This is a genomic window from Galactobacter sp., from assembly GCF_022712295.1.
In the GTDB taxonomy this organism is placed as follows: Bacteria; Actinomycetota; Actinomycetes; order Actinomycetales; family Micrococcaceae; genus Galactobacter.
Genome location: NZ_JALAGT010000005.1, coordinates 1 through 53,618, shown reverse-complemented (window position 1 = coordinate 53,618; position 53,618 = coordinate 1). Strand labels below are relative to the sequence as shown.

Here is a 53,618-nt window from a genome sequence, read left to right as displayed (position 1 = left end):
CCAGGCACATCAGGTGCTTTCCGAACTGGGGGTGAGCACCCCGGAACTCGACACGTTGGCCGCCGCGGCGCTGGCCGCTGGAGCCGATGGGGCCAAGCTCACGGGCTCAGGACTCGGTGGCTGCGTGGTTGCGCTGGTATCTTCAAGCGAGTCCGCTACTGCGGTGAGCCATGCTCTCACCACGGCCGGTGCGGCACGGGTGTGGACCTCCACCCTCGAGTCCCCGGCTGATCAGGGCGGACTCCAGTCCGTTCGTCAGGAAGAGGCCCTGTGACAGCGATCGCTCGCGCTCACCCGAACATCGCGTTGGTGAAGTATTGGGGTAAGCGGGACGAGGAGCTGATCCTCCCCGAAACCGGCAGCCTGTCCATGACGTTGGATGCCTTCCCGACCACAACCTCGGTGACGCTGACTCCAGACGCCGACGAGGACGTTTTCCTGCTGGGCGGCGAAGCCGTTGCAGGCAAGCCGCTCGAGCGCGTGGTGGCCTTCTTGGACCACGTGCGTACCTTGGCCGGCTCCACGAGCAGGGCTCGTGTCGAGTCGAGCAACGAGGTGCCCACGGCTGCTGGTCTGGCGTCGTCCGCGGCCGGATTTGCCGCGTTGGCCGTGGCCGCCGCGGCGGAGTACGGATTGGCTCTCTCCGAACGCGATCTTTCCCGTCTGGCCCGCCGAGGCTCGGGTTCGGCCTGCCGCTCCATCCCGGACGGCACTGGCTTCGCCATCTGGCGAGCCGGGACGGATGACCAGTCCTCCTACGCGGAGGCCGTTCCCGCTCCGGACCTGCGCATGGTGGTGCTGACCCTGGACGCCGGATCAAAGTCCGTTTCCTCGCGTGAGGGCATGCGTCGAAGTGCCGCCACGAGCCCGTTCCACGATGCCTGGGTGTCCTCGACCACCCAGACGCTGGTGGAGGCAGAGGCCGCCGCCGCGGCCGGCGACTTCACGACGCTGGGGGAGCTGACCGAGTCCAACGCGCTGCGGATGCACGCACACATCAACGGGTCCGTTCCTCCCATCCGCTACCTGGCCCCCGCCTCCATCGCGGCGTTCGACGCCATCGAAAGCTTGCGCGCCTCCGGTGTGGAGGTTTACGGCACAGCGGACGCCGGGCCGAACGTGGTGGCCGTATGCCGTCCGGGCGACGCCGACGCCGTGGCCGACGCGCTAGGTGAGATCGGGCCGACCACGGTGGTGGCGCCCGGGCCAGGGGCCCGATTGGTCAGTGCTGCGGTGGAGTGCGCCGAATGAGCGGCGTCATCGACCGTGCGGCGTTCATCGAGACCAAGGCGCCCGGCAAGCTCTTCATCGTGGGCGAGTATGCCGTGGTGGAGCCCGGGGAACCTGCCGTCCTGGTGGCCGTGGATCGCTTCCTCACCGTTCGGCTGACCCGCAGCGAGGGGGCCGGCCGGGTCCACTCGCCGGAGTACGGGAACCTGCCTTTGGTGTGGCGGCGCGACGGTACCCAGATCGTGGCGGATCACCACCCCTATGACTACGTGATGTCCGCGCTGTCCACAGTGGACCGGTTGCGCGCAGAGCGCGGCCTGGCGCCGGCGTACTTCGACCTGCACATCACCTCTGAACTCGACGACCCCTCAGGTCGTAAGTTCGGGCTCGGTTCCTCGGCCGCCGTGGTCGTGGCGACCATTCAGGCGCTGGATGCCTTCTATGGGCTCGGACTGAGCATCGAGGAGCGCTTCAAGCTCTCCCTGCTCACGGCCATTCAGGTGGCTCCCAAGTCCTCCGGCGGCGACATCGCGGCCTCCACCTACGGTGGCTGGATCCGCTACACGGCTCCCGACCGGTTCGCGTTGCGCGCCTATCTGAGTGAGCACTTGGTCTCCGAGACCCTGCAGGCGCCGGCCTGGGACGACTTCTCCGTGCGGGCGCTGCCCGCCCCCGCTGAGGCCGCGCTGTTGGTGGGCTGGACGGGTTCGCCTGCCTCCACCGAGGCGCTCGTGGACGGGATGACGCACCGGTCCCCGTCGTCTCACCCTGACTTCCAAGAATTCCTGGCCGCTTCCCGAGACAGCGTGGAGAGCTTCGCCAAGGCCCTGGAGACCGGGGACACCGAGACCCAGCTGCAGACGCTGCGTCGGGTGCGGCGGCTGCTGCAACGCCTGGGGAAGGCTTCGGGAACGCTGATCGAGACAGACACCTTGCGGCTGCTCTGCGAGTCCGCGGAGTCGGTCGGCGCCGCAGCCAAGCCCTCCGGCGCCGGCGGTGGTGACTGCGGCATCGTCTTGGTGCCCAACCATGTGGACGCTGCCACCATCACCGACGTGTGGACCCGTAACGAGATCCGCCCCTTGGACCTGCATGTCCATGGCGCCCGCCCGGGCGTGGATTCGGGGGTGAACCAGTGAGCAGCGAGCACCCCGGGCTTTCCGCGGCCGCCCCCCGCAAGGAGGACCATATCCGCCTTGCCGCCGAGCAGCAGGCCGCCGGTCCCCACCGGAACGACTTCGACGACCTCGAGTTCCTGCACCACGCGTTGGCCGGCATCGACGCCGACCGGGTGGATCTGACCGCCTCGGTCGGCCCGTTCACGTGGCCCGTTCCGGTGTACGTCAACGGGATGACCGGTGGAACCGACCATGCGCGCGAGATCAACCGCGCCCTGGCCGTGGCCGCACGCGAGACCGGCGCACCCATCGCTTCCGGCTCCCTCGGCATCGCCGTTGATGCCCCCGAGACGGCTTCCACCTTCACGGTGCTGCGCGAGGAGAACCCCGACGGTTTCGTCATGGCGAACCTCGGCGCGGGGCGCCCGGCGGAACACGCCAAGATCGCGGTGGACCTGCTCGCTGCGGATGCGCTGCAACTGCACCTCAACGCCGTGCAGGAGACCGTCATGCCGGAGGGTTCACGCGAGTTCTCCTCTTGGCTGACTGGCGTGGAGGCCACCGTGGCCGCCAGCCCGGTCCCCGTGATCGTGAAGGAGGTGGGGTTCGGGCTCTCCCGCTCCACCCTCATCACGCTGCGCGATCTCGGCGTTCAGGTGGCGGACGTCGCCGGAGTCGGCGGCACGGACTTCGCCAAGATCGAGGCCGGTCGTCGCCAGGACCCCTACGCGCACCTGATCGGCTTCGGACAGTCAGCAGCGTCCTGCCTGCTTGACGCACCCGAAGGCATCACGGTGCTCTCCTCCGGAGGCGTTCGCTCGCCCCTCGACGTGGCCAAGTCCCTGGCGCTCGGGGCCGCCGCTGCGGGGGCCGCAGGCCCCATGCTCGCCGCGGCCATGGAGGGCGAGGAAGCCGCCGTCGGGCATATGAGAACGTGGATCTCCAGGGTGAAGGACCTGTTGGCGTTACTCGGGGCATCCACCCCGCAGGCATTGACTTCCACGGATGTGCTGATCCGCGGGAACTTGAGAGAATTTGCGCAGCTGCGAGGAATCGACCCCCGCACCTACGCCCGCAGAAGCGAAGCGGGTCAGAGAACAGGAGAGACGCAGTGAGCGTTCACGATTCGGCGGTGACGCCGATTCCCACCAGCTGGGTGGGACCGATCCGCATCAGCGGCAACGCCGCGGAGGGCGAGGTCGAGGTGCCCCTGGCCACCTACGAATCCCCGCTGTGGCCGTCGGTGGGACGTGGCGCCAAGATCTCCCGCATGATCGAGGGCGGTATCCGCGTCACCCACCTTGACCAGCGCATGACGCGCTCTGTGCTCTTCGTGGCACCCACCGCGGCCGACGCGGCGGCCGCCACGGCCGTCATCGAGTCGCGCTACGACGAACTCGTCTCCGTCGTGACCGGACAATCTCGGTTCGCCAAGCTGATCGAGCTGCATCCGGAACAGGTCGGGAACCTGCTCTTCGTTCGCTTCGCGCTGCGCACCGGTGACGCATCCGGGCACAACATGGTCACCGCCGCAGCGGATCGGCTGATGGAAGCCATCCTGTCCTGGGGGCTTGCCCTGGAGTACGGGTCGGTGTCCGGGAACTTCTGCTCGGACAAGAAGGCCACCGGCGTCAACGGTGTGCTCGGCCGCGGCCACAGCGTCATTGCGGAGATCCTGATTCCGCATTCGATCGTTCAGGAGCGGTTGCGCTCCACCGCCACCAAGATCACGGACCTCGTGGTGCGCAAGGACCTGGTTGGGTCCATCGCAGCGGGCGCACTGCGCAGCGCCAACGCCCACTTCGCCAATATGCTGCTCGGCATCTACCTGGCCACCGGCCAGGATGCCGCCAACATCGTCGAGGGCTCCCAGGGCACCACCTACGCGGAGGCCCGCGAGGACGGCCTGTACTTCTCCACCACCCTGCCCAACGTCATCGTGGGCACCGTGGGTAACGGCAAGGATCTGCCGCACGTCGAGGAAGCTCTGACACGGATCGGGTGCCGCGAGGACCGCGAACCCGGCGCCAACTCCGCCCGACTGGCCGCGCTGACGGCCGCCATCGTGCTGTGCGGGGAACTCTCCCTGCTCGCGGCACAAACCAATCCCGGGGAATTGATGAGCACCCACACGCTCATGGAACGGAAACGAGCATGACCACCAGCATCGGAATCCACGACATCGCCTTCGCCACCACGCACCACGTGCTGGCGCTGGACGACCTCGCCAACGCCACCGGGGTGGACCCCAACAAGTTCAAGTTCGGGCTCGGCCAGGAACACATGAGCATCCCGGCCCCGGACGAGGACGCCGTCACCCTGGGCGCCGCCGCAGCCAAGCAGGTGCTTGATCGCCACGGCTCCGAGGGCATTCGTACGGTCTTCTTCGCCACCGAGTCCGGCGTGGACCAGTCCAAATCCGCCGGCGTCTTTGCTCACGGTCTGCTGGGTCTGCCGCGTGGTGTGCGTGTGGTCGAGTTCAAGCAGGCTTGCTACTCCGGGACCGCTGCGCTGCAGGCGGCCGTGGGGTTGGTGGCCCGTAACCCGCAGGAACGTGTGCTGGTGATCGCCTCCGATGTGGCCCGCTATGCCATCGATACCCCGGCCGAACCCACGCAGGGCGCCGGGGCCGTCGCGATGCTGGTCACCGCCGACCCGGCCATCGCCGTCGTGGAACCGATCAATGGTGTGGCCACCATCGACGTCAACGACTTCTGGCGCCCCAACGACTCCTCCACGCCTCTGGTGGCCGGAGCGCTTTCAGTGTCCGCCTACCTGGACGCTTGTGTCGCGGCCTGGGACGATTACGCGGCCCAGGGCGGAGTCGGCGTTGCAGAAATCGACCGCTTCGTTCATCACCAGCCCTACACCAAGATGGCGCGCAAGGCCCACAAGGCGATCGCAGAACATCTGGGTGTGGACTTGGGTGAGGAACTCATCGAGGAGTCCTTCATCTACAACCGCCAGATCGGCAACACCTACACGGCCTCGGCTTGGATCGGGCTGATCTCCCTGCTGCACCACAACCGCGAGTTGGCCGGGAAGCGGATCGGCCTGTTCTCCTACGGCTCCGGTTCCGTGGGCGAGTTCCTGACGCTGGCCGTTCAGGACGATTACCGGGCCGCGCTCGACGTGAACGCTGCAGTGGTCGGTCTGGACTCGCGTGTGCAGTTGACCTTCTCGGAGTATCGGGACGTGTATGCCGGTAGCGTTCAGGGTTCCGCGGATACCGTGACGCCCGAGTCCGGGGCGGCGCCGTTCCGGCTGACCGGTGTGGTCGAAGGCGCACGGCAGTACGCGCGAGTCTGATCCCTCTCACCCCTTCAGATTTCCCCCTTCGACCCAACGCGCCACGCGGGTCCCGCGCAGCGTTTCGGGTAGGAGGGGGAAATCTGTGTCCCGAAGGTCTTATCGCTGGAGGTGACGGCGCAGGTAGCGGCCGGTGACGGAGGTCGGGTTCCCTGCCACCTTGTCCGGGGTCCCGGTCGCGACGATGCGACCCCCGTCCTCGCCGCCGCCGGGTCCCATGTCGATGATCCAGTCCGCGTTGGCGATCAGGTCCAGATCGTGTTCCACCACGATCACGGTTGCCCCTCGCTGCGTCAGCCGGTCCAGGACATGGACCAGGGTGCGGACGTCCAGGGGATGCAGCCCCACGCTGGGTTCGTCCAGGACGAAGACGGCGTTGTGCTGATCGCGGTGAAGCTGATTGACCAGTTTCAGGCGCTGGGCCTCGCCTCCCGAGAGTTCCGGAGTGGCCTCGCCGAGGGTCAGGTAGCCAAGACCGAGTTCGGTGAAGGCCTGCAGCCGCTTGGAGACCTTGGGAAGGCCTCTGACGGCCTCCAGGGCTTCAGCGATGGTCATCTCCAGCACATCGGGGAGAGAGATCCCGTCGCGGCGGTGTTCCCTGGCGCTGTCCGCGAAGCGGCTGCCTCCGCACTCGACACAGGCGATGTCGATGTCGGGGAGGAATTGCACGTCCAAACTGATCCGTCCTGTCCCTTCGCAGCGCGGGCAGGCCAGGGAACCCGTGTTGTAGGAGAAGTCCGATGCCGTCAGGCCGGCCGCCTTGGCCGACTCTGTGTCCGCCCAGGCCTTGCGGAGTTCGTCCATGACCTTGGAGTACGTCGCCACGGTGGAGCGGACGTTGATGCCGATCGGCGTCGCGTCCACGACGTGGACGCGGGTTGCCTCGGGTGCGTCCAGCTCAACGACGTGTCCCGGCATCATGCCCGACGTAGTGTGCCCGCCCCCCGCCGCATGCGCTGCGATGGCCGGTACCAGGGAATCCAGCAGCAGCGTGGTCTTGCCCGATCCCGAGACTCCGGTGACAGCGGTGAGCCGGCCTACCGGGAAGGCGGCATCCAACTCGTGCACGGTGTGCACCGGTTCGGTCGCGATGCTGATGGTGCCGTGCTGGAACGGTTCGGGGGCCTGCTTCCTGACCACGATGTTCTCGGAACCGGTCAGGAAACCGGAGAGCCTGGAGCCGGGGGCGTTGCCGATGTCTGCGGGAGTTCCCTGAGCCACCACCGTCCCGCCGTCGCGCCCGGATTCAGGTCCGATCTCGATGAGATGGTCGGCCGCCTCGAGGACCTGGACGTCGTGATCCACGAAGACCACGGAGTTTCCGTCTTCCAACAGATCCTCCATGACCCCGAGAAGACCGTCCACGTTGGCAGGGTGCAGGCCGATGGAGGGCTCATCGAGGACGTAGAGCACGCCGGTGGTGGCATTGCGAACGGCCCGTGCGAGCTGGGTGCGTTGGCGTTCCCCTGTGGAGAGGGTGGAACCCGCGCGGTCCAGGGTCAGGTAGCCGAGTCCCAGCTGGACAAGGCGTTGGCCCATCTGGGTGAGGGTGCCAACAAGGCCGAGGGCCAGGGCCCGCATGCGCTGATCGAGTCCATCCGGAACCTGCTCCGCCCATGACAGGACGCTGTCGAGACTCAGCGCGGTGACCTCTGCGAGGTTCATGCCGCCTGTGGCTGTGCCGTCCGGGGTCACGTCAGCACCGATGAGCGGAGTGCGTGCCGTGTCGGAGAGCCGGCTGCCGTGGCAGTCCGGACAGGTTCCTGTGGTGAGGAAACGGTCCACACGCTTCAGGCGCTTTTCGTCCGTTGCCCTCTTCAACTCTTCCAAGACCGTGAGCCGGGCATTGCGGAACGTGAAGTCCAGATCATGCACGCCCTTCTTGGACGTGACGAAGATGTGCTTCTTCTCCTCAGGACCGTTGAGCACGATCTCGCGTTCCCAGTCCTCGAGGTCGGAGTAGGGGACGTCAGTTCTGACACCGAATTCGCGGGCGATGTCCGGCTGGACGTTGAAGCCGAACATGTTCCACGGGACCACGGCACCCTGGTCCAAGGTCTTGGACGGATCCGGCACCAAGGAGTCGTCGTCCACAGTGCGGGTCACGCCGGTGCCTTGGCAGGTGGGACAAGCACCCTCGGCGTTGAAGGCCAGTGCCTCGGCGCCGGGCGCATCGATCTGTTCCCCGCACACCGGACAGGGGAAGGCCGTCTCGGCGGCGACCGCCAGCGACGGCGGTGCACGGTGACCGTTGGGGCACACATGGGATCCCAACCGCGAGAACATCAGCCGAAGCACATTGAGGAGTTCGGTTGAGGTGCCGAACGTCGAGCGGACACCGGGGACCCCCGGCCGCTGTCGCAGCGCGAGGGCGGCCGGGACGTGCTCCACGGAGTCCACGGCGGCGCGTGGAGCCTGGGCCATGCGACGCCGCGTGTAGGTGGAGAGCGCCTCGATGTAGCGGCGTGAACCCTCCGCGTACAGCACGCCCAAGGCGAGCGAGGACTTCCCTGAGCCCGATACCCCCGCTATGCCCACCAGCTGTTGCAGCGGGACGTCCACGTCGAGATTCCTCAGGTTGTTGACCCGGGCACCGCGAACTCTGATCTCGGTGGGCACGGTGCGAGCCTTCAGAGGTTTCCGGTTCCGATGATTCCGTGGCGATCCCATGCCGCCATGCTACGTATATCTCCCGATCGCTGAGTTCCTAGCTACCGCATAACCGGCCGAGCGCAGTGAATCCGCGTGTCCCAACACCGGTCACGGCAGCGTGGGCCCCATGACGGAGCCGTCCTCGCGCTTGAGTCGGGTCATGTGGGAGAAGGATGGGCGGCCCGGCAGCACCGGACCCTGATCGGCCAAGGCGACGGTGACGGGGCCGCCGTCCAGCACCACCTCATAGGCCTGCGAACCGACGAAGAACGTCACCGGGCGTGACCCCAGCTCCACTTCCGCCTCCAACGCGGAGGAGGTCAATCGGAACCGCACCCTGGTCCCTGCCCGGGCCAGCCGGAACGTGAGCCCCTCCCAGGATGCAGGAAGCCGTGGGGAGAAGCGCCATGAACCGTCGTCGTCGCGAAGCCCGGCAAAGCCGTTCACCAAGGCAGCCCACACCCCGCCGGTGGAGGCCACATGCACGCCGTCGGACGTATTGCGGTGCAGGTTGTCCAGGTCCACACGCAGTGCGTGCTCGAAGTACTCCAGCGCGAGATCCGCGTATCCGACTTCGGCCGCGATGATGGACTGGACCGCTGCAGACAACGTGGAGTCTCCGGTGGTCAGCGGGTCGTAATAGTCGAAGTCGGCCTTCTTCTGCTCCAGGGTGAAGCGTGAGGAGCGCAGCAGCAAGGCGAGGACCGTGTCCGCCTGCTTGAGCACCTGGTACCTGTAGAGCACCAACGGATGGTAGTGCAACAGCAGCGGCCTACGGCGCTGGGGTGTCCCTGGAACGTCCCAGACCTCCTTGTCGAGGAAGGACTCGTCCTGCGGGTGGATGCCGAGGTTCTCGTCGTAGCCCACGTACATCCCCTCGGCCGCGGCGGCCCAGGCGTCGGGCTCGGCCGAATCCAGTTGCACGGCCTCGGCCAACTCGGTGTAGCGTGCGGGACTGCGCTTCTGCATGCTCCGCACCACGTAGGCAGCGACCTGCAGATTGAACGCAGCCATGACGTTGGTGTACGTGTTGTCGTTGACCAGCGCCGTGTATTCGTCGGGTCCGGTGACGCCGTGGATGTGGAAGTGCCGTCCGTCGGAGGAGGTCCTCCAGAATCCGAGTGAGGTCCACAATCGGGCCGTCTCCACCAGGACCTGCGCCCCGCCGTGGGACAGGAATTCGGGGTCGTCGGCCACCCGGATGTACTGGGCCATGGCCGCCGCGATGTCCGCGTTGATATGGTACTGGGCGGTTCCGGCGGGGAAGTATGCGCCTGCCTCGTCGCCGTTGATGGTTCGCCACGGGAACAACGCGCCGTGTTCGGCCAACTGTCGGGCTCTCATGCGGGCCTTGGGCAGCATGTTGACGCGCGCCCGCAGGGCATTGCGTGCCCACTGCGGGTTCGTGTACGTCAGGAACGGGACCACGAAGATCTCCGTGTCCCAGAAATAGTGGCCGGAGTAGCCGTTGCCGCTGACCCCCTTGGCGGAGATCCCCAGCCCGTCCGCGCGGGCCGAGGCCTGGGCCAACTGCCACAAGTTCCAACGCACGGAACGCTGCTGCTTGGCGTCAACACCGTGGATCTCGACGTCCGAGCGCTCCCAGAAGCCCTGCGCCCAGCGGCGCTGCTGTCGATAGAGATCGGACACGCCGATTCGTTGTGCGCCCTTGACGGAGCGCAGCGCACGCTCGCGCATCTCCAGGGCGGATTGACGCCGGGAGGAGTGATAGGTGACGTACTTGACCAGCCGGATGCTCTGCCCCGGCTCCAGATCGATGTCCGCCCAGGTATCCACCCGATCCTCGGCCCTGCGGGTACCGGTGCGGGGATGATGATGATCGCCGGACGGGTAGCGGAAGTCGTGAGCTGCTGCCGCGGCCACGGTCATGCCGGAGTTGCGGACGCGGAAGGAGAGCACATCGGTGTCCTCCTCATGATTCGCCCCTGACGGGACCAGCGGGTGCTCCGCCGTGCGTTCGGACTTGCGGGGATCGGCGATAGTGGCCGACGCGTCGTCGGACTGCGCGGGGGACGGCACCGCATCCGCGGCGCCGGGATCCACCAAGGTGGATCGCAAATGGATGTGGGCGGCGCGATCGAGCGGGCGGACCGTGTATTCGTACATGGCCAGGTGACGTTGCTCGAAGGAGACCAATTGCCGGACCTTCACGTTGACGCGGTCACCGCGGGCGGTGCGCCACTGCGTCGTACTGGTCAAGGTGCCGTCGCCGAAGTCGATCCGCGTGTCGGTGAAGTCGACCTCGGTGCGGCCCAGTTCCAGGGCCTCGTCGTCCACGTAGATGAGGAAACCGGCCGCGTCAGGGGCGGCGATCATGGTCTGCCCGGACTCGGCCTGACCGTAGGAGTTCTCTGGGTAGGTGATCTTCCATGCCTCGTAGAGTCCGTTGATGAAGGTGCCCTCGCGCTGACGTCCGCCGTCAGCTCCCTGCCACTTCACGCCGAGGTAGCCGTTACCGGTCGCGAAGACGGTCTCGTCCTCCGGGGAGGGGGAGCGCTCGGCGCGCGCGGTGGACAGGGACCAGGGGTCGGCGTCGGCATTCTGGTTGTCCATCACGAGTTCGCCGAGGTCGTTCACCACGACGTCGGCTCCTGCCGCCTCGAGGATGGCAGGTGAGGCCTCCCGGGCCACACCCACCACGAGTCCGAAGCCGCCTGCCGCGCCGGACCGAACGCCGGAGACGGCATCCTCCACCACGATGCATTCCTCGGGAAGCCAGCCGAGTTCTTCAGCCCCGGCCAGGTAGGTGTCAGGTGCCGGTTTGCCTGGCAGTCCCTGCTCTGCGGCGACGATCCCATCGACGATCACGCTGAAACGGTGGTCGATCTCGGCCGCGGCCAACACGGAGCGGGCGTTGCGGGACGAGGAGACCACAGCCACCTCGAGGCCGCACTCCACCACATGATCCAGGAAGGCCAAGGAACCCTCGTACGGGGCCACTCCCTCTGTATCGAGGATGTGACGGAAGGCCGTGTTCTTCTGGTTTCCCACCGCACAGACGGTTCCGAAGCCGGGAGTGTCCTCAGGGGTCCCCTCCGGCAGATCGATACCGCGGTCCAGCAGCACGGAGCGGACACCGTCGTAGCGCGGTTTGCCGTCCACCAGATGCAGGTAGTCGTCGTCGGTGAAGACGGAATCCAACCCCACATGGGCGAAGAGGTCGGTGAAAGTGGCCTTCCATGCAGCTGTGTGCACGTCTGCCGTGGGGGTGAGTACGCCGTCGAGGTCGAACAGCACCGCACGGAGATCACGCAGCCGGAGGGGGAAATTGCTGGTCACGGTGTCCTTCCCACGAATGGGGTCACAAAAGTCAGTGAGACGGCACGGGGACGCTCGCGCACCGTATTCGGCAAGACCAAACCTAGGAAAGGGAGTCCTGCCGGTCAAGCATCCGCCTGCCCGTAGACTGGGGGCATGTTGGATTGGGAGACGGCCTCCACCGCGACGAAGGTGACCTTGCTCGGGGCGTTGTCCCTGATGGGACTGGGGATCGTCGTCGCGATGATCGGCGTCGCAACGGACGCCAAGTTCGTGATCTTCACCGGTGTCGGGATGATGGCTCTGGGCATCGTGACCCACCTGGTGGGTTACGTTGTACGCTTCTCCGCCGCGCGTCAGACGCTGCGTTCCCGGACCCCACAGAAATCAGACACCCGGAAGGGGAGCAAGCGTTGAGCATCAACACGGAATTGCAGGGCAGTGCCTATCCGCCCGCTGCGCCTTATCAAGTGGGACGGGAGAAGCTTCGGGAGTTCGCGCTCGCCGTGGGTGCAACCCACCCCGTGCACACCGACATCGACGCCGCCCATGCGGCCGGGCACGCGGATCTCGTCGCGGCTCCGACCTTCGCCGTGATCATCGCCCAACAGGCGGAGGCCGCCTACATCACCGATCCGGCCTCCGGGATCGACTTCTCACGCGTTGTGCACGCCGAGGAACGTTTCACGCACCACCGACCCATCGTGGCTGGCGACGAGATCACCGCGACCGTACACGTGGACCGCGCCCGTGCCGTCGGCACCGGTGGCATGGTCACCACTCGCACGGAGCTCGTGGATGCCGCGGGCGAGCCGGTCTCCACCGTGCTCTCCACCCTGATGGTCCGAGGAGAGGACTGATATGACCACGCTCAGCATCGCGACCTTGGAGAAGGGCCAGCAGCTCTTCTCCACCACGTACTCCTTCAACCGCGGGGACCTGGTCCGTTACGCGGGTGCCTCGGGGGACCTGAACCCCATCCACTGGAACGACCGCTTCGCCACGGAGGTTGGACTGCCCGGCGTCATCGCCCACGGCATGCTGACCATGGGCACCGTGGTCCAAGCTGTGACCGATTGGGCGGGGGACCCCACCGCCATCGTGGACTATCAGACGCGTTTCGCGGCCATGATCCCCGTCGCGGACCCGGAGGGTTCCAACCCCTCTGACGCCGAGGGCACAGAGATCGCCGTGGTCGGCACGGTGGGGAAGGTGGACCCGGAGGCCGGTACCGTCCGGGTGGACCTGACCGTCACCCTCGGCGACGAGAAGGTGCTCACCAAGGCGCAGGCCCTCGTGGCGCTGGGGACCGCAGGGGCCGCCGCGTGACGGAAACCCGCCTGAGTTCCCTGACCACCATGGGCGTCGGAGGCCCCGCAACCACACTTCTGGAGGCCGAAGACCGCGAGGCCGTCGTGGACGCCATCCGTGCCGCGGACGCGGAACACACCCCGCTGCTGATCGTCGGCGGCGGCTCCAATCTCGTGGTGGACGATGCTGGGTTCCACGGCACCGTGGTCCGCATCGCGACCAGGGGAGTGGACTTCGGGGAGGTCGATCCCACGTCCGGGTCCAGCCTGGTCACGGTGGAGGCAGGCCACCCTTGGGACGAGTTCGTGGAGCAGAGCGTCATGGAGGGCTTCTCCGGCCTCGAGGCGCTCTCCGGGATCCCGGGTTCGTCCGGCGCGACTCCGGTCCAGAATGTCGGAGCGTACGGCGCGGATGTGTCGCAGCGCCTGGTCCGCGTCACCGTGTACGACCGCGGTACGGACCAGGTCAAGGAACTCGGAGTGGGCGATCTTCGCCTGGAGTACCGCGACTCCATGATCAAGCGCAGCATCGACCATGGCGCCCCGCGCTATGTGGTGCTGGCGGTGACCTTCCAGCTCTTCGCCACGGAGGAGGGCCGCCCCGTGGCCTACCAACAGCTGGCCGACGCACTCGGTGTGGAACTGGGCGATCGCGTCCCGGCCGCACTGGTGCGCCAGACAGTGCTGCGCCTGCGCGGTTCCAAGGGGATGGTGCTTGACCCGGAAGACGCGGACACTCGATCCTGCGGTTCCTTCTTCACGAACCCCATCGTGACCAAGGACAGCGCGGCGTCCCTCCCGGAGGACGCACCACGGTTCCCGGTCCCCGAGTCCTCCGACCGGGTCAAGCTCTCCGCAGCGTGGTTGATCGACCACGCTGGCTTCCACAAGGGCTTCGGTCTGGAAGGCACTCCTGGCCAGGCCATCGCCGGAGGCCGGGCATCACTGTCCACCAAGCACGCGCTTGCCGTCACCAACCGCGGTGAGGCCTCCAGCGAGGACATCCTCGCCATCGCGCGTGCCGTGCGTGACGGGGTGGAGCAGGCCTGGGGGATCAGGCTGGAGCACGAGCCGCAGCTGGTGGGCTGCACGCTCTGACATTCCTGGCCGGTGATACGCCGGGAAAAGCCAAGGCGGTGAGGGAGAACCCTCACCGCCTTGGCTTTCGTCGTTCACTGGGTACTACAGCCGACCCTGAGCGATGGCCAGCATGCGGCGCAGCGGCTCGGCCGCGCCCCAGAGCAGCTGATCACCCACGGTGAAGGCAGAGATGTACTGGGAGCCCATCTCGAGCTGCCGCAGGCGACCGACCGGCACCGTGAGCGTGCCCGAGGAGGCCACCGGGGTCAGATCCTCCATGGAGGCCTCACGCGTGTTGGGAACCACCTTGGACCACTCGTTGTCCTCATCCAGCAGGCGGGACACCTCGTCGAGGGAGACGTCCTCACGCAGTTTGATGGTCAGCGCCTGAGAGTGGGAGCGCATGGCGCCGATGCGGACGCAGAGGCCGTCCACGATGACCTTGTCCGCCTCGGAGCGACCCAGGATCTTGTTGGTCTCGACTCCGGCCTTCCACTCCTCCTTGGACTGACCGTTGCCCAGATCCTTGTCGATCCACGGGATCAGGTTGCCTGCCAGCGGCACGCCGAACTGCGTGGCATCGAGCTCACCTGAGCGCTGCTTGGCCAGCACCTTGCGGTCGATGTCCAGGATGGCCGACGCCGGGTCGGCCAGTTCAGCGCTGACGGACGCGTTGATCTCGCCGAACTGGGTGAGCAGTTCCCGCATGTGGCGGGCGCCGCCGCCCGAAGCAGCCTGGTAGGTCATGGAGGTGGCCCACTCGACGAGGCCGTTGCGGAAGAGCCCGCCGAGGCCCATGAGCATGCAGGATACGGTGCAGTTGCCGCCCACATAGTCCTTGGTTCCGCGGTCCAGGCCTGCATCGATCACGTCACGATTGACGGGATCGAGCACGATGATGGAATCCTCGGCCGTGCGCAGCGTGGAGGCCGCGTCGATCCAGATCCCGTCCCAGCCCGAGGCCCGCAGGCGCGAATGCACCGCAGTGGTGTAGTCGCCGCCCTGGGTCGTGACGATGATGGGCAGCTTCGCCAACTCGTCGAGGTCATGGGCGTCCTTCAGCGCGGGCGCGGCGGAGGCGAAGGCCGGGGCGGGCGCTCCGGCCTGGGAAGTGGAGAAGAAGACGGGATCGATGGAGGAGAAGTCGCCCTCCTCCTGCAGGCGCTGCATGAGCACGGAGCCCACCATGCCGCGATAACCGACGAATCCTACTGCCTGTGAAGTCATGCCTCCATGCTACGGATTCCACGAGCATTGGCCCGAACGTGTGACGGGACCAACGCACTGTGACGGCCCTTCCCTCCACCCACCGTGCACGGCATACTTGCAGGCGTCCGAAGCCGTCCCCGAACGCCTCAGCGAACCGACCTGATGAGGACACGATCATCATGACCAAGAATCTGGCAACCTACATCGCACTCCCCGGCAACGCAGCAGAGGCCATGAAACACTGGCAGGAGGTCTTCGGCGGTGAACTCGAGTTGATCACGTATGGTGACAATCCGATGCCGGGCCTGCCCTTCGAGCCGGATCCCAACTGGGTTGCGCACGCGACCCTGACCCTGCCCGGCGGCACCATCTCCGGGGCGGATGCCATGCCGGACGAGCGCGACAACCCCATCAGGGACACCGTGTACTCGCTGCTCTACACCACGGACACCCCAGACGAGGCGCGGGAGCTGATCGCCGGGCTCCAGGGCGGTGGCGGGAGCATCAACCTGCCCTTCGAGCAGGCACCGTGGGGGGACTGGTACGGCCAGGTCTTCGATCGTTTCGGCGTGATGTGGTCCTTCAACTGCCCTGCATGAAATGGACGGGCCCGGTCACACCGTCGTGATCAGGCCTCGTCCTTTCCCTCCGTACGCTTGCGTTCGGCGTCTGCTTGCTCGCGCGCCTCGATCTCGAGTGCCTCACGTGCGTTGAAGGCGTCGATGGCCTCTTCGTCGCTCATCTGTTCGTCGATCGCGGCGAGATCTTGGTCAAGGAGCTTCTTGCGCTTGCCGATCGCGTAGACGGCACCCCACACGAAGACCTGGGTCACCACCACGATGAGGATGACCCCCAGGATCTTGCGGTCGATGATGATGGACCAGATCCCCATCGCCACCGACACGAGGCCCAGGATGGGCAGCAGCATGTACCCCAGGAGGAACCAGGTCTCCTGACGCTGGGCCAATGGGGTTGGTTCGGTAGGGACAGCCATGAGGGTCAGTTGGCCTTTCGGTGCAGTTCGAAGCGGTAGCCGGGGCCTTTGTCTCCCCGTTGGAATCCCCTGGCGGGCCAGGCCGCCGCGAGTGTGAAGTCGGGCCCGAGTGCGGGTGCCCGGGTGTCGCCGTCGGGCACGTCGAGGTCCAGGACTGTGACCACGGCGGCGTCCAAGTCACCGGCGGCCAGAGCGTCGGCGTAGACCCGCCCGCCGCCTGCCACCCACACCATGCCCGACGTGCTGAGCTCGGCTCCGCGCCGCAAGGCGGCCTCCAGCGTGCTCGCCGGCTCCGCCGGCGCGTCCGGTCGGGAGGCGGCGGACACGTCGTCGGCCATGGTCTGCCGCGAGGTGATGACCAGTGAAGTGCGCCCGGCGAACGGGCGGAAACGGGCCGGGATCGACTCCCACGTGCGCCGGCCCATGACCAGCGGAGAACCCCACGTGAGTGCGGCGAAGTTCTTCATGTCTTCCGGGGCGTGCCAGGGCATGGTGCCGCCGCGGCCGATGAAACCGTCGCGGCTCTGCGCCCAGATGGCGCCCACCGTGGCGGCGGGTAGGGACCGGACCGCGCGGACGAAGGGGTGGTCCTCGCCCAGGGGATGAGCGGGTGCAGCAGGTACGTCCATCAGACGGCGACCGGGGCCTTGATGGTGGGGTGGTGGAGGTAGTCGTGGACCTCGAAGTCCTCGAACGTGTAGTCGAGGATGGACTCCGGTGTGCGAGCGAACGTCAGTGTGGGGGAGGGGTACGGGTCGCGCGAGAGCTGTTCGCGGACCTGGTCAACGTGGTTGTCGTAGATGTGGCAGTCCCCTCCCGTCCAGATGAATTCGGCAGGCTCCAGGCCGGTTTGGTCCGCGATCATGCGTGTGAGCAGCGCATACTCTGCGATGTTGAACGGGACGCCGAGGAAGAGGTCGGCACTGCGCTGGTAGAGCTGGCAGGAGAGTTTGCCGTCCGCCACGTAGAACTGGAAGAACGCGTGGCATGGGGGCAGGGCCATGTTCTCGATCTCGGCGACGTTCCACGCAGAGACGATGTGACGTCGCGAATCCGGGTTGGTGCGGATCTGCTCCACCACGTTCGTGATCTGGTCAATGTGCTCACCGCTGGGTGTGGGCCAAGAGCGCCACTGGACCCCGTACACCGGGCCCAACTCGCCCTGCGCATCCGCCCATTCGTCCCAGATCCTCACGCCCTGCTCCTTCAGCCAGGCGGTATTGGACTCACCGCGCAGGAACCAGAGCATCTCCAACGCCAGGGACTTGAAATGCACCCGCTTGGTGGTCACCAGGGGGAAGCGGTTCCCGGAGAGGTCGAAGCGCAACTGGCGGCCGAACACCGAGGTGGTGCCTGTCCCGGTTCGGTCGGACTTGTGCGTGCCGTTGTCCAGGACGTCTGCGAGCAGGTCCTCATAGGTGGAAGGGTTCGCGCTCATGGTCCTCCAGTCTAATGGTCGCCGGACGGCCCGGGTCCGTCCGGCGCGCGCCGTCACGGCTGGTGCAGGAGCACCTTGTACTGCGGGAAGCGCTCCAGGTACTGCGCAACGTAGGAGCACGTGGGAATGATCTTCTCCTCGCGCGCCCAGATGCGCTCCAACACGATGGTCACCAGGGCGCGGGCATAGCCACGGCGGGAGAACTCCTCCTTGATGATGGTGTGCTGCAGGTCAACGATCCCGTACTCGGCGGAATACCCCACGAAACCGATGAATTCCTCGCCGTCGAAGAGATCGTAGCGTTCGTGGGCCAGGTCCTGGATCACGTGCACGGAATCGAACGGGATCAGTGCTGTGGAGCGGGGCATGACTACTCCTTCGGCGTTCATGGTGGTGCGTGCGGGTGGGTGACTTCGATCCTAGTCCGGAGCGGGGACTTAGTCGTCGAAGGGCTCGTGGACCTCGACGGAGACGATGCGTGTGAGGTCGTCGACGGGACGGTGCACCACGATCACCGCTCCTGGACGCAGGTAGGGGTCCTTGGCCGGCAGCGTCCTGTCGCAACCCTGGACGCCATGGGAGGCCAGAACGGGAAGCAACGTGGGCAGAACAGGACGGTGCGTGCACACCAGCTGGCAGTGCGACTTGGTGAGCAGCTTCTCCAGGGCCTTCACCGCCTTGGCCGGGTGCTTGGTCGCGGAGTGCTCGGTCAGCGCGGGAACGGTGCGAACTTGGATCCCCTGGGCGGCGGCATACGGTGCAACGGTCTGCATGCAACGCCGCCACGGGCTGGAACGCACCCTGGAGGGCCTCCACGCGGTGAGCAGTGCTGCCAGGGACTCCGCCTGCCTCACGCCGGAGGTCGCCAGCGGGCGCTCACCCTCGGCTCGCGTCCACCCTGAGCGCGGCTTAGCCTTGGCGTGGCGCGCGAGGATCAGGGCTGAGGTGTCCAAGGCATGGGCGTCGTGGGCCGCCGCCAGGGCCTGCAACGGCAGCCGATCGGCCTCGTTGCTCAGCCGCTCCAACGCGTCCCCGACATCGAGCCAGGCGCATCCGTCCACCTCGCGACCGTCCCCTCGAGGCGTTCCGGTGGCGTGGGCTGCCCAGTAGTAGACCGCCTTGGAGCCCTTGGACATGTCATAGCTGATGGCGGTCAGGGGGATGCCGAGAGTGATCTTGAGCCCCCCCTCCTCCTTGACCTCCCTGACCGCGCACTGGGCCAGTGTCTCGCCCTTCTCCAGCTTGCCCTTCGGGAAGGACCAGTCGTCGTACTTGGGTCGGTGGATCACCAGGACTTGGAGGCGGCCCTGATGCCGTCGCCACGGGAGGGCGCCGGCTGCCAGAACCTTGAACGACTTCTCGGTGAAGTCTTGGGGATCACACGAACGCAGCGGCCTTTGCACCGACGAACTCATGAGCGCCTGGCCGCGGAACGTTCGCGGGAGCGCAGCAGGTACTCCTGGATGTCCATGAGCGCGGATCCGCTCTGGTCCAAGTGGTGACGTGTCCAGGTGCCGTCCGCGTCGAGGTGCCACGAGGCCGTTCCGGCGTCCAAGTACTTGTCGAGCAGGGCGAGCAGTTCGGCCTTGTCCTCCGCATTGGAGAGGGCAACCAGCGCCTCCACCCGGCGATCCAGGTTTCGGTGCATCATGTCCGCGCTGCCGATGTAGACGATGGGTTCGCCCTCGTTGGAGAAGGCGAACACTCTGGAGTGCTCCAGGAACCGTCCGAGCACGGAACGCACCCGGATGTTGTCGGAGAGTCCGGCGACGCCCGGACGGAGCGAGCAGATGCCACGCACGATCACGTCGACCTTCACCCCGGCCTGGGAGGCACGGTAGAGGGCGTCGATGATGGCCTCGTCCACCATGGAATTGACCTTGATGACAACGCGGGCATCGAGCCCCTTGTGGCGGGCCGCGATCTCCCGCTCGATCAGGTCGATCAGGCCGGAGCGTAGCGAGCGCGGCGCCACGAGCAGACGTTTGAACGTGGTCTTGGGCGCATACCCGGAGAGCTGGTTGAAGAGCTTGGAGACGTCCTCACCCACCTGCTCGTCGCAGGTGAGCAGCCCCAGGTCCTCGTAGTAGCGGGCGGTGCGTGGGTGGTAGTTGCCCGTTCCGATATGTACGTAGCGGCGCATGATTCCCTTCTCGCGGCGGACCACGAGGGAGAGCTTCGAGTGGGTCTTCAGGCCGACGATGCCGTAGACCACGTGCACCCCGGCCTGTTCGAGTTTCCTGGCCCAGGAGATGTTCGCCTGCTCATCGAAGCGGGCCTTGATCTCCACGAGCGCCAACACCTGTTTACCGGCCTCGGCAGCATCGATCAGGGCGTCCACGATGGGGGAGTCACCCGAAGTCCGGTACAGGGTCTGCTTGATCGCCACGACCTTGGGGTCAGCGGCCGCCTGCTCCAAGAAGGCCTGCACCGAGGTGGAGAAGGAATCGTAGGGGTGGTGCAGCAGGATGTCCCTGCGGCGCACGGCAGCGAAGACGTCTGCGGCCTTGGACGTTTCCGATTCGTTGAGGAAGCGGGACGTGCGGGCCAGATGCTTCGGGTAGTGCAGGTCCCGTCGGTCGATCCCCGCGATGTCCCCGAGGCCGCGCAGGTCCAGGGGAGAGGGTAGGGAGAAGACCTCGTCCTGGGACACACCGAGTTCCCTGACCAACAGGTCACGCACCGAATCGGAGATGTCATCGGCGATCTCGAGGCGTACGGGCGGACCGAAGCGGCGCCGCAACAATTCCTTCTCCAGCGCCTGGAGCAGGTTCTCCGCGTCGTCTTCCTCGACCTCCAGGTCCTCGTTACGCGTCACCCGGAAGGTATGGAACTCCACGACCTCCATGCCCGGGAACAGGGCCTCGAGGTGGACGCCGATGACCTTCTCCAACGGGATGAAGCGGGCCGGGGAGTTCTTGGAGTGGCCGGCACGCGGCCCGTCCACAGATACCAGCCTGGGCAACGCGTCCGGGACCTTGAGACGAGCGAAGAGTTGCTTGTTGGTCAGCGGGTTACGCACCAAGACGGCCAGGTTGAGGCTCAGCCCCGAGATGTACGGGAACGGGTGAGCGGGGTCCACTGCCAAGGGGGTCAGCACCGGGAAGACCTGTTCCTTGAACCACGTACCGAGCCGGTCCTGCTCGGGCTGGGCCAGTTCATCCCAGCGCACCAGGTGGATGTTCTCGTCGGCCAGAGCCGGGACCACCGACTCGGCGAAGGCCCGTGCATGGCGCACCTGCAGCTCATGGGCTCGGCCGAGGAGGGCCTCGAGCTGGTCAACCGGATTCACGCCTGCAGCGGTAGGGACGGCGATGTCGGCGGCGATGCGGCGTTTCAGGCCCGCCACCCGGACCATGAAGAACTCGTCAAGGTTGGAGGCGAAGATGGAGAGGAAATTGACCCGCTCGAGCAGGAACAGGTCGGGGTCCTCTGCCAGTTCCAACACCCTGGCGTTGAAGTCCAGCCAACTCATCTCCCGGTCGAGGAAGCGGTCGAGTGAGAAGCCGCCCTCGGGCTCCGCGGCAGGGGCGAACTCGGGCAGTTCGATGCGGTCCACAGTTGCCTTGGACGGGGTCGTATCGCGATCGGGCAGGGCGCTGTTCTCGGAGTCGTTGTCCACGGTCACGAGTTTAGTCGCCTTCGGGTTGCATCACAGTGAACTTCGGACGGACTAGGAACGCGAATAGAGCACGTCGGAGTCGGCCAAGGTGAAGCCCAAGGACGTGTAGAGGCCGACGGCGGGTTCGTTGTCCGCCTCGACGTAGAGCAGGATCTTGGGGGCTCCCGAGTCCGCGAGGTGATGTAGACCGGCCACCGTGAGCGCACGGCCGAGCCCCGACCCCTGCGCTTCGGGTGCGATGCCCACCGCATAGACCTCGCCCTCGGCCACCGAGCCGTCTGCTGCCTTGGTGACCTTGGTCCAATGGAAGCCCAACAGCTTGTCTTCGGCGGAACGAGCCAGGAAGAAACCTTCAGGGTCGAACCAGTCCTCCGCCTCTCTGGCCTGAAGGTCACCCAGCGTCATACGGCCCTGCTCAGGGTGGAAATCGAAGGCTGCGGCGTTCACCGCCAACCAATCTGCTTCGTCCTTGCCGACCTGGAAGGTGTCCAAGGTGACCGAATCAGGGAAGGAGGCCGCCGGCAGGGACGTCACCTTCTCCGGCGAGACCGCCATGACCCACAGCTCACGGGTAGGACGCAATCCGAGCTGCTGCGCCAAGTGTGCGGCGGCGGGGTGACCGCCGTGTGACCACGCCTGCAACGGCGCCTCGGGGGAGAGGCCTTCCACCGCCCAGGTTGCCAGAGCGGCGCCCAGGCCGCGGCCGCGGGCCACCGGATGAACCACCAACTCGACGAGTGCGCCGGTGCCGACCGAGCCGTTCGGCCCTGGCTCCTCCAGATCGGTGATGACGGCGGCGGCCGCGAAGGCATCGCCGGAGGGGATGAACGCGCCACGTACCCCGTGGTCGCCGGCGCGCAGGGCCGCCCAGGTCTGGTCGTTGAACGGTGGATGTCCGTCCACAGCATTACCGGCCGAGGCCAGTACGCGCAGGGACTCCAGCTGGGAGGCGTCCGGGGAACCGGTGAACGGCGTCAGGGGGAAATCCATGGTGCCCACGCTACCGGGGCCCTGGGACCGGGATCACTCCGCCTCGTTCTCCTCCGGGGTGGAGGCGGCGAAGCGGTAGCCCACGTTCCGGACCGTCCCGATGAGCTGATCGTGGTCGGAACCCAGCTTCGCGCGCAGGCGACGCACGTGAACATCCACCGTGCGGGTTCCTCCGAAGTAGTCGTAGCCCCAGACCTCTTGCAGAAGGGCCTCACGCGTGAAGACCCGACCGGGATGACCGGCAAGGTACTTCAGCAACTCGAATTCCTTGAAGGTCAGGTTCAACGCCCTGCCCGCGACCTTGGCCGTGTAGGAGTCCTCATCGATCACCACGCCGGAGACCCTGATCTTCATGGGTCCGGGTTCGGGATCGGCATGGTGGCGGCTTGCAAGCCGTAGCCGGGCCTCGACCTCGGCGGGACCGGACCCCGCCAACATCACGTCATCCGCACCCCACTGCGGACCCACGGCAGCCATGCCACCCTCGGTCAGGACGAGAAGAACGGGAACGTCCAGGCGCACCGTGGAGGCGGACTGACACAATGCGCGGGAACCTGCCAGGTCGGTGGTGGCGTCCACGAGAACCAGATCGTAACCGGTGGCCTTGACCAGGGAGGCCGTCTCCGGGGCGCCGAGCTCCACCTCGTGGCCAAGGAGATCCAAGGAGGGCAGGACGGCACCCACCGCCGGTGCGGTAGTGAGCAACAGGACGTGTGCCACGGCCTCAACCTTTCGTGAGAATTCGCCTTCTTCAACGGCGACCCTTGAGGGCCCCCTCCGACGTGTCTCTCGCTTCCATGCGGGAACCGGATGAGTCCCAGGTCACCGATGAGAGTCTATAAGCCCTCGTGTTCCGGGCATGTTTCCGGCAGATTCCGTGTGTCACCGGAAGATCACGAGGGTGCTGCCGAAAGCCGCCCACGTCGTCACCGAGACATGACGCAGGCCTCGCGATGGGTGAACACCTCCGGTTCAGGACGCGGGGCTCGACCCCGTGGAAAGCGGCACCGCGTGGAAAGATGAACCCCGTGAGGATTTTGGCTGCACTGATTTCATTCCTCGTCGCCGCTGCCGCGACGCTGCTTCCGCTCTCCCTGCCCACGGATGCCTGGGGCACCGCGCCGGAACTGGTGGTTGTGGCCGTGCTGTGTGCGGTGATGGTGGCGCTGCTTCCACGAGTGGCCGTGGACGCGACCCCGTTGCTCTCCACCGTGATCGGGGCACTGAGCGCCGGTGCCGCGTTGGCCGTAGTGGCAACGGCGTCCGAATCGAGGCCGTTCCAGCACTGGATCCTGGTCCCCGCCGTCGCCACGCTCGTCGCCTTCCTCGCTCAATTGCTCCGCGGTACGGGCGCAAGCGCTCGCACCGACTCACTCTCCACATCGCTGGCCACCGCCCTGCTCGGCGCATCCGGCTCCGGGTGGTTCGTGGCCTGGCAGGCTGACGCCGGCGCAATGGGTCTCATCGTCGCCGTGGTCGGAGTCCTCATCGGTACGGCCGCCTCGTTGGCGCTCGCCGCGCGGGGAATGCGGACCCAGGACGCGCAGATGCCCGACGCTGCGGTGCCCGCCTCGCGTGGCGCCCTCACCGCCCGCTGGATCCTGGGTGGGGGCGCCGGGATCGTCGCCGCCGGTGCGCCTGTGGCGATGGTCATCACCGTGCTGCAGGATCGGCTTTCCTGACCACCGCCCCGAGCGGATAGGATGTCCCCATGCATGGTGAATACATCGGTCTCGAAATCTTCTTCTACTGCCTGCTCGGCGTCGCCGGCGTCTCCATGGCCGCCTTTGCCGGCCTGGTGGTGTCCAAGCTCTTCAAGGGTCAGAAGTAAGTAGATCCCCCACGATGGTGATCGAACTTCCGGTCGACCTCACGCCTGAACTGGTCCCGCTCTCCTGGTTGCTCGGCAGCTGGGAGGGCTACGGCATGCTCGGCGAGGGCGAGGACGGCGACCAGCACATCTTCCAGCGAGCCACGTTCGTGGACAACGGCCTTCCCGTGGTGGAATACCGCGCGGAGACCTGGATCGCGGACCCGGACGGCACCGTGGTGCGCCCGCTGAGCGTCGAGAGCGGCTTCTGGCAGCTCGACCGCGAACTCGTGGACGCTGACGGGGGCCCGGGGCTCATTCCCGGCGACGTGGTTCCTGCCCTGCGCAACGCTGACGCCGTCGAGGAACTGCGCAACGAGGAGGGCGGATTCGACCTGCAGGTCAGCATCAACCATCCCCGCGGGGTCTCGGAGCAGTACTACGGCGTCATCAAGGGTCCTCAGGTCACCTTGGCCACCGACGGAGTCATGCGCGGGAAGAACTCCCGCGAGTACGTCTCGGCCACCCGCATCTTCGGGCTGGTGAACAACGATCTGTTGTGGCGCTGGGACGTCTCCACCGGCAACGACCTGAAGGCACACGCCTCCGCCGCTCTCAGGAAGGTGGAACCGCCCAAGGGTAAGCACCAGGGCGGGGACAACGCGCCAGTCGATGAACCAGGCGACGAGGAAGACCCCAACGCATGACGCACAACAATGACTCGACGGCCGCTTCCACTCAGGTGGGGGCGGCCTCGCCATATCGGTCGCCACTACTGGACCTCGACGGGGCGGTGGAAGCGGCAGGAGCCGGAGTGGCCGACCACTACGGCGCTCCACTGCGTGAGGGGCGGGCGCTGGCGGACGGCCGCGCCTTCGTGGACCTGTCCCACTTCGGTGTGGTGACGGTGACCGGCCCGGACCGTCTCTCCTGGCTCCACTCGCTGTCCTCACAGGCGCTCACGGGCTTGCCGGAGGGGACAAGCACCCGCACCCTTTTTCTAGACCTGCAGGGTCGGATCGAGTTCGACGCGCGGGTCGTGGATCAGGGCGGAACCGCCTACCTGATCCTGGAACCCGGCCTGGCTGCGGGACTGGCGGCTTGGCTGGATTCCATGCGTTTCATGCTGCGCGTCGAGGTCGCGGACGTCTCGGAACGGTGGGCCGTACTCGCCACCGGCGGCGAGTGGCCTGCGGACGCCGCGGCAGCGGCGTCGTCGGGCATCGAATGGGTGGACCCCTGGCCGGACATCCCTGCAGGGGGGTACCCCTACGGGCCGGTGGAGGACCACCCGGGATTCGAGACCGAACGGCGGCTGGTCCTGGTGCCGCGGGAGTCACTGACCATCGTGGCACAGGCGTTGCAGGAGGCCGGTTGGCGGCCGGCGGGACTGGACGCCTATGAGCAGGTCCGTATCGCCGCATGGCAGCCATCCCAGGCCCACGAAATGGACAACAAGTCCATTCCGCACGAACTGGACCTGCTGCGCAGCGCCGTGCACCTGAACAAGGGTTGCTACAAGGGCCAGGAGACCGTTGCTCGAGTGCACAACCTGGGCCATCCGCCCAGGCGCCTGGTGTTCTTGGACCTGGACGGCATGGAACACACCGTGCCTGCAGCAGGTTCTGCCGTGATGGCAGACGGCCGCAAGGTCGGGACCGTGACCTCCTCCGTGCTTCATCACGACGCTGGTCCCATCGCCCTTGCCGTCATCCGGCGGGCGGTGGACCCCGGGCTCGAACTGAGCGTGGTGGACGGCGAGACCAGCTACACCGCAGCGCAGACCGTCATCGTGGCCCCTGAAGCGGGCTCCGTGGTGGGACGGCCGCAGGGAATCAAGCGCCTCTGAGGCCGCCGCTGGTACTGCCGTGCCGTTTCGCGGGGGCGGGCCGGATCAGCCGAAGAGGATGGCGGCCTCGTCGTACCGGGACTGCGGCACGGTCTTGAGGGACTCTAGTGCCTCGGACATGGGCACGCGCTCCAACTCGGTGCCACGAAGTGCAGGCATCTGATCCCAGGCCTTGGCCGCAACCAAGTCCGAAGCCGCCATACCCATGCGGGTGGCAAGGACGCGGTCGAAGGCGGTGGGGGTGCCGCCGCGCTGAATGTGGCCCAGCGTGGTGGCGCGGGTCTCCACGCCGGAGAGCTCCTCGAGGATCGGGGCGATCCGGTCGCCGATGCCGCCAAGCCGCATGCGGCCGTCGCGGGCCGCGCCCTGAGGCGTGTAGTCGCCCTCGTCGCCCAGGGGGCTGAAGCCCTCGGCCACGACGACCAGCGGGGCACGGCCGCGGTCGAAGGCCTCCTTGACCCACTCGGCCACCTGTTCCAGGGACACCGTCTGTTCGGGGATCAGGATGGCGTGTGCGCCGGCAGCCATGCCCGCGTGAAGCGCGATCCACCCGGCGTGACGGCCCATGACCTCGGCGACCATGCACCGGTGATGGGACTCACCGGTGGTACGCAGACGGTCCATGGCCTCCGTCCCGATCTGGACAGCGGTGTCGAACCCGAACGTGTAATCGGTGACACCGAGATCGTTGTCGATGGTCTTCGGGACACCGATGATGGGCAGGCCTGCCTCCGCCAGACGATGGGCGCCGGCCAGGGTTCCCTCACCACCGATCGCCACGAGGGCCTCGATGCCCTGACGCTCGAGCACCTGTGCGATGTGCTCCGGTCCGCCATTGGGGTGGTTGTACGGATGGGTGCGGCTGGTGCCCAGAATGGTGCCGCCCTGCTTGGAGATGCCACGGACCAGATGGCGTTCCAATTCGATGGCGTCCTCTTCGATGACGCCCCTCCACCCGTCCAGGAAACCGACGTACTCCTGGTCGTGAGTCTTGATGCCGTTGAGAACTGCCCCGCGGATGACCGCGTTCAGGCCGGGGCAGTCGCCGCCGCTGGTCATGATGCCGACACGCATGAGGTTCCTTCTGTAGTAAAGCGTGAGGCGCGTCGTTGGGCCCCGCGAAATGTTTCCAACAGGAGTCTAGTGCTTCAGATCACGTTGGCAGGACCCGCGAGACCGCACGTGTGTGCAGAGGCGGGCGTCTCAGTTGCGACGCCGTCCGCGCCCCGAGTCGATGAGCCGTTCGAGAACGATGGATTCGTCCCGCCAAGGGATCAGCAACCACGCCACGAGGTAGGTGAGCCACCCGATGAACGGCAGCAACATGGCCACCATCACGATCAAGCGCACCAGGCCCGGGTCACAGCCGAGGCTGCGGGAGATGCCGTGGCAGACCCCACCCAGGATGCGGCGTGGGCCACGACGCAGGGACTGCCTGCGCAACAGATTGAAGAAACCGTTCAGCATAGGTACCGGCCTCAGGAGAGCAGGTCGCGGATGCGGGTCACTCCCTGCACCAGGTCATCGTCACCCAGAGCGTAGGAGAGTCGCAGGAAACCGGACGGCCCGAAGGCCTCGCCGGGGACCACTGCCACCTCGGCTCGTTCCAGGATGAAATCGGCCAGTTCTGCCGAGGTGGTGGGGGTGACACCGTGGTAGGTCTTGCCGAGGGCGCCACGGACATCCGGGTAGGCGTAGAAGGCGCCCTTGGGTGTTGGGCACTCGAAACCCGGAACGGAGTTGAGGAGCTCGACCATCAGCTTCCGACGACGGTCGAAGGCCTCCTTCATCTGGTCCACGGCGGTCAAGGGCCCGGAAACGGCGGCGGCGGCAGCCATCTGGGAAACGTTTGAGACGTTTCCGGTGGAGTGCGACTGAAGGTTGGAGGCGGCCTTGATGACGTCCTTGGGACCAACCATCCATCCGACCCTCCAGCCCGTCATGGCGTAGGTCTTGGCGACACCATTGAGGATCACGACCTTCTCCTGGCCGGGGGCCTGCGCCCACAGCGCGGGCGTGGCGGCTGCAATTGACGTGAACACCGCTTCGTCATAGGTGAGGTGCTCATAGATCTCGTCGGTGACGACCCAGAGGTCGTGCTCCACGGCCCAGGCGCCGATCGCGGCGGTCTCCTCGGGTGTGTAGACGGCACCGGTGGGGTTGGAGGGAGACACGAAGAGCAAGACCTTGGTGCGCGGCGTGCGAGCCGCTTCCAATTGCTCCACCGTCACCTTGTAGCCCTGCTCGGGGCCGGCGAAGACGTCCACCGGGACGCCGCCGGTCAGCCGGATGGACTCCGGGTAAGTGGTCCAGAAGGGGGCTGGGACCAAGACCTCGTCCCCCGGATCCAACAGTGTCTGGAACGTGTTGTAGACGGCCTGTTTACCACCGTTGGTGACCAGCACCTGGCCGTCGCCGACCTCGATGCCGGAATCCCGGCGGGTCTTCTCCTTGATGGCAGCGACAAGATCGGGTTGCCCCGTGGTGGGGGAGTACCGGTGGAATTTCGGGGTCCGCGCGGCCTCGACTGCCGCCTCCACGATGTAATCGGGAGTGGAGAAATCGGGTTCACCCGCTCCGAAGCCGATCACAGGACGGCCTGCGGCCTTGAGGGCCTTGGCCTTCGAGTCCACGGCCAGGGTCGCGGAAGGGGAAATGGAGCCGATGCGTGCGGAGATCCGTGCCATGCATCCGATCCTAGTCAGTGAAGCGGCGGCACGCCCAAGGCGGCCATCGTCACATTCCTACGGTTCGACGTCGGGGCCGATCGCATGTAGACTTTTACCTCGGTGTGGAGCGCGCGAGTGTTCCGAACCGTTGTAGGGCAGTGGCGCAATTGGTAGCGCAGCGGTCTCCAAAACCGCAGGTTGCAGGTTCGAGTCCTGTCTGCCCTGCTCATCCCGGGACGTCCGGGCACATGCGGCGTGGATCGCCTGATCTTCTCGACATAGAGGAGGCAGGGGGCCACGCCGCAGCGACATGAGGCACATGGAGGCAGAAGGTGACCGACACCGCAGTGAAGGGGTCCGGATCGGGCCGCCAGAAGAAGCGTGGCTTCTTCGGCGCCATCGGTTTGTTCTTCGCACAGGTCATCCAGGAACTGAAGAAGGTCGTCTCACCGACCCGCAAGGAGCTCGTCAACTACTGGTTGGTGGTTCTTGCCTTCGTGGTCCTCGTGATGATCATCGTCGGTCTACTGGACCTGCTCTTCGGGCAGCTCTCCACGTGGAGCTTCATCGCTCCATCGGACAGTTAGTAGTTCGCAGTTTCAGGGCCTTTTGGCCTCAGTCGCACAATCGTCAAGCAAGAAAGCAGGAAGTTCGCGTGTCCGAGCAGGATCTCGAAGCCCAGACAGACGCTGGTACGGAGCCTACCCAGGACGTGCCTGCTGACGAGGTGGTCGTGGACGCCGCCGCAGAGCAGTCCGCAGACGAGGTCGTCGCCGATTCGTCGGAGGACCAGGCCGATTCCGAGCAGGAGCAGGTCGAGTCCCCCGAGGAAGAGGTTCAGCGCCTGCGCGACGAATTCCGTTCCAAGCTTCGTCGACTCCCCGGTGACTGGTACGTCATCCACACCTATGCCGGTTACGAGAACCGCGTGAAGCTGAACCTCGAGACGCGTATCCAGACGCTGTCCATGGAGGATTTCATCTACGAGATCCAGGTCCCCATGGAAGAGGTCGTGGAGATCAAGAACACCACGCGCAAGACGGTTCGCCGCGTGCGTATCCCCGGCTACGTGCTGGTGCGCATGGAGCTCACCGACGAGTCCTGGGGCGCCGTGCGGCACACCCCGGGTGTCACCGGCTTCGTCGGTAACGCCCACGACCCGGCACCGCTGAACCTGGACGAGGTCTACTCCATGCTGGAGCACACCATCGTTCCCACCGCAGTTGCGGAGCAGACCGGTAAGGCCGTCAAGGTCCCGGTCACCGACGTCAAGGTGGACTTCGAGGTCGGAGAGGCCGTCACCGTCAACGACGGACCGTTCGAGACCTACCCGGCCACGATCTCGGAGATCAAGCTGGAATCCCGCCAGCTCGTGGTGTTGGTGTCCATCTTCGAGCGCGAGACGCCTGTGACGCTCTCGTTCTCCCAGGTCACCAAGATCCAGTAACAAGCTTGGTCCGTAGGCCGACGGGTCACACCGACCAGGCGCCACGGACCGAAGAACCTGCTCACTCCCCGTCATGGAGCGAGCAGGACCATCTCGGAGGCACGCTCCTGTGTCCCGAGGACGCAAGGAAGAGAAGAAGGACGCTTTCAATGGCTCCCAAGAAGAAGGTCTCAGGCCTCATCAAGCTGCAGATCCAGGCCGGCGCTGCAAACCCGGCTCCGCCCATCGGCCCCGCACTGGGCCAGCACGGCGTGAACATCATGGAGTTCTGCAAGGCGTACAACGCCGCGACCGAGTCGCAGCGTGGCAACGTCGTCCCCGTGGAGATCACGGTCTACGAAGACCGCTCCTTCACGTTCATCACCAAGACCCCGCCGGCAGCTGAGCTGATCAAGAAGGCTGCAGGCGTCCCGAAGGGCTCCGGTGTCCCGCACACCCAGAAGGTCGGAAACCTGACCCAGGCCCAGGTCGAAGAGATCGCCAACACCAAGATGGAGGACCTCAACGCCAACGACCTGGCAGCAGCCTCCAAGATCATCGCAGGTACCGCCCGTTCCATGGGCATCACCGTCCAGGGCTGAGACCCTCATCCCGACGCGACCGTCTTATCTGACGGGACGGCGTCACCAGACAACAGGCGTCATTCTCACGGCTGGTGGGAATGACGGTGGAAGGGTCAGCGCGACCCGACATCACCACGACTGCATCAAGGAGCATCAAGCAGATGGCACAGCGCAGCAAGGCATACAAGGCAGCCGCCGCCAAGATCGAAGACGGCAAGCTGTACTCCCCGGCAGAGGCCCTGAACCTCGCCAAGGAAAACGGATCGGCCAAGACCGACTCCACGATCGAGGTCGTCTTCCGCCTCGGTGTGGATCCCCGCAAGGCCGATCAGATGGTGCGAGGCACCGTCAACCTCCCCAACGGCACCGGTAAGACCGCCCGCGTGGTCGTCTTCGCCAACGGTGACAAGGCTGAGGCCGCCCGTGAGGCCGGCGCAGACTTCGTCGGTTCCGACGACCTGATCGAGAAGGTTCAGGGTGGCTGGACGGACTTCGACGCCGCCGTGGCAACCCCGGACCTGATGGGCAAGGTCGGCCGCCTGGGTAAGGTGCTCGGCCCCCGTAACCTCATGCCGAACCCCAAGACCGGCACGGTCACCATGGACGTCGCCAAGGCTGTCAACGACATCAAGGGCGGCAAGATCGACTTCCGCGTCGACAAGCACTCCAACCTCCACTTCATCGTGGGCAAGGCCTCCTTCTCCGCAGAGGCCCTGAAGCAGAACTACGCTGCCGCGTTGGAAGAGGTGCTGCGCCTGAAGCCTTCCGCTTCCAAGGGTCGCTACATCTCCAAGGCCACCGTGGCCACGACCTTCGGCCCCGGCATCCCGGTGGACCCGAACGTCACCAAGGTCGTCACCGACTGATCAGGTCCCGGACCTGACGAGGCCGGCCCACCCCCATTGGGGGTGGGCCGGCCTTCTTGGTTCTCACGGGTGAGCAAGCTCACCCGTGATTCACTGCCCGACGGGGACTGTCCGGCTTGGCGCCTCCCCTGGCCTTTGCTAAGCTTGACGGGTACCGAAGACCGTTGGTCGCGTCCACATCTGGTGGACGCTGAAGGTTTCCTCGAAGTTCGATGGAACGGCCCACGCAGGTGACGAACTTGATTCTCCAGCACACTCCCTGAGTGTGTCGCGATCATCGAGCCCCGTGCCCTGCGCCGGGGCTCTTTCTTTTGAACTGCTGAAGTTGCCTGACCAGCCACACCCCGGAAGGAGGGTTATGGCAACGCCGCAGAAGGAAAGCTCCATTCAGGAGATCACCGCTGACTTCAAGGAGTCGGACGCAGCTGTCCTGACCGAATACCGTGGGCTTACCGTTGCACAGCTGAAGACCCTGCGTCGCGCTCTCGGATCCGAGACCAAGTACGCGGTCGTCAAGAACACCCTGACCGGCATCGCGGCAAAGGCCGCTGGCATCGATGCATTCGATGGCCAGCTCTCCGGCCCCACCGCCATTGCCTTCATCAAGGGTGATCCGGTGCAGGCCGCCAAGGGCCTCACCGACTTCGCTAAGGACAACGACAAGCTCATCATCAAGGCCGGCGTTTTCGAGGGGCAGTCCATGGACGCCTCCGAGATCGCAGCCCTGGCTGCACTCGAGTCCCGCGAGCACCAGCTGGCACGTGTTGCCGCAGTGCTCAAGGCTCCGATGTCCATGATGGCCCGCGCTGCTGCCGCTCTTCAGGAGAAGCAGGGCGAGTCCGCGGAAGCCCCGGCTGAAGCCTGATCAGGCTCCACCACCCAAACCAAAACTTTTACTGTGACCCGGTAGTGGCGCGCTTGCGCCAGGGACACGCTTTGAGAAAGGACGCCTGACATGGCGAAGCTCAGCAACGACGAGCTCCTTGAAGCCTTCAAGGAGATGACCATCATCGAGCTCTCCGAGTTCGTTAAGCAGTTCGAAGAGACCTTCGACGTGACCGCAGCCGCAGTGGCCGTGGCCGGCCCCGCCGGTGGCGCCGCTGAGGCAGCCGAGGAGAAGACCGAGTTCGACGTCATCCTCGAGGCCGCCGGCGACAAGAAGATCGGTGTCATCAAGGAGGTGCGGGCCCTGACCTCCCTCGGACTGAAGGAGGCCAAGGAGCTCGTCGACGGCGCCCCCAAGGCCGTCCTCGAAGGCGCCAACAAGGAAGCTGCCGACAAGGCCAAGGAGGCCCTCGAGGCCGCCGGCGCCACCGTCACCGTCAAGTGACTTCTTCCCGGCTCGCCGGGTAGTGGTTCTCGGCCCCGGCCGAGAGTCGACAAGATGAGGACCCCGACACCGTCACGGTGTCGGGGTCCTTTTCCTTTTCGGCGACCGAGCGGGTGTGAGTGCCCTTCGGGGTGTTTGCGGCCGGCCTTGCGCCGGAGCGCACGCGCAGTCGCGTCAGTGGGCAGGGACGTGTTGCGGGTTGGGGCAGGCGGCCCCGGCTCTCAAAGGGTGAGGACCAGGCATTCAGAGGGTGAGGATGAGTGCCTCGCCCTGCCCGCCGCCGCCACACAGTGCAACCGCAGCCGTTCCCGAGCCGCGTTCCTTCAGATGCAGGGCTGCCGTCAGTGCCAGCCGGGCACCGGAGGCACCGATGGGGTGGCCCAGCGCTATGGCGCCACCGTGGACGTTGGTCTTCTCCCATGGGTAGTCCAGATCGGCGAGCGACTGGACGGCGACGGCCGCGAAGGCCTCGTTGATCTCCACCAGATCGAGTTCCTGGACGGAGACGCCCTGCTTCGCGGCCGCGGCGGTGATGGCGTTGGACGGCTGGGAATGCAGCGAGGTGTCCGGCCCGGCGACCTGGCCGGCCGCTCCGATCGTGGCCCAGATGTCCAGACCATGGTCGACAGCATACTGTCGTGAGGTCACGATGACGGCGGCCGCACCGTCCGAAAGGGGAGAGGAGTTGCCTGCCGTGACCGTACCGTCGGCCGCGAAGGCCGGGCGCAGTCCGGCGAGTGACTCGATGGTCGACGACGCGCGGACGCCCTCGTCGGACTCCACCACGACGTCACCCTTGCGACCCTTGATGGTGGTCGGCACGATCTCCCTGCTCAAGCGCTCGGCGGACGCAGCTGCACGCAGATGCGAGTCCAACGCCACGGAGTCCTGCGCTGCGCGGGTCAGGCCGAGTTCGGTGTTGCGGCGTTCCGTGGACACACCCATGGCGATCCCCTCCGCCGCGTCGGTGAGGCCGTCCTTGGCCACGGAGTCCACTGCGGAGATATTGCCGTAGGTCCACCCTGTTCGCGATCCGGGCAGAAGGTGCGGGGCGTTGGTCATGGATTCCATGCCCCCCGCCACCACCACGTCGGCCTCCCCGAGCCTGACCAGGCGCGCCGCATGGATGACCGCCAGCAGCCCCGACAGGCAGACCTTGTTCAACGTCTCGGCCGGCACCGCGATGTCGATCCCGGCCCCAGCGGCAGCCTGTTTGGCAGGATTCTGCCCGCATCCGGCCTGAACCACCTGGCCCATGAGCACTTGGTCCACAGCGGAGGCAGCGACTCCGGACCGATCGAGCGCACCTGCGATGGCCCGTGCCCCGAGCTCCACCGCGTGCAGCTGCTTCTGGGCGCCCAGCAGCTTGGTGAAGGGAGTGCGGGCGCCGCCGACGATGACAGCGTCGGTGGGGGAAGGGGATGAGGTCATGGTGAGTCCCTGGTATGGAAACGGGTTACGGTCTCGGGCGCATGGCGTCCTGGTGACCGACATTACCCCGGAGTAGGTCCATTCCGATGGCCTGCGGCCCGCTTTCTGGTGATGCGGGTCATCACGAATTCTGTTCGACATTCAGGGGCGATCGTGGGTAAGATGGACCTTTGCGGCTTCCCTGTGCTCAAATTTGCGCTGACCTTCATATAGCGGTGGGTCAACACCATGAACATACCTCGTCCCCAACCGTGGGCGTGAACGGGAGACCGCATCCGGAAACCATCATGGTCTGTGGAAGGATCCCTCTTGGTCGCCTCGAGCACCTCTACGAACTCAACCGCTAGTTCGGCCCGTACCGCGGAAGCGGCCGGCCGTCTCTCCTTCGCCAAGATCCACGAACCCCTCGACGTCCCCGATCTGCTCGCGCTGCAGACCGAGTCCTTCGACTGGCTCGTCGGAAACGAACGCTGGCAGGAGCGCGTCGTCAAGGCCGACGCCGAAGGTGACAAGGGGGTGTCACGCACCCCCGGTCTCTCCGACATCTTCGAGGAGATCTCTCCCATCGAGGATTTCCAGGGCACCATGTCCTTGAGCTTCTCCGAGCCGGAGTTCGCCGACCCCAAGTACACCATCGCTGAATGCAAGGATCGCGACGCGACCTACTCGGCCCCGCTGTACGTCAAGGCCGAGTTCATGAACAACACCACCGGTGAGATCAAGCAGCAGACGGTCTTCATGGGTGACTTCCCCCTGATGACCGACAACGCGACGTTCATCATCAACGGCACCGAGCGCGTGGTCGTCTCCCAGCTGGTGCGTTCTCCCGGCGCGTACTTCGAGCGCACCCCGGACAAGACCTCTGACAAGGAGATCTTCTCCGCCAAGGTGATCCCGTCCCGCGGTGCCTGGTTCGAGCTGGAGATCGACAAGCGCGATCAGGTCGGCGTGCGCCTGGACCGCAAGCGCAAGCAGTCCGTGACCGTGCTGCTGAAGGCACTCGGCTGGACCGAGTCCCGCATTCTCGAGGAGTTCGGTGGCTACGAGGCCATCCGTGCCACCCTGGAGAAGGACACCGTCCTCACCGAGGACGAGGCTTTGCTTGACATCTACCGCAAGCTGCGCCCGGGGGAGCCGCCAACGGTCGAGGCCGGACGTTCCCTGCTGGAGAACCTCTACTTCAACCCGAAGCGCTACGACCTGGCCAAGGTGGGCCGTTACAAGCTCAACCGCAAGCTGGGTGTCGAGGTCGAACTCGACGATCCGAACGCGTCGGTCCTGTCGGAGAACGACATCACCGCGATGATCCACTACCTGTGCGCACTGCACGCAGGTGAGAAGACCGTCAAGGGCCACCGCAATGGCGAAGAGGTCGACCTCAACGCCCAGGTGGACGACATCGACCACTTCGGCAACCGCCGCATCCGCGCCGTCGGCGAGCTCATCGAGAATCAGGTCCGTACGGGCCTGTCCCGCATGGAGCGCGTGGTTCGCGAGCGCATGACGACTCAGGACGTCGAGGCCATCACGCCTCAGACCCTGATCAACATCCGCCCTGTCGTGGCCGCGATCAAGGAGTTCTTCGGAACGTCCCAGCTCTCGCAGTTCATGGACCAGAACAACCCGTTGGCCGGTGTGACGCACAAGCGTCGTCTGTCCGCGCTGGGCCCGGGCGGCCTGTCCCGCGACCGCGCCAACATGGAAGTCCGAGACGTCCACCCGTCGCACTACGGCCGCATGTGCCCCATCGAGACCCCTGAAGGCCCCAACATCGGTCTGATCGGTTCGCTGGCCACCTACGGACGCATCAACCCGTTCGGTTTCATCGAGACCCCGTACCGCAAGGTCGTCGACGGCCTGGTCTCGGAGCAGGTGGACTACCTGACCGCAGACGAGGAACTCGATTTCCAGATCGCTCAGGCCAATGCCCCTCTGACCGAGGACCAGCACTTCGAAGAGGACCTGGTCCTCTGCCGTGAGCGTGGCGGCGGCGGCGAGCCCGTGCTCGTCACTCCGGAAGACATCGATTACATGGACGTCTCCCCGCGTCAGATGGTGTCCGCGGCTACCGCACTGATCCCGTTCCTGGAGCACGACGACGCCAACCGTGCACTCATGGGCGCCAACATGCAGCGTCAGGCCGTGCCGCTGTTGAAGACCGAGGCCCCCGTGGTCGGTACCGGCATGGAGAAGTTCCTCGCCGTGGACTCCGGCGACGCCGTCATGGCCAAGAAGGCCGGTGTCGTCACCGAGGTCTCCGCAGATCTGGTCACCGTCTTCAACGACGACGGAACCGAGACGCACTACCCCATCATGAAGTTCGCTCGCTCCAACCAGGGCAACGGCTACAACCAGCACGTCGTGGTCTCCGAGGGTGACCGCGTCGAGTACCAGTCGCTCATCGCTGACGGACCGTCAACCGACGGTGGCGAGCTCGCACTGGGTAAGAACCTGCTCGTGGCGTTCATGTCCTGGGAGGGCCTGAACTACGAGGATGCCATGATCCTCTCCGAGCGTATGGTCTCCGACGACGTCCTCACCTCGATCCACATCGAGGAGCACGAGGTCGACGCCCGTGACACCAAGCTCGGTGCGGAAGAGATCACTCGGGACATCCCGAATGTCTCCGAAGAGGTGCTGTCCCAGCTCGACGAGCGCGGCATCATCCACATCGGTGCCGAGGTGGACGCCGGCGACATCCTGGTCGGCCGTGTCACGCCCAAGGGCGAGACGGAGCTGACCCCGGAGGAGCGCCTGCTGCGCGCCATCTTCGGTGAGAAGTCCCGCGAGGTCCGCGACACGTCCCTGAAGGTGCCTCACGGCGAGTCCGGCACGGTCATCGGTGTTCGCATCTTCGACCGCGAGAACGACGACGAGTTGGCGCCGGGTGTCAATCAGCTGGTGCGCGTCTACGTTGCTCAGAAGCGCAAGATCACCGTGGGTGACAAGCTCTCCGGCCGTCACGGCAACAAGGGCGTCATCTCGAAGATCGTGCCGGTCGAGGACATGCCGTTCCTGGCGGACGGTACCCCCGTGGACATCATCCTGAACCCGTTGGGCGTCCCCGGTCGTATGAACGTGGGCCAGATCCTCGAGATCCACCTCGGCTGGGCTGCCAAGCAGGGCTGGCACATCGAGGGTGAGCCGGAGTGGATCAAGGATCTGCCGAACTTCCCGCGTGTCTCCGCGCCTGCAAAGGTCGCCACTCCGGTGTTCGACGGTGCCAGCGAGGACGAGATCCGCGGCTTGTTGGACCACACCAACGAGACGCGTGACGGTATGCGGTTGATCGGCAACTCCGGCAAGGCTCGTCTCTTCGACGGCCGCTCCGGCCAGCCGTTCCCGGATCCGGTGTCCGTTGGCTACATGTACATCTTGAAGCTGCACCACCTGGTGGACGACAAGATCCACGCCCGTTCCACCGGCCCGTACTCCATGATCACGCAGCAGCCGCTGGGCGGTAAGGCCCAGTTCGGTGGCCAGCGCTTCGGTGAGATGGAGGTGTGGGCACTGGAGGCTTACGGTGCCGCCTACACCCTGCGAGAGCTGCTGACGGTCAAGTCGGACGACATCGCCGGACGCGTGAAGGTCTACGAGGCCATCGTGAAGGGCGAGAACGTCCCGGCACCAGGCGTGCCCGAGTCGTTCAAGGTCCTGCTCAAGGAGATGCAGTCCCTGTGCCTGAACGTGGAGGTTCTCTCCACCGAGGGCGAGACCATCGACATGCGTGACTCGGATGACGACGTCTTCCACGCAGCCGATGAACTGGGGATCAACCTCTCCAACGTGGAGCCGAGCTCCGTCGACGAGGTCTGAGGGCAACGTCTGCGGGGCCTCCGCCCACGCAGACGCCGCCTCCGACTTCCTTCAAGACCTTCTTCCTGACACGAGAGAGACAAGGACCACATGTCCAACGATTCCTCATTCGGCCTCATGCGCATCGGCCTGGCGACCGCGGAACAGATCCGCGGTTGGAGCCATGGCGAGGTCAAGAAGCCCGAAACCATCAACTATCGCACCCTGAAGCCCGAGAAAGACGGCCTGTTCGGCGAACAGATCTTCGGCCCCACCCGGGACTGGGAGTGCGCGTGCGGCAAGTACAAGCGTGTCCGCTTCAAGGGCATCATCTGTGAGCGCTGCGGCGTCGAGGTGACCAAGGCCAAGGTGCGCCGTGAGCGCATGGGCCACATCGAACTCGCCGCCCCCGTGACCCACATCTGGTACTTCAAGGGTGTGCCTTCCCGTCTGGGTTACCTCCTGGACCTGGCACCGAAGGACCTCGAAAAGGTCATCTACTTCGCCGCCTACATGATCACCTCCGTGGACGAGGACCGTCGCCACGAGGAACTGCCCAACCTGCAGGCCGCTCACGACATCGAGATCAAGAAGATCTCCGATACCCGTGACGCAGACATCGCAGCAGTGGGTCAGGACCTCGAGCACGATCTCGCCCGCCTCGAGGAGGAGGGCGCCAAGGCCGCCGAGAAGAAGAAGACTCGGGATGCCTCGGACAAGGTCATGACCCAGATCCGCAAGCGTGCGGACCAGGAGATCGATCGCCTCGAACAGGTCTGGGACCGCTTCAAGAACATCAAGGTCGGCGACCTGGAAGGCGACGAGGGTCTCTTCCGCAAGATGCGCGAGAAGTACGGACTGTACTTCGAGGGCTGCATGGGCGCCGAGGCCATCCAGAAGCGCCTGCAGAGCTTCGACCTGGTCGCTGAGGCGGAGTCCCTGCGCGACACCATTGCCAACGGCAAGGGCCAGCGCAAGACCCGTGCACTGAAGCGCCTGAAGGTCGTCAACGCCTTCCTTGCAACCGAGAACTCGCCCGAGGGCATGGTGCTCGATGCCGTACCGGTGATCCCGCCGGAGCTGCGCCCCATGGTGCAGCTGGACGGTGGCCGCTTCGCGACCTCCGACCTGAACGACCTCTACCGTCGCGTGATCAATCGCAACAACCGCCTGCGTCGCCTGCTGGATCTCGGTGCCCCCGAGATCATCGTGAACAACGAGAAGCGCATGCTGCAGGAATCCGTTGACGGGCTGTTCGACAACGGCCGTCGTGGACGCCCGCAGACCGGCCCCGGTAACCGCCCGCTGAAGTCCCTCTCCGACATGCTCAAGGGCAAGCAGGGTCGCTTCCGTCAGAACCTGCTCGGTAAGCGCGTGGACTACTCCGGTCGTTCCGTGATCGTGGTGGGCCCGCAGCTGAAGCTGCACCAGTGTGGTCTGCCCAAGCAGATGGCTCTGGAGCTCTTCAAGCCCTTCGTCATGAAGCGCCTCGTGGATCTCTCCCATGCGCAGAACATCAAGTCCGCCAAGCGGATGGTGGAGCGTTCGCGTCCTCAGGTCTGGGACGTGCTCGAGGAGATCATCTCCGAGCACCCCGTGTTGCTGAACCGTGCACCTACCCTGCACCGCCTCGGCATCCAGGCGTTCGAGCCGCAGCTCATCGAGGGCAAGGCCTTGCAGCTGCACCCGCTTGTGTGTGCCGCGTTCAACGCCGACTTCGATGGTGACCAGATGGCAGTCCACCTGCCGCTGAGCCCCGAGGCCCAGGCCGAGGCGCGTGTGCTGATGCTGTCGTCCAACAACATCCTGAAGCCGTCCGACGGCCGCCCCGTGGCCCTGCCCGCACAGGATATGGTCATCGGTCTGCACCACCTCACCACCGAGCGCGAGGGCGCAGCGGGCGAGGGTCGTGCGTTCTCCAACCTGTCGGAGGCCCTGATGGCCTTCGACCGTGGAGAACTGCACTTGAACGCCGTCGTGAAGATGCGCGTTGACGGCTTCGTTCCTTCCGAGGGCAAGCCGGCCCCCGAGGGCTGGGAGCCCGGTACGCCCGCGCTGATCGAGACCACGCTCGGCCAGGTTCTCTTCAACGAGACCCTGCCCGATGACTACCCGTGGTTCTCGGGTCTGGCCACCAAGGGCGCCTTGGGTGACCTGGTCAACGACCTGGCCGAGCGTTACCCCAAGGTGGACACGGCAGCCACGCTGGACAACCTGAAGAACTACGGGTTCGCCTGGGCCTCCCGCTCCGGTGTCACCGTGGCCATCTCCGACGTGACCTCCAACATGGACAAGGCCGCGATCCTGGCTCCCTTCGAGGACCAGGCGCAGAAGGTGCAGGACCAGTACGAGACCGGTCTGATCGCCGATGACGAGCGCCGCTCCGAACTGATCGACATCTGGACCAAGGCCACCGATGAGGTTGCCGAGGCCATGAAGAACGGTATGGAGAAGCTCAACACCATCAACCGCATGGTGACCTCGGGTGCACGTGGTAACTGGCTGCAGTTGCGCCAGATCGCAGGTATCCGTGGCCTGGTGGCGAACCCGCAGGGTGAGATCATCCCGCGTCCCATCAAGTCCTCCTACCGTGAGGGTCTGTCGGTTCTCGAGTACTTCATCGCTACGCACGGTGCCCGTAAGGGCCTGGCAGACACGGCGCTGAAGACCGCGAACTCCGGTTACCTGACCCGTCGTCTGGTGGACGTCTCCCAGGACGTCATCGTGCGTGAGCACGATTGCGGTACCCGTCGCGGCCTGACCGTGCCGGTGGCCGGCTACGACGAGTCCGGCAACCGCAGCCTGCACGAGACCGTGGAGAACTCGGCCTACACCCGTACGCTCGCCGCGGACGTCGTGGACGCAAACGGTGAGATCCTGGCCTCCGCGGGCGAGGACGTCGGGGACGTGCTGATCGAGAAGCTCTACAGCGCCGGTATCGACGAGATCCGCGTGCGCTCCGTGCTGACGTGTGATTCCGCCGTGGGTACGTGTGCCCTCTGCTACGGTCGCTCGCTGGCCTCCGGCAAGTTGGTGGACATCGGTGAGGCCGTCGGCATCATCGCCGCACAGTCCATCGGTGAGCCCGGTACGCAGCTGACCATGCGTACGTTCCACTCCGGTGGTGTGGCCTCCACGGGTGATATCACCCAGGGTCTTCCCCGTATTCAGGAGCTCTTCGAGGCGCGTACCCCGAAGGGTCTGTCCCCGATCTCCGAGGTGGCCGGTCGGGTCACCATCGAGGACGGGGAGCGGACGCTGCGTGTGGTCGTCACCCCGGACGACGGTTCCGAGGAAGAGGCCTACCCTGTCCTGCGCCGTGCACGGCTGTTGGTCACCGAGGGTGAGCACATCGAGGTCGGCACGCAGCTTGCCTCCGGTGCCATCGACCCGAAGCAGGTACTGCGTGTGCTCGGCCCCCGTGAGGCCCAGCGCTTCCTGGTCCGCGAGGTCCAGAACGTGTACCAGTCCCAGGGCGTGGGCATCCACGACAAGCACGTCGAGGTCATCGTCCGCCAGATGCTGCGTCGCATCACCGTGATCGATCAGGGTGACACCGACCTGCTGCCCGGCGAGCTGACGGATCGTGCCCAGTTCACGGCCGCCAACCGCAAGGCGCTGACCGAGGGAGGCCGCCCGGCCTCCGGTCGCGACGAGCTGATGGGTATCACCAAGGCGTCGCTGGCCACGGATTCCTGGCTCTCGGCCGCGTCCTTCCAGGAGACCACGCGTGTCCTCACGCAGGCCGCCATGGAGGCCAAGTCGGATCCGCTGATGGGTCTGAAGGAGAACGTCATCATCGGCAAGCTGATCCCGGCCGGCACCGGCCTGGACCGCTACACGCAGGTGGACGTGGAGCCCACGGACGAGGCCAAGGCCAAGTTCTACTCCGGTCCGAGCGCCTTCAGTGGCTTCGACTACCCCGGCAACGAGGGAATCGGCGGAGAGTTCAGCGCCATGTCGATGGACGACTACGGCTACGGTCAGGACTTCCGCTGAGTCATTGCTGACAGCAGTCAGGTGCGGCGCGTAGCGCCGTGACCAAGGTCCGACGGGTGGTGACCGGCTTCGATGAGCCGGGCACCACCCGTCGGGCCTTTCCGCGTACGTGGGGAGGCTCACTTCCCCGTCAACTCGCGGATCATGGTAGTGTTGTCTACTGAGAGTTTTCGTGTGGCGAAGTGGACCCGGTCCGTGTTGCGCGCAGGTTGCGCAACGTACGCCACACTTTCGCACGCCTGGCCTCCCGCATTGTGCGGGGGATCGGTGTAGGGCGAGGAAACGACCGTACGGCCTTGCGTTTTCCGGGGACTAGGCCGTCAACTCGAAAACACCAACGTTAGGACTGAAGGCAGTGCCTACTATTCAGCAGCTGGTCCGCAAGGGCCGGACGCCGAAGGTCGTCAAGACCAAGGCTCCCGCCCTGAAGGGCAACCCGATGCGTCGTGGCGTGTGCACCCGCGTGTACACCACCACCCCCAAGAAGCCGAACTCCGCACTCCGTAAGGTCGCCCGTGTGCGTCTGGCCGGCGGCGTCGAGGTCACCGCATACATCCCCGGTGTGGGCCACAACCTCCAGGAGCACTCCATCGTGCTCGTTCGCGGTGGTCGTGTGAAGGACCTCCCCGGTGTGCGTTACAAGATCGTGCGTGGCGCCCTCGACACCCAGGGTGTCAAGGACCGTGGACAGGCTCGTTCCCGCTACGGTGCCAAGAAGGAGAAGAAGTAATGCCTCGCAAGGGACCCGCGCCGAAGCGCCCCATCGTCAATGACCCGGTCTACGGCTCCCAGCTGGTCACCCAGCTGATCAACAAGGTGCTGCAGGACGGCAAGAAGTCCACCGCAGAGCGGATCGTCTACGGAGCCCTCGAGGGCGCCCAGGCCAAGACCGGCTCCGATCCGGTGGCAACCCTCAAGAAGGCCATGGACAACATCCGTCCGGCCATCGAGGTCAAGTCCCGTCGCGTCGGCGGCGCCACCTACCAGGTGCCCGTCGAGGTCAAGCCCGGCCGCGCGACCGCCCTGGCCCTGCGCTGGCTGGTCGGCTTCTCCAAGGTTCGCCGCGAGAAGACCATGACCGACCGCCTGATGAACGAGATCCTCGATGCCTCCAACGGCCTCGGTGCCGCAGTGAAGCGCCGCGAGGACACCCACAAGATGGCCGAGTCCAACAAGGCCTTCGCTCACTACCGCTGGTAAGAGTTCGTCCTTATCCGTTGCCCTCCTCCCGTGACCAGGGAGGAGGGCAACGGGGGCGGTACGAAGAAGACACTCAAAGGGAGACATCGTGGCACAGGACGTGCTCACCGACCTCAAGAAGGTCCGCAACATCGGCATCATGGCGCACATCGATGCCGGCAAGACCACCACTACGGAGCGCATCCTGTACTACACGGGTGTGAACCACAAGCTGGGCGAGACGCACGACGGTGCCTCGACTACCGACTGGATGGAGCAGGAGAAGGAGCGAGGTATCACCATTACCTCCGCTGCCGTGACCTGCTTCTGGAACGGTAACCAGATCAACATCATCGACACCCCCGGCCACGTGGACTTCACGGTCGAGGTCGAGCGCGCACTGCGCGTGCTCGACGGCGCCGTTGCCGTCTTCGACGGCAAGGAGGGCGTTGAGCCCCAGTCCGAGACCGTCTGGCGTCAGGCCGACAAGTACGATGTCCCGCGCATCTGCTTCGTCAACAAGATGGACAAGATGGGTGCCGACTTCTACTTCACGGTGGACACCATCGTGTCCCGCCTCGGTGCCACGCCGCTGGTCATGCAGCTGCCCATCGGTTCCGAGTCCGACTTCGTCGGCGTCGTGGACCTGCTGTCCATGAAGGCCTTCGTGTGGGAGGGCGACGCCAAGGGTGACGTGACCCTGGGCGCCGAGTACGAGACCAAGGAGATCCCGGCTGACCTCCAGGAGCGTGCCGAGGAGTACCGCTCCAAGCTCGTGGAGCAGGTCGCCGAGTCCTCCGACGAACTCATGGAGAAGTACCTGGAGGGCGAAGAGCTCTCCATCGAGGAGCTCAAGGCCGGCATCCGCAAGATGACCGTGAACTCCGAGGCCTACCCCGTGTTCTGTGGCTCCGCCTTCAAGAACCGCGGTGTCCAGCCCATGCTGGACGCGGTCATCGACTTCCTCCCCGCACCCGTGGACGTGCCCCCGATGATCGGTCACGACCCCAAGGACGAAGAGGTCGAGCTGACGCGTAAGCCCTCCGACGAGGAGCCCTTCTCCGCTCTGGCGTTCAAGATCGCTGCTCACCCGTTCTTCGGCCAGCTGACCTTCGTGCGTGTCTACTCCGGACACCTCGCAGCCGGCGCCCAGGTGCTCAACACCACCAAGGGCAAGAAGGAGCGCATCGGCAAGCTGTTCCAGATGCACGCCAACAAGGAGGAGCCCGTCGACGAGCTCCACGCAGGCCACATCTACGCCGTCATCGGCCTGAAGGACACCACCACCGGTGACACCCTCTCGGCCCCCGACGCCCCGTGCGGGCTCGAGTCGATGCAGCTCCCCGAGCCCGTGATCTTCGTGGCCATCGAGCCCAAGACCAAGGGTGACCAGGAAAAGCTCTCCACCGCCATCCAGAAGCTGGCTGCGGAGGACCCGACCTTCACCGTGTCCCTCAACGAGGAGACCGGCCAGACCGAGATCGGCGGCATGGGCGAGCTCCACCTGGATATCCTGGTGGACCGCATGCGCCGCGAGTTCCGCGTCGAGGCCAACGTCGGTAAGCCGCAGGTCGCCTACCGCGAGACCATCAAGAAGAAGGTCGAGAAGGTCGACTTCACCCACAAGAAGCAGACCGGTGGATCCGGTCAGTTCGCAAAGGTGCAGGTCAGCTTCGAGCCCCTCGACACGGCGGAAGGCGAGCTCTACGAGTTCAAGAACGCCGTCACCGGTGGTCGCATCCCCCGCGAGTACATCCCTTCCGTGGACCAAGGCATCCAGGAGGCCATGCAGCTCGGCGTGCTGGCCGGCTACCCCATGGTGGGCGTCAAGGCCACGCTGCTCGACGGCGCCTACCACGACGTCGACTCCTCCGAAATGGCGTTCAAGATCGCCGGTTCGCAGGTGTTCAAGGAGGGCGCACGCCGTGCCAACCCGGTCATCCTCGAGCCGCTCATGAGCGTCGAGGTCCGTACTCCCGAGGAGTACATGGGCGATGTCATCGGCGACCTGAACTCCCGTCGTGGTTCCATCCAGTCCATGGAGGACGCTGCGGGCGTCAAGGTCGTCAAGGCCTTCGTCCCGCTCTCCGAGATGTTCGGTTACATCGGCGACCTGCGTTCCAAGACGCAGGGTCGCGCCGTGTACTCGATGGAGTTCAACTCCTACGCCGAGGTCCCCAAGGCCGTGGCCGACGAGATCATCCAGAAGTCCCGCGGCGAGTAATCGACGCGTCGACGGGTGGGGACCCGACCTCTTCCCGAGGTCAGGTCCCCGTCCCACCGGTCGGGGGCGTCACCGCCCCCGACCGGACGAAGCCGACGTCGTTCACGATGAACGTCGCCGGACCAATTTCAACAACACCCAAAGCCATCGGTAGACTGGTGACAAGCTGCCTGCACAGCAAGGTGCAGGTGGACCAGACTGCTGAAGACCAGTTCTAGGAGGAACAAGTGGCGAAGGCAAAGTTCGAGCGGACCAAGCCGCACGTCAACATCGGCACCATCGGCCACGTTGACCACGGCAAGACCACGCTGACCGCCGCCATTTCCAAGGTGCTTGCAGACAAGTACCCGGATCTCAACGAGCAGCGCGACTTCAACGCCATTGACTCGGCTCCCGAAGAGCGCCAGCGCGGCATCACCATCAACATCTCCCACATCGAGTACCAGACCGAGAAGCGTCACTACGCTCACGTCGATGCTCCGGGTCACGCCGACTACATCAAGAACATGATCACCGGTGCCGCTCAGATGGACGGTGCAATCCTCGTGGTTGCCGCCACCGACGGCCCCATGGCTCAGACCCGCGAGCACGTGCTGCTCGCCAAGCAGGTCGGCGTGCCGGCACTGCTGGTGGCTCTGAACAAGGCCGACATGGTCGACGACGAGGAGCTGCTTGACCTCGTCGAGATGGAGGTCCGCGAGCTCCTGGGTTCCCAGGACTTCGACGAGGACGCTCCGGTCGTGCGCGTCTCCGCTCTGAAGGCTCTCGAGGGCGACCCCCAGTGGGTCAAGTCCGTCGAGGATCTCATGGAGGCCGTTGACGAGTTCATCCCGGATCCGGTGCGCGACACCGACAAGCCGTTCCTGATGCCCATCGAGGACGTCTTCACCATCACCGGCCGCGGTACGGTCGTCACGGGTCGCGCCGAGCGCGGTACCCTGCCGATCAACTCCGAGGTCGAGATCGTGGGCCTGCGCCCCATCCAGAAGACCACCGTCACGGGTATCGAGATGTTCCACAAGCAGCTCGACGAGGCCTGGGCAGGCGAGAACTGTGGTCTGCTGCTTCGCGGTATCAAGCGCGAGGACGTGGAGCGCGGTCAGGTCGTCGTGAAGCCGGGTTCCATCACCCCGCACACCGACTTCGAGGGCAACGTCTACATCCTGTCCAAGGATGAGGGCGGGCGTCACAACCCGTTCTACTCGAACTACCGCCCGCAGTTCTACTTCCGCACCACCGACGTCACCGGCGTCATCACGCTGCCCGAGGGCACCGAGATGGTCATGCCCGGCGACACCACCGAGATGAGCGTCGAGCTGATTCAGCCCATCGCCATGGAAGAGGGCCTCGGCTTCGCCATCCGTGAGGGTGGCCGCACCGTGGGCTCGGGCCGCGTCACCAAGATCATCAAGTGATCTTGGCCTGACAGGCTCGGACTGAGAAGTCCATGACGTGAGGGGCCCGGCACCTGTGAAGGTGCCGGGCCCCTTCGCCGTCCTCACGCCACTCGAGCGCCCCCATGTGACCTACGGATACGGGTGTGGCACAGATCAAACACATCAGGGGAGATAGGGGATTGGCATCCTGCCCCTCGATCTGAGAGACTATATGGGTTGATCTTCACTGCATCGAGTCGATGCAGTGGGCCCTCGGAATCACTCCGAAGGCAGGATCAACCGGTTCCCGTAGATGAGTGTGTCCCACGTTGCGTCAGCAAATCAACGACACGCCCGAGTGCGGGGGTCGGAGTCTCGTCGGGGCGAGGAACCCGAATCGTCACGATTCGGATTCGGTCCGACGCAGGCGTGCCGGTCGGCCAGAGATGGCCGGCCCGTCAAGGCACAACTACTTACATAGTGCTAACCAAGAGAGAGGCCACAAGCCATGGCGGGACAGAAGATCCGCATCCGGCTGAAGTCGTACGACCACGAGGTCATCGACACGTCCGCCCGCAAGATCGTCGAGACGGTCACTCGCGCAGGCGCCACGGTCGTTGGACCCTTGCCGCTGCCGACCGAGAAGAACGTGTACTGCGTCATCCGGTCGCCGCACAAGTACAAGGACAGCCGCGAACACTTCGAGATGCGCACGCACAAGCGCCTCATCGACATCGTGGACCCGACGCCCAAGGCCGTCGATTCGCTCATGCGTCTCGACCTGCCGGCAGACGTCAACATCGAGATCAAGCTCTGAAGGGGGTGCTGAGAGACTATGACCGCAACCCGTAATGTCAAGGGCCTGCTGGGCACGAAGCTCGGCATGACCCAGGTCTGGGACAGCAACAACAACGTCATCCCCGTCACCGTGGTGAAGGCCGATGCGAATGTCGTCACCCAGCTGCTGGATGAAAACAAGGACGGCTACACCGCCGTTCAGATCGGCTACGGCCAGATCGACCCGCGCAAGGTGACCAAGCCCCTGGCCGGCCACTTCAAGGCCGCCGGTGTGACGCCCCGTCGTCACGTCGTGGAGCTGCGCACCGCTGATGCCGCCGAGTACGAGCTCGGCCAGGAACTCTCCGTCGAGGTCTTCGAGGCCGGCCAGAAGGTCGACGTCTCGGGAACCACGAAGGGTAAGGGTTTCGCCGGCGTGATGAAGCGTCACGGCTTCAAGGGCGTCTCCGCCTCTCACGGTCAGCACAAGAACCACCGCAAGCCCGGCTCCATCGGTGAGGCCTCCACCCCGAGCCGCGTCTTCAAGGGCATGCGCATGGCCGGTCGCATGGGCGCCGTCCGCCACACCACCATGAACCTCACGATTCATGCGGTGGACGCGGAGAACAATCTGCTGCTCATCAAGGGCGCCGTTCCCGGCGCTCGCGGCCAGGTCGTCCTGGTCCGTTCCGCTGTGAAGGGAGCCTGAAACCATGACGAAGGCACTTTCCGTCGATCTCCCCGCTGAGATCTTCGACGTCCAGACCAACGTCCCGCTGCTGCACCAGGTCGTCGTGGCCCAGCTGGCCGCCGCCCGTCAGGGTACGCACAAGACCAAGAACCGTGGCGAGGTGTCCGGCGCAGGTCGCAAGCCGTTCAAGCAGAAGGGCACCGGCCGCGCTCGTCAGGGCTCCATCCGCGCCCCTCACATGACCGGCGGTGGCATCGTCCACGGTCCCACGCCGCGTTCCTACGTGCAGCGCACCCCCAAGAAGATGAAGGCTGCCGCACTGCGCGGTGCCCTCTCGGATCGCGCCCGTCATGAGCGTATCCACGTCGTGGAGAACATCGTCGAGGGCACCAAGCCCTCCACGAAGCTCGCCATCGCTACGCTGGCCGGCCTGTCCGACCGCAAGAACCAGCTCGTGGTGCTCGACCGCGGTAACGACGTTGCAGCCCTTTCGGTCCGCAACCTCGAGACTGTCCACGCCGTCTACGTCGACCAGCTGAACACGTACGACGTGCTCATCGCCGACGACGTCGTGTTCACCAAGGCCGCCTTCGACACCCTTGTCAACAAGGAGGACGCCAAGTGAGCGCAACTCAGAAGTCCCTGCACGACGTGCTGGTGGCACCGGTCGTCTCCGAGAAGTCCTACAACCTCGTTGACCAGGGCCAGTACACCTTCCTGGTGGACACTCGCAGCAACAAGACCGAGATCAAGGCCGCTGTGGAGTCCATCTACGGTGTCCAGGTCGCCTCGGTCAACACCTCCAACCGTGCGGGTAAGCGTCAGCGCACCCGCTTCGGCTGGGGCCAGCGCAAGACCACCAAGCGTGCCATCGTCACCCTCAAGGGCGACGCCACCATCGATATCTTCGGCGGTCCGCTCGCCTGAGCGGAGACCACTTTAACGAGGAACAAAAAACATGGGTATCCGTAAGTACAAGCCGACGACGCCGGGCCTGCGTGGCTCGTCCGTCGCCGACTTCTCCGAGATCACTCGATCGACTCCGGAGAAGTCCCTCCTGCGTCCGCTGACCAAGTCCGGCGGCCGCAACAACACCGGTCGTATCACGACCCGTCACAAGGGTGGTGGCCACAAGCGCCAGTACCGCGTGATCGACTTCCGTCGTCACGACAAGGACGGCGTGCCGGCCAAGGTCGCTCACATCGAGTACGACCCCAACCGCACCGCTCGCATCGCCCTGCTGCACTACGCAGACGGAGCCAAGCGCTACATCATCGCGCCGAACAAGCTCTCCCAGGGTGACCGCATCGAGTCCGGCGCCACGGCTGATATCAAGCCCGGCAACAACCTCCCGCTGCGTAACATCCCCGTGGGTACGGTGATCCACGCTGTGGAGTTGCGTCCCGGCGGCGGTGCCAAGCTGGCCCGCTCCGCAGGCGCCTCCATCCAGCTGGTGGCCCGTGAGGGTCGCTTCGCTCAGCTGCGTCTGCCCTCCGGCGAGATCCGCAACGTCGACGTGCGCTGCCGCGCCACGATCGGTGAGGTCGGCAACGCAGAGCAGTCCAACATCAACTGGGGCAAGGCCGGCCGCAACCGCTGGAAGGGCGTCCGCCCGACCGTCCGTGGTGTGGTCATGAACCCGGTCGATCACCCGCACGGTGGTGGCGAAGGCCGCACCTCCGGTGGCCGTCACCCGGTCAACCCGAACGGCAAGCCCGAGGGTCGCACACGTCGCCCCAACAAGGAAAGCGACAAGCTGATCGTTCGTCGCCGTCGTACCAAGAACAAGCGGTAGTAGGAGCTAGACATGCCACGCAGTCTGAAAAAGGGTCCCTTCGTCGACCAGCACCTCTACCTGAAGGTTCTGGCCGAGAACGAGAAGGGCAGCAAGAACGTCATCAAGACATGGTCGCGCCGTTCCATGATCGTGCCCGACATGCTCGGTCACACGATCGCCGTGCACGACGGTCGCAAGCACGTTCCGGTGTTCGTCACCGAATCCATGGTGGGACACAAGCTCGGGGAGTTCGCTCCCACGCGCACGTTCCGCAGCCACGTGAAGGACGACAAGAAGGGCAAGCGCCGCTGAACCGCTTAGCGGTTCAGTAACGCTTGAATCCCTCTTAGGAAGAAGGAAAGCAATGGAAGCCAAGGCTATTGCGCGCCACCTGCGCGTGACGCCGATGAAGGCCCGGCGCGTCGTCGACCTCGTCCGTGGCAAGCAGACGAACGAAGCGCTCGCCATTCTGAAGTTCGCCCAGCAGGCGGCTTCGGAGCCGGTGTACAAGGTCGTCGCCTCCGCGGTGGCCAACGCCCGCCAGACCGCCGAGCGGGAAGGGGTGTCCTTCAACGAGGACGAGCTCTTCATCGCAGAGGCCAAGGGCGACGAGGGTCCGACCATGAAGCGGTTCCAGCCGCGTGCCCAGGGCCGCGCCTACCGCATCAACAAGCGCACCAGCCACGTCACCGTGGTCGTCGCGACGCCTGAGAAGGGTGGGGAGAAGTAAATGGGTCAGAAGATCAACCCGAACGGCTTCCGACTCGGCATCACCACCGACCACGTGTCGCACTGGTTCGCCGATTCGAACAAGCCGGGTCAGCGTTACGCCGACTTCGTCAAGGAAGACGTCAAGATCCGCGAGCTGATGACCAAGGGCATGGACCGTGCCGGCATCGCCAAGGTGGAGATCGAGCGCACGCGTGACCGCGTCCGCGTCGACATCCACACCGCGCGTCCTGGCATCGTCATCGGACGCCGCGGCGCCGAGGCCGAGCGCCTGCGCGGTGAGCTGGAGAAGCTCACCTCCAAGCAGGTGCAGCTGAACATCCTCGAGGTCAAGAACCCCGAGATCGATGCGCAGCTCGTGGCTCAGGGTGTTGCAGAGCAGCTGGCCAGCCGTGTCGCGTTCCGTCGCGCCATGAAGAAGGCCATGCAGTCCGCCATGCGTGCCGGCGCCAAGGGCATCCGTGTCCAGTGCTCCGGCCGTCTCGGCGGCGCTGAGATGTCCCGCAAGGAGTTCTACCGCGAGGGCCGTGTGCCCCTGCACACCCTCCGCGCGAACATCGACTTCGGCACCTTCGAGGCCAAGACGACCTTCGGTCGCATCGGCGTCAAGGTGTGGATCTACAAGGGCGACGTGACCGACAAGGAGCTGGCTGCACAGCAGGCCGCTGCTCCTCAGCGCGGTCGCGGCGGTCGCGGCGGTGAACGCCGCGGCGGTGGCGAGCGTCGTCGTCGTCACGAGCAGCAGGCACCGGCCGAGGCCGCTCCCGCTGCAGAAGGGGGCCAGGCCTGATGCTGATCCCGCGTCGAGTCAAGTTCCGCAAGCAGCACCACCCCAAGCGCTCCGGCATGGCCAAGGGCGGTACCACCGTCTCCTTCGGCGAGTGGGGCATCCAGGCGCTGACGCCGGCCTACGTGACGAACCGTCAGATCGAGGCTGCTCGTATCGCCATGACCCGCCACATCAAGCGTGGCGGCAAGGTCTGGATCAACATCTATCCGGACCGCCCGCTGACCAAGAAGCCCGCCGAAACCCGCATGGGTTCCGGTAAGGGTTCGCCCGAGTGGTGGGTCGCGAATGTCAAGCCCGGACGTGTCCTCTTCGAGCTCGCCGGTGTCAACGAGGAAGTTGCTCGCGAGGCCCTGCGCCTCGCGATCCACAAGCTTCCGCTGAAGGCGCGCATCGTGCGCCGTGAGGGTGGTGAATGATCCCATGGCCATCGGTTCAAAGGAACTCACCGTGGAGAAGCTGGGCGGCTACGACGATGCTCGCCTGGCAGAGGAACTGAAGAACGCCAAGAAGGAGCGCTTCAACCTCCGCTTCCAGTCGGCCACCGGCCAGCTGGAGCAGCACGGCCGCATTGGTGCCGTGAAGAAGGACATCGCTCGGATCTACACCGTCCTGCGTGAGCGCGAGCTCGGCATCCGTGCCGCAGTCGCTCCCGTCGAGGCGCCCGAGAAGTCCAAGAAGAAGTCCAAGAAGGATGCCGAGTGATGAGCGAGAAGGAGACGAACGTGGCTGAGCAGGCTGAGGCCCGCGGTTACCGCAAGACCCTTCGCGGTTACGTGGTGTCCGACAAGATGGACAAGACCATCGTCGTTGACGTCGAGGACCGTGTGAAGCACGCCCTCTACGGCAAGGTGTTGCGTCGCAACAAGAAGGTCAAGGCCCACGACGAGACCAACACCGCTGGTGTCGGTGACCTCGTGGTGCTGGCTGAGACCCGCCCGCTGTCCAAGGACAAGAACTGGCGCCTCGTCGAGATCGTCGAGAAGGCCAAGTGATCGCCTCCCGTCCTTGACGGGAAGGTGACAGAACACACGGGGCCCGGTGCCCGTAGGAGGACTCCTACGGCTACCGGGCCCCGTGTGTTCGTTGTACACTGAAGAGTCCGTGGGTTTCGTGTGCGTTGACTATCCACCAACGCGCGCCGGCAACCGCGTACTTCACCACGTCCACAACGTGGGGGAGTGCAACACGGCCCGGAGCCGTTTCAAGCCTCGGCCTCGTCCCAGTTCGCTTCCATGCCTTGTGCATGCGAGCAGCGAGGGGGGTGGGGGTAAGCGTAAGGCACCGGGAGATCCATCAACCCGTTCCGCAAGGCTGCGAGTACGCAGAACCGGCGAGACGACAGGAGATAACTAGTGATTCAGCAGGAGTCGCGACTCAAGGTCGCCGACAACACGGGGGCCAAGGAAATCTTGACCATCCGCGTTCTCGGTGGATCGAAGCGTCGCTACGCAGGCATCGGCGACGTCATCGTCGCCACCGTCAAGGATGCAATCCCTGGCGGCAACGTGAAGAAGGGCGACGTCGTCAAGGCGGTCGTCGTCCGCACCGTGAAGGAACGCCGTCGCGCAGACGGTTCCTACATCAAGTTCGACGAGAACGCTGCGGTGTTGCTCAAGAACGAGACCGAACCCCGCGGTACCCGCATCTTCGGCCCTGTGGGCCGCGAGCTGCGCGACAAGCGGTTCATGAAGATCGTCTCGCTGGCCCCGGAGGTGCTCTGATCATGGGTGCAAAGATCAAGAAGGGTGACCTGGTCCAGGTCATCACCGGCGCCAAGGCCGAGCGCGGCGGCGACCGCGGCAAGCAGGGCAAGGTCCTGAAGGTCTTCCCGGAAGCACAGCGTGTCATCGTCGAGGGCGTCAACGTCATCACGAAGCACACCAAGGTCGGCCAGACCGACCGTGGTTCCAAGACCGGCGGCATCGAGCACGTCGAGGCCCCGATCCACGTTTCCAACGTGGCCGTGGTGGACCCCGAGACCAAGAAGCCCACCCGTGTCGGTTTCCGTGAGGAGACCGTGACCAAGGACGGCGTCGAGAAGACCGTGCGCGTTCGCTACGCCAAGGCTTCCGGAAAGGCCCTGTG

General features: G+C 65.5%; 53 protein-coding genes, 1 tRNA gene and 1 pseudogene. 40 read left to right on the top strand and 15 right to left on the bottom strand.

Annotation, left to right across the window (positions count from 1 at the left end; genetic code table 11):
* The 6 genes and pseudogenes from Q0A15_RS00535 to Q0A15_RS00510 form a co-directional block, all read left to right on the top strand.
* Positions 1-274: pseudogene (locus Q0A15_RS00535) on the top strand (hypothetical protein); the annotation flags it as partial.
* Complete coding sequence (mvaD, locus tag Q0A15_RS00530) at positions 271-1,251, top strand: diphosphomevalonate decarboxylase (RefSeq protein WP_291277584.1); 981 nt, start codon at positions 271-273, stop codon at positions 1,249-1,251. The pseudogene Q0A15_RS00535 and the gene mvaD, both read left to right, overlap by 4 nt.
* On the top strand, positions 1,248-2,369 hold the full coding sequence (locus Q0A15_RS00525) for a phosphomevalonate kinase (protein ID WP_291277583.1): 1,122 nt from the start codon (positions 1,248-1,250) through the stop codon (positions 2,367-2,369). Before mvaD ends, Q0A15_RS00525 begins: the two co-directional genes overlap by 4 nt.
* Positions 2,366-3,463 carry a type 2 isopentenyl-diphosphate Delta-isomerase gene (gene fni, locus Q0A15_RS00520; RefSeq protein ID WP_291277582.1) on the top strand — a complete coding sequence of 366 codons (1,098 nt, stop codon included), beginning with the start codon at positions 2,366-2,368 and terminating at the stop codon, positions 3,461-3,463. The genes Q0A15_RS00525 and fni overlap by 4 nt, the downstream gene beginning before the upstream one ends.
* The gene (locus Q0A15_RS00515; protein ID WP_291277581.1) at positions 3,460-4,506 is read left to right on the top strand and encodes a hydroxymethylglutaryl-CoA reductase; all 1,047 of its coding nucleotides are present in this window, start codon (positions 3,460-3,462) and stop codon (positions 4,504-4,506) included. The genes fni and Q0A15_RS00515 overlap by 4 nt, the downstream gene beginning before the upstream one ends.
* On the top strand, positions 4,503-5,657 hold the full coding sequence (locus tag Q0A15_RS00510) for a hydroxymethylglutaryl-CoA synthase (RefSeq protein WP_291277580.1): 1,155 nt from the start codon (positions 4,503-4,505) through the stop codon (positions 5,655-5,657). The genes Q0A15_RS00515 and Q0A15_RS00510 overlap by 4 nt, the downstream gene beginning before the upstream one ends.
* A gap of 99 nt (positions 5,658-5,756) precedes the next feature.
* Here Q0A15_RS00510 and Q0A15_RS00505 read toward each other — a convergent pair whose 3' ends face one another.
* Positions 5,757-8,276 carry an excinuclease ABC subunit UvrA gene (locus Q0A15_RS00505; protein ID WP_291277579.1) on the bottom strand — a complete coding sequence of 840 codons (2,520 nt, stop codon included), beginning with the start codon at positions 8,274-8,276 and terminating at the stop codon, positions 5,757-5,759.
* A 141-nt stretch (positions 8,277-8,417) separates the two neighbouring features.
* Positions 8,418-11,609 (bottom strand): HAD-IA family hydrolase, encoded by a 3,192-nt coding sequence (locus tag Q0A15_RS00500; protein WP_291277578.1) that lies wholly within the window; start codon positions 11,607-11,609, stop codon positions 8,418-8,420.
* A gap of 135 nt (positions 11,610-11,744) precedes the next feature.
* Here Q0A15_RS00500 and Q0A15_RS00495 point away from each other — a divergent pair, with 135 nt between their 5' ends.
* Genes Q0A15_RS00495 through Q0A15_RS00480 form a run of 4 tightly spaced genes read left to right on the top strand, consistent with a single transcriptional unit; the run spans position 11,745 to position 13,996 of the window.
* Entirely contained in the window at positions 11,745-12,005 is a 261-nt protein-coding gene (locus Q0A15_RS00495; protein WP_291277577.1) for a hypothetical protein, read from the top strand.
* Positions 12,002-12,448 (top strand): MaoC family dehydratase N-terminal domain-containing protein, encoded by a 447-nt coding sequence (locus Q0A15_RS00490; RefSeq protein ID WP_291277576.1) that lies wholly within the window; start codon positions 12,002-12,004, stop codon positions 12,446-12,448. The genes Q0A15_RS00495 and Q0A15_RS00490 overlap by 4 nt, the downstream gene beginning before the upstream one ends.
* Before the next feature lies 1 nt (position 12,449).
* Complete coding sequence (locus Q0A15_RS00485; RefSeq protein ID WP_291277575.1) at positions 12,450-12,917, top strand: MaoC family dehydratase; 468 nt, start codon at positions 12,450-12,452, stop codon at positions 12,915-12,917.
* A complete protein-coding gene (locus Q0A15_RS00480; RefSeq protein ID WP_291277574.1) occupies positions 12,914-13,996 on the top strand; it encodes a UDP-N-acetylmuramate dehydrogenase in 1,083 nt (360 codons plus the stop codon). Before Q0A15_RS00485 ends, Q0A15_RS00480 begins: the two co-directional genes overlap by 4 nt.
* Before the next feature lie 84 nt (positions 13,997-14,080).
* Here the strand turns inward: Q0A15_RS00480 and asd are convergent, their stop codons facing one another.
* A complete protein-coding gene (gene asd / locus Q0A15_RS00475) occupies positions 14,081-15,205 on the bottom strand; it encodes an aspartate-semialdehyde dehydrogenase (protein ID WP_291277573.1) in 1,125 nt (374 codons plus the stop codon).
* Between the two features lie 161 nt (positions 15,206-15,366).
* On the opposite strand from asd, the gene Q0A15_RS00470 reads away from it, so the two are divergent.
* On the top strand, positions 15,367-15,786 hold the full coding sequence (locus tag Q0A15_RS00470) for a VOC family protein (RefSeq protein WP_291277572.1): 420 nt from the start codon (positions 15,367-15,369) through the stop codon (positions 15,784-15,786).
* 29 nt (positions 15,787-15,815) lie between these two features.
* Here the strand turns inward: Q0A15_RS00470 and Q0A15_RS00465 are convergent, their stop codons facing one another.
* From Q0A15_RS00465 to Q0A15_RS00430, 8 genes are all read right to left on the bottom strand, one after another.
* Positions 15,816-16,181, bottom strand: a complete 366-nt coding sequence (locus tag Q0A15_RS00465; protein ID WP_291277571.1) for an NF038396 family protein — start codon at positions 16,179-16,181, stop codon at positions 15,816-15,818.
* Between the two features lie 5 nt (positions 16,182-16,186).
* Positions 16,187-16,810 carry a dihydrofolate reductase gene (locus tag Q0A15_RS00460; protein ID WP_291277570.1) on the bottom strand — a complete coding sequence of 208 codons (624 nt, stop codon included), beginning with the start codon at positions 16,808-16,810 and terminating at the stop codon, positions 16,187-16,189.
* Complete coding sequence (locus Q0A15_RS00455) at positions 16,810-17,619, bottom strand: thymidylate synthase (RefSeq protein WP_291277569.1); 810 nt, start codon at positions 17,617-17,619, stop codon at positions 16,810-16,812. Before Q0A15_RS00455 ends, Q0A15_RS00460 begins: the two co-directional genes overlap by 1 nt.
* Positions 17,620-17,672: 53 nt before the next feature.
* Positions 17,673-17,987 carry a GNAT family N-acetyltransferase gene (locus Q0A15_RS00450; protein ID WP_291277568.1) on the bottom strand — a complete coding sequence of 105 codons (315 nt, stop codon included), beginning with the start codon at positions 17,985-17,987 and terminating at the stop codon, positions 17,673-17,675.
* Between the two features lie 69 nt (positions 17,988-18,056).
* A complete protein-coding gene (locus tag Q0A15_RS00445) occupies positions 18,057-19,034 on the bottom strand; it encodes an NUDIX hydrolase (RefSeq protein ID WP_291277567.1) in 978 nt (325 codons plus the stop codon).
* Positions 19,031-21,247, bottom strand: a complete 2,217-nt coding sequence (locus tag Q0A15_RS00440) for an RNA degradosome polyphosphate kinase (RefSeq protein WP_291277566.1) — start codon at positions 21,245-21,247, stop codon at positions 19,031-19,033. Before Q0A15_RS00440 ends, Q0A15_RS00445 begins: the two co-directional genes overlap by 4 nt.
* 45 nt (positions 21,248-21,292) lie before the next feature.
* Complete coding sequence (gene mshD / locus Q0A15_RS00435) at positions 21,293-22,231, bottom strand: mycothiol synthase (protein ID WP_291277565.1); 939 nt, start codon at positions 22,229-22,231, stop codon at positions 21,293-21,295.
* Positions 22,232-22,264: 33 nt separating this feature from the next.
* A complete protein-coding gene (locus Q0A15_RS00430; RefSeq protein ID WP_291277564.1) occupies positions 22,265-22,951 on the bottom strand; it encodes a response regulator transcription factor in 687 nt (228 codons plus the stop codon).
* A gap of 308 nt (positions 22,952-23,259) precedes the next feature.
* Here Q0A15_RS00430 and Q0A15_RS00425 point away from each other — a divergent pair, with 308 nt between their 5' ends.
* From Q0A15_RS00425 to Q0A15_RS00415, 3 genes are all read left to right on the top strand, one after another.
* On the top strand, positions 23,260-23,913 hold the full coding sequence (locus Q0A15_RS00425) for a hypothetical protein (protein ID WP_291277563.1): 654 nt from the start codon (positions 23,260-23,262) through the stop codon (positions 23,911-23,913).
* A gap of 163 nt (positions 23,914-24,076) precedes the next feature.
* Positions 24,077-24,748 (top strand): FABP family protein, encoded by a 672-nt coding sequence (locus tag Q0A15_RS00420; protein ID WP_291277562.1) that lies wholly within the window; start codon positions 24,077-24,079, stop codon positions 24,746-24,748.
* On the top strand, positions 24,745-25,890 hold the full coding sequence (locus Q0A15_RS00415; protein ID WP_291277561.1) for a glycine cleavage T C-terminal barrel domain-containing protein: 1,146 nt from the start codon (positions 24,745-24,747) through the stop codon (positions 25,888-25,890). The genes Q0A15_RS00420 and Q0A15_RS00415 overlap by 4 nt, the downstream gene beginning before the upstream one ends.
* A 45-nt stretch (positions 25,891-25,935) precedes the next feature.
* Here the strand turns inward: Q0A15_RS00415 and Q0A15_RS00410 are convergent, their stop codons facing one another.
* The 3 genes from Q0A15_RS00410 to Q0A15_RS00400 all read right to left on the bottom strand — a co-directional run bounded on the left by Q0A15_RS00410 (position 25,936) and on the right by Q0A15_RS00400 (position 28,577).
* Positions 25,936-26,964: an ATP-dependent 6-phosphofructokinase gene (locus tag Q0A15_RS00410; RefSeq protein ID WP_291277560.1), complete on the bottom strand. Its 1,029-nt coding sequence runs from the start codon at positions 26,962-26,964 to the stop codon at positions 25,936-25,938.
* 129 nt (positions 26,965-27,093) lie between these two features.
* Positions 27,094-27,357, bottom strand: a complete 264-nt coding sequence (locus Q0A15_RS00405) for a PspC domain-containing protein (protein WP_291277559.1) — start codon at positions 27,355-27,357, stop codon at positions 27,094-27,096.
* 11 nt (positions 27,358-27,368) lie between these two features.
* Entirely contained in the window at positions 27,369-28,577 is a 1,209-nt protein-coding gene (locus Q0A15_RS00400; RefSeq protein ID WP_291277558.1) for a pyridoxal phosphate-dependent aminotransferase, read from the bottom strand.
* A 134-nt stretch (positions 28,578-28,711) separates the two neighbouring features.
* Between Q0A15_RS00400 and Q0A15_RS00395 the strand changes: the two genes are divergently transcribed.
* The 7 genes from Q0A15_RS00395 (at position 28,712) to rplL (ending at position 32,765) form a co-directional block, all read left to right on the top strand.
* A tRNA-Trp gene (locus Q0A15_RS00395) sits at positions 28,712-28,784 on the top strand.
* Between the two features lie 107 nt (positions 28,785-28,891).
* Positions 28,892-29,146 (top strand): preprotein translocase subunit SecE, encoded by a 255-nt coding sequence (gene secE / locus Q0A15_RS00390; RefSeq protein WP_291277557.1) that lies wholly within the window; start codon positions 28,892-28,894, stop codon positions 29,144-29,146.
* Positions 29,147-29,214: 68 nt separating this feature from the next.
* Positions 29,215-30,006: a transcription termination/antitermination protein NusG gene (gene nusG, locus Q0A15_RS00385; protein WP_291277556.1), complete on the top strand. Its 792-nt coding sequence runs from the start codon at positions 29,215-29,217 to the stop codon at positions 30,004-30,006.
* 149 nt (positions 30,007-30,155) lie between these two features.
* The gene (gene rplK / locus Q0A15_RS00380; RefSeq protein WP_291277555.1) at positions 30,156-30,587 is read left to right on the top strand and encodes a 50S ribosomal protein L11; all 432 of its coding nucleotides are present in this window, start codon (positions 30,156-30,158) and stop codon (positions 30,585-30,587) included.
* 143 nt (positions 30,588-30,730) lie between these two features.
* On the top strand, positions 30,731-31,435 hold the full coding sequence (gene rplA / locus Q0A15_RS00375) for a 50S ribosomal protein L1 (protein ID WP_291277554.1): 705 nt from the start codon (positions 30,731-30,733) through the stop codon (positions 31,433-31,435).
* A 358-nt stretch (positions 31,436-31,793) separates the two neighbouring features.
* Complete coding sequence (gene rplJ, locus Q0A15_RS00370; protein ID WP_291277553.1) at positions 31,794-32,300, top strand: 50S ribosomal protein L10; 507 nt, start codon at positions 31,794-31,796, stop codon at positions 32,298-32,300.
* Between the two features lie 90 nt (positions 32,301-32,390).
* A complete protein-coding gene (rplL, locus tag Q0A15_RS00365; protein ID WP_291277552.1) occupies positions 32,391-32,765 on the top strand; it encodes a 50S ribosomal protein L7/L12 in 375 nt (124 codons plus the stop codon).
* Positions 32,766-33,008: 243 nt separating this feature from the next.
* On the opposite strand, the gene Q0A15_RS00360 is transcribed toward rplL, so the two are convergent.
* On the bottom strand, positions 33,009-34,196 hold the full coding sequence (locus tag Q0A15_RS00360) for an acetyl-CoA C-acyltransferase (protein WP_291277551.1): 1,188 nt from the start codon (positions 34,194-34,196) through the stop codon (positions 33,009-33,011).
* 309 nt (positions 34,197-34,505) lie between these two features.
* Between Q0A15_RS00360 and rpoB the strand changes: the two genes are divergently transcribed.
* The 19 genes from rpoB to rplX form a co-directional block, all read left to right on the top strand.
* Positions 34,506-38,012 carry a DNA-directed RNA polymerase subunit beta gene (gene rpoB / locus Q0A15_RS00355; protein WP_291277550.1) on the top strand — a complete coding sequence of 1,169 codons (3,507 nt, stop codon included), beginning with the start codon at positions 34,506-34,508 and terminating at the stop codon, positions 38,010-38,012.
* A 90-nt stretch (positions 38,013-38,102) separates the two neighbouring features.
* A complete protein-coding gene (locus Q0A15_RS00350; RefSeq protein WP_291277549.1) occupies positions 38,103-41,990 on the top strand; it encodes a DNA-directed RNA polymerase subunit beta' in 3,888 nt (1,295 codons plus the stop codon).
* Between the two features lie 355 nt (positions 41,991-42,345).
* Positions 42,346-42,720 (top strand): 30S ribosomal protein S12, encoded by a 375-nt coding sequence (gene rpsL, locus Q0A15_RS00345; protein WP_291277548.1) that lies wholly within the window; start codon positions 42,346-42,348, stop codon positions 42,718-42,720.
* Positions 42,720-43,190 (top strand): 30S ribosomal protein S7, encoded by a 471-nt coding sequence (gene rpsG, locus Q0A15_RS00340; protein ID WP_291277547.1) that lies wholly within the window; start codon positions 42,720-42,722, stop codon positions 43,188-43,190. The genes rpsL and rpsG overlap by 1 nt, the downstream gene beginning before the upstream one ends.
* Before the next feature lie 88 nt (positions 43,191-43,278).
* Positions 43,279-45,393 carry an elongation factor G gene (gene fusA, locus Q0A15_RS00335; RefSeq protein WP_291277546.1) on the top strand — a complete coding sequence of 705 codons (2,115 nt, stop codon included), beginning with the start codon at positions 43,279-43,281 and terminating at the stop codon, positions 45,391-45,393.
* A gap of 227 nt (positions 45,394-45,620) precedes the next feature.
* Positions 45,621-46,808 (top strand): elongation factor Tu, encoded by a 1,188-nt coding sequence (tuf, locus tag Q0A15_RS00330; RefSeq protein WP_291277545.1) that lies wholly within the window; start codon positions 45,621-45,623, stop codon positions 46,806-46,808.
* A 469-nt stretch (positions 46,809-47,277) separates the two neighbouring features.
* Entirely contained in the window at positions 47,278-47,586 is a 309-nt protein-coding gene (gene rpsJ / locus Q0A15_RS00325; RefSeq protein WP_291277544.1) for a 30S ribosomal protein S10, read from the top strand.
* Positions 47,587-47,604: 18 nt separating this feature from the next.
* Complete coding sequence (gene rplC / locus Q0A15_RS00320) at positions 47,605-48,255, top strand: 50S ribosomal protein L3 (protein WP_291277543.1); 651 nt, start codon at positions 47,605-47,607, stop codon at positions 48,253-48,255.
* Between the two features lie 4 nt (positions 48,256-48,259).
* Positions 48,260-48,862: a 50S ribosomal protein L4 gene (gene rplD, locus Q0A15_RS00315; protein WP_291277542.1), complete on the top strand. Its 603-nt coding sequence runs from the start codon at positions 48,260-48,262 to the stop codon at positions 48,860-48,862.
* On the top strand, positions 48,859-49,164 hold the full coding sequence (rplW, locus tag Q0A15_RS00310) for a 50S ribosomal protein L23 (RefSeq protein ID WP_291277541.1): 306 nt from the start codon (positions 48,859-48,861) through the stop codon (positions 49,162-49,164). Before rplD ends, rplW begins: the two co-directional genes overlap by 4 nt.
* A gap of 31 nt (positions 49,165-49,195) precedes the next feature.
* Entirely contained in the window at positions 49,196-50,032 is an 837-nt protein-coding gene (gene rplB / locus Q0A15_RS00305; RefSeq protein ID WP_291277540.1) for a 50S ribosomal protein L2, read from the top strand.
* A gap of 12 nt (positions 50,033-50,044) precedes the next feature.
* Positions 50,045-50,326: a 30S ribosomal protein S19 gene (gene rpsS, locus Q0A15_RS00300; RefSeq protein WP_291277539.1), complete on the top strand. Its 282-nt coding sequence runs from the start codon at positions 50,045-50,047 to the stop codon at positions 50,324-50,326.
* Positions 50,327-50,378: 52 nt separating this feature from the next.
* Positions 50,379-50,744, top strand: coding sequence for a 50S ribosomal protein L22 (rplV, locus tag Q0A15_RS00295; protein WP_291277538.1), 366 nt, complete (start codon positions 50,379-50,381; stop codon positions 50,742-50,744).
* Complete coding sequence (rpsC, locus tag Q0A15_RS00290) at positions 50,745-51,533, top strand: 30S ribosomal protein S3 (RefSeq protein WP_291277537.1); 789 nt, start codon at positions 50,745-50,747, stop codon at positions 51,531-51,533.
* Complete coding sequence (gene rplP, locus Q0A15_RS00285) at positions 51,533-51,949, top strand: 50S ribosomal protein L16 (RefSeq protein WP_291277536.1); 417 nt, start codon at positions 51,533-51,535, stop codon at positions 51,947-51,949. Before rpsC ends, rplP begins: the two co-directional genes overlap by 1 nt.
* Before the next feature lie 4 nt (positions 51,950-51,953).
* Positions 51,954-52,235: a 50S ribosomal protein L29 gene (rpmC, locus tag Q0A15_RS00280; protein WP_291277535.1), complete on the top strand. Its 282-nt coding sequence runs from the start codon at positions 51,954-51,956 to the stop codon at positions 52,233-52,235.
* Entirely contained in the window at positions 52,235-52,525 is a 291-nt protein-coding gene (rpsQ, locus tag Q0A15_RS00275) for a 30S ribosomal protein S17 (RefSeq protein WP_291277534.1), read from the top strand. The genes rpmC and rpsQ overlap by 1 nt, the downstream gene beginning before the upstream one ends.
* A 360-nt stretch (positions 52,526-52,885) precedes the next feature.
* On the top strand, positions 52,886-53,254 hold the full coding sequence (rplN, locus tag Q0A15_RS00270) for a 50S ribosomal protein L14 (protein WP_291277533.1): 369 nt from the start codon (positions 52,886-52,888) through the stop codon (positions 53,252-53,254).
* Between the two features lie 2 nt (positions 53,255-53,256).
* The coding region (rplX, locus tag Q0A15_RS00265; RefSeq protein ID WP_291277532.1) for a 50S ribosomal protein L24 at positions 53,257-53,618 on the top strand (362 nt) is incomplete at its 3' end.

Excerpts from the sequence above, each read along its gene's own strand:
- Q0A15_RS00400 (WP_291277558.1), bottom strand. The coding sequence starts at position 28,577 with ATGGCACGGATCTCCGCACGCATCGGCTCCATTTCCCCTTCCGCGACC.
- Q0A15_RS00470 (WP_291277572.1), top strand. The coding sequence starts at position 15,367 with ATGACCAAGAATCTGGCAACCTACATCGCACTCCCCGGCAACGCAGCA.
- rplL (WP_291277552.1), top strand. The coding sequence starts at position 32,391 with ATGGCGAAGCTCAGCAACGACGAGCTCCTTGAAGCCTTCAAGGAGATG.
- rplA (WP_291277554.1), top strand. The coding sequence starts at position 30,731 with ATGGCACAGCGCAGCAAGGCATACAAGGCAGCCGCCGCCAAGATCGAA.
- rplP (WP_291277536.1), top strand. The coding sequence starts at position 51,533 with ATGCTGATCCCGCGTCGAGTCAAGTTCCGCAAGCAGCACCACCCCAAG.
- rpsJ (WP_291277544.1), top strand. The coding sequence starts at position 47,278 with ATGGCGGGACAGAAGATCCGCATCCGGCTGAAGTCGTACGACCACGAG.
- Q0A15_RS00360 (WP_291277551.1), bottom strand. The coding sequence starts at position 34,196 with ATGACCTCATCCCCTTCCCCCACCGACGCTGTCATCGTCGGCGGCGCC.
- Q0A15_RS00485 (WP_291277575.1), top strand. The coding sequence starts at position 12,450 with ATGACCACGCTCAGCATCGCGACCTTGGAGAAGGGCCAGCAGCTCTTC.
- Q0A15_RS00455 (WP_291277569.1), bottom strand. The coding sequence starts at position 17,619 with ATGAGCGCGAACCCTTCCACCTATGAGGACCTGCTCGCAGACGTCCTG.
- Q0A15_RS00460 (WP_291277570.1), bottom strand. The coding sequence starts at position 16,810 with ATGGACGTACCTGCTGCACCCGCTCATCCCCTGGGCGAGGACCACCCC.
- Q0A15_RS00415 (WP_291277561.1), top strand. The coding sequence starts at position 24,745 with ATGACGCACAACAATGACTCGACGGCCGCTTCCACTCAGGTGGGGGCG.
- rplK (WP_291277555.1), top strand. The coding sequence starts at position 30,156 with ATGGCTCCCAAGAAGAAGGTCTCAGGCCTCATCAAGCTGCAGATCCAG.
- Q0A15_RS00525 (WP_291277583.1), top strand. The coding sequence starts at position 1,248 with ATGAGCGGCGTCATCGACCGTGCGGCGTTCATCGAGACCAAGGCGCCC.
- Q0A15_RS00350 (WP_291277549.1), top strand. The coding sequence starts at position 38,103 with ATGTCCAACGATTCCTCATTCGGCCTCATGCGCATCGGCCTGGCGACC.
- asd (WP_291277573.1), bottom strand. The coding sequence starts at position 15,205 with ATGACTTCACAGGCAGTAGGATTCGTCGGTTATCGCGGCATGGTGGGC.
- rpsC (WP_291277537.1), top strand. The coding sequence starts at position 50,745 with ATGGGTCAGAAGATCAACCCGAACGGCTTCCGACTCGGCATCACCACC.
- Q0A15_RS00420 (WP_291277562.1), top strand. The coding sequence starts at position 24,077 with ATGGTGATCGAACTTCCGGTCGACCTCACGCCTGAACTGGTCCCGCTC.
- rplC (WP_291277543.1), top strand. The coding sequence starts at position 47,605 with ATGACCGCAACCCGTAATGTCAAGGGCCTGCTGGGCACGAAGCTCGGC.
- Q0A15_RS00405 (WP_291277559.1), bottom strand. The coding sequence starts at position 27,357 with ATGCTGAACGGTTTCTTCAATCTGTTGCGCAGGCAGTCCCTGCGTCGT.
- rpsG (WP_291277547.1), top strand. The coding sequence starts at position 42,720 with ATGCCTCGCAAGGGACCCGCGCCGAAGCGCCCCATCGTCAATGACCCG.
- rpsS (WP_291277539.1), top strand. The coding sequence starts at position 50,045 with ATGCCACGCAGTCTGAAAAAGGGTCCCTTCGTCGACCAGCACCTCTAC.
- rplB (WP_291277540.1), top strand. The coding sequence starts at position 49,196 with ATGGGTATCCGTAAGTACAAGCCGACGACGCCGGGCCTGCGTGGCTCG.
- Q0A15_RS00465 (WP_291277571.1), bottom strand. The coding sequence starts at position 16,181 with ATGGCTGTCCCTACCGAACCAACCCCATTGGCCCAGCGTCAGGAGACC.
- Q0A15_RS00410 (WP_291277560.1), bottom strand. The coding sequence starts at position 26,964 with ATGCGTGTCGGCATCATGACCAGCGGCGGCGACTGCCCCGGCCTGAAC.
- Q0A15_RS00445 (WP_291277567.1), bottom strand. The coding sequence starts at position 19,034 with ATGAGTTCGTCGGTGCAAAGGCCGCTGCGTTCGTGTGATCCCCAAGAC.
- Q0A15_RS00495 (WP_291277577.1), top strand. The coding sequence starts at position 11,745 with ATGTTGGATTGGGAGACGGCCTCCACCGCGACGAAGGTGACCTTGCTC.
- Q0A15_RS00450 (WP_291277568.1), bottom strand. The coding sequence starts at position 17,987 with ATGCCCCGCTCCACAGCACTGATCCCGTTCGATTCCGTGCACGTGATC.
- rplV (WP_291277538.1), top strand. The coding sequence starts at position 50,379 with ATGGAAGCCAAGGCTATTGCGCGCCACCTGCGCGTGACGCCGATGAAG.
- mshD (WP_291277565.1), bottom strand. The coding sequence starts at position 22,231 with ATGGATTTCCCCCTGACGCCGTTCACCGGTTCCCCGGACGCCTCCCAG.
- rplD (WP_291277542.1), top strand. The coding sequence starts at position 48,260 with ATGACGAAGGCACTTTCCGTCGATCTCCCCGCTGAGATCTTCGACGTC.
- rpmC (WP_291277535.1), top strand. The coding sequence starts at position 51,954 with ATGGCCATCGGTTCAAAGGAACTCACCGTGGAGAAGCTGGGCGGCTAC.
- Q0A15_RS00510 (WP_291277580.1), top strand. The coding sequence starts at position 4,503 with ATGACCACCAGCATCGGAATCCACGACATCGCCTTCGCCACCACGCAC.
- rplJ (WP_291277553.1), top strand. The coding sequence starts at position 31,794 with ATGGCAACGCCGCAGAAGGAAAGCTCCATTCAGGAGATCACCGCTGAC.
- rpsQ (WP_291277534.1), top strand. The coding sequence starts at position 52,235 with ATGAGCGAGAAGGAGACGAACGTGGCTGAGCAGGCTGAGGCCCGCGGT.